Raw genomic sequence first — 56,872 nt, 5'->3', positions numbered from 1 at the left:
CAATTCGACAAAATCCTTTCGTACCTGGAAATCGCCAAGGGCGAAGGCGCCGAGCTGCTGACCGGCGGCAAGATTGAAAAACTCGAGGGCAACCTGGCGACCGGGTATTACATCCAGCCGACCCTGCTCAAGGGCACCAACAAAATGCGCGTGTTCCAGGAAGAAATCTTTGGCCCGGTGGTGAGCATCACCACATTCAAGGACGAAGCCGAAGCCTTGGCCATTGCCAACGACACCGAGTTCGGCCTCGGCGCCGGCCTCTGGACCCGCGACATCAACCGCGCCTACCGCATGGGCCGCGCCATCAAGGCCGGGCGTGTGTGGACCAACTGCTACCACCTTTATCCGGCGCACGCCGCGTTTGGCGGTTACAAAAAGTCCGGCGTCGGTCGTGAAACCCACAAAATGATGCTCGATCACTATCAGCAGACCAAAAACCTGCTGGTGAGCTACGACATCAATCCGTTGGGCTTCTTCTAAACCGTCTGTCGCAGGCAAGCCACTCTCCTTGTGAGAGTGAGCTTGCTTGCACATCGGGCCTTCGCGCCAACCCGGCAATCACGTCGGTCAAAAACAATAAGAACAGGTGAACCCTATGCCTAGCGATCAAGCCAGCGTGCAGCCGGCTACCTCCTCGGTCGACTTTGAAAAAGTCGGCTCCGACTACTTCCAGCAACGGGAACTGAAAAAAGGTGCAGCAGGCTGGGTCCTGCTAGTGGGTCTGGGCGTGGCCTACGTCATCTCAGGCGATTATGCGGGTTGGAACTTCGGTCTGGCCCAAGGTGGCTGGGGCGGCATGTTTCTCGCCACGTTGCTGATGGCGACCATGTACCTGTGCATGTGCTTTTCCTTGGCGGAACTGTCGTCAATGATCCCTACCGCTGGTGGTGGCTACGGCTTTGCCCGTAGCGCATTCGGGCCGTGGGGCGGGTTTCTGACTGGAACCGCGATCCTGATCGAATACGCCATCGCCCCGGCGGCGATCGCGGTGTTTATCGGCGCCTATTGCGAGTCACTGTTCGGTATCGGTGGCTGGATGATTTACCTGGCGTTCTACATCATCTTTATCGCCATTCACATTTTCGGGGTCGGCGAAGCCCTGAAACTGATGTTCGGTATCACCGCCGTCGCCGCCCTGGCACTGGGCGTGTTTCTGGTGGCGATGGTGCCGCACTTCAACGTCGCCAATCTGCTCGACATCCCGGTGACTGACGCCAAGGGCGCCAGCAGCTTCCTGCCCTTCGGCTACGTCGGCGTGTGGGCGGCAATTCCTTACGCGATCTGGTTCTTCCTCGCTGTCGAAGGCGTGCCGTTGGCAGCAGAAGAAACCAAAAACCCGAAACGCGACCTGCCCCGCGGATTGATCGGCGCCATGCTGGTGCTGGTGAGCTTTGCCCTGCTGATTCTGGTCATCGGCCCGGGCGGTGCGGGCGCCAATGCACTGCTGACCTCGGGTAACCCGTTGGTCGAAGCATTGAGCAAGGCCTATGGCGGCTCGACCTGGATGGGCCACTTCGTCAACTTGGTTGGCTTGGCCGGGTTGATTGCCAGTTTCTTCTCGATCATCTACGCCTACTCGCGGCAGATCTTCGCGTTGTCCCGCGCCGGCTACCTGCCGCGCAAACTGTCAGAAACCAACAAGAGCAAGGCCCCCGTACTGGCCCTGATTATTCCCGGCATCATCGGATTCGGCTTGTCGCTGACCGGTCAGGGCGACTTGCTGATTCTGGTAGCGGTGTTTGGCGCGACTATTTCTTACGTCCTGATGATGGCGGCGCACATCACACTGCGCATTCGACGCCCCAAAATGGATCGGCCATATCGCACGCCAGGCGGTATCTTCACCTCCGGTATAGCATTGGTGCTGGCTTGTATCGCCGTGGTAGCGGGTTTTCTGGTAGACCCACGGGTGGTGATTGGCGCTGCGATCATCTATGGAGTGTTAATTGCTTACTTTGCTTTCTACAGTCGGCATCACTTGGTAGCAGGCACGCCCGAGGAAGAATTCGCGGCCATTCAGAACGCTGAAAAAGCCCTGCACTAAAGGCCAGAAATCACGGCGCAGACCCTGTCTGCGCCGTCACGGAGAATCTGTATGGCAAGTTTTGCTCACACGGTCGGCGCCCAGACCTACCACTTTGCGAGCCTCAAGGACGTCATGGCCAAGGCCAGTCCGGCGCGCTCCGGGGACTTTCTGGCCGGCGTCGCTGCCCTCAATGATGGCGAACGGGTGGCTGCGCAAATGGCCCTGGCTGACATTCCGCTGACGCACTTCCTACAAGAAGTACTGATTCCTTACGAGGCCGATGAAGTCACCCGACTGATCATCGACACTCACGACAAACAAGCCTTCTCGACGGTAAGCCACCTCACTGTCGGCGGTTTTCGTGACTGGATGCTGAGCGATGCCGCCGACGAACGGAGCTTGCGCGCCCTGGCTCCCGGCCTGACCCCTGAGATGGTCGCCGCCGTGTCGAAGATCATGCGCGTGCAGGATCTGGTGCTGGTGGCGCAAAAAATCCGCGTGGTCACGAAATTCCGCGGCACGATGGGTTTGCGCGGGCGGTTATCCACACGCCTGCAACCCAACCACCCCACCGACGAACCGGCCGGCATTGCGGCGAGCATTCTCGACGGCTTGCTGTACGGCAATGGTGACGCGATGATCGGGATCAACCCGGCCACCGACAGCATCGCCTCGATCTGCGCCATGCTGGAAATGCTCGACGCGATCATCCAGCGCTACGAGATTCCTACACAGGCTTGCGTTTTAACCCACGTCACCACGTCCATCGAAGCGATCAATCGCGGTGTTCCGCTGGACCTGGTCTTCCAGTCGATCGCCGGGACCGAAGCGGCCAACGCCAGTTTCGGCATCAACCTGAATGTCCTGCAGGAAGGTTATGACGCTGGCCTGAGCCTGAATCGCGGCACGCTGGGCCAGAATCTGATGTATTTCGAGACCGGCCAGGGCAGTGCCCTGTCAGCCAACGCCCACCACGGCATCGATCAACAGACCTGCGAAACCCGCGCCTACGCCGTGGCGCGCCATTTCAAACCGTTCCTGGTCAACACCGTTGTAGGATTTATCGGCCCGGAATACCTCTACAACGGCAAACAGATTATTCGCGCCGGCCTCGAAGACCACTTCTGCGGCAAGCTGCTGGGCGTGCCGATGGGCTGCGACATCTGCTACACCAACCACGCCGAAGCCGATCAGGACGACATGGACACCCTGCTGACCCTGCTGGGCGTCGCCGGGATCAACTTCATCATGGGCATCCCGGGTTCCGATGACATCATGCTCAACTACCAGACCACCTCGTTCCATGACGCCCTTTACGCCCGTCAGACGCTGGGCCTGAAACCGGCGCCGGAGTTCGAACACTGGCTGGCGAAAATGGGCATCCTGACCCAGGCAGACGGCAAGATTCACTTCGGCGACAGCCTGCCGCCCGCCTTCCGCCAAGCGATGGCGCAACTGGGATGAGTGTTGAAATGGATAAACCACCCGTTGATCCAGAGAATCCGTTGCTGGAACTGCGTCGCCTGACCCCGGCGAGAATTGCCCTGGGTCGCGCCGGCACCAGCATGCCGACCAGTGCGCAACTGGATTTCCAGTACGCTCACGCACAAGCCCGGGACGCGGTGCACTTGCCGTTCGACCATGCCGGGCTCAGTTCCCAATTGGCCGAAGCCGGGCGCGAGAGTTTGCTGCTGCACAGTGCAGCCCCGAACCGGGACAGTTACTTGCAGCGCCCCGATCTGGGGCGCAAGTTGAGCGATGACTCGGCCCAGACCCTGCGCGAATACGCGCAGGCCAAACCTGGCGGGGTGGACTTGGTGATCGTGGTCGCCGATGGCTTGTCGGCGCTGGCCGTTCATCGTCATACCTTGCCTTTTCTGGCGCGGATGCAAGAGCAGATCGAGGCTGAAGGCTGGTCCGTGTCGCCGGTGATGCTGGTGGAGCAAGGCCGGGTCGCCGTGGCCGACGAGATTGGCGAGCTGCTCGGCGCGAAAATGGTGGTGATCCTGATCGGTGAACGCCCTGGCCTCAGTTCCCCGGACAGTCTGGGTTTATATTTCACTTACAATCCAAAGGTCGGACTGACCGATGCCTACCGCAACTGCATCTCCAATGTCCGGCTTGAGGGCCTGAGCTACGGAATGGCGGCACACCGCTTGTTGTACCTGATGCGCGAGGCTTGTCGGCGGCAGTTGTCGGGGGTCAATTTGAAGGACGAAGCCCAGGTTCAGACGCTGGAGTCGGACGCAGGTGCAGACATGAAAGGTAATTTCCTACTGAGCCCGCTGAATACCTGAACCGTTTCCGCATTGCGTTTCTGTTCCGATTTCAGGCAGGATCGATGCACGGCTGCCCGAGTGAAGAACCGTTCGCCGTCAGAGCACGTGAAGACAGCCACTTGAAGACGAGACCTATCCATGCGGATTATCCAAGCGACCCTCGAACATCTGGACCTGCTGACCCCGTTGTTCGTCAAATATCGCGAGTTTTATGGCTCACTGGCCTATCCGGACTCCTCCCGGGCGTTCCTCGAAAAACGCTTGCGGCGCAAGGAATCGGTGATTTACCTGGCGCTGGCCGACTCCGACGACAAACTGATGGGTTTCTGTCAGTTGTACCCGAGCTTTTCGTCCCTTTCGCTCAAACGCGTGTGGATTCTCAACGACATCTACGTCGCCGAAGATGCCCGCCGTCAGTTAGTCGCAGACAACCTGATGCGCACCGCGAAAAAAATGGCCAAGGAAACCAATGCCGTGCGCATGCGCGTATCCACCAGCAGCGACAACGAAATCGCGCAGAAGACCTATGAGTCCATCGGGTTCAAGGAAGATACCGAGTTCAAGAACTACGTGTTACCGATCAGCGACGAGCTCTGATGCTTGCCGGCTTCTGTGATGAGGGATCGTGCGCCCTCATCACAGAAGGGTTATTTATTGTCACTAGACTTCCGATCGCGCCATAGACATCCCCCGCTACAATCTCGACGCGCGTTTCACAAGTCAGCCCGTATAATGCCGGCCTTTTCGGCTTGTAAGAAAAACTACACTCATCTGTAGGCTTTCGCGAAGTCGCACAGGCCTGCTGAGTCTGGCCGTCACCACAGGTGCTCTCCATGGATTTCAACCCGATCGACCTTATCCTGCATCTCGATGTTTACCTCGACTTGCTGGTGAACAACTACGGGCCATGGATCTACGCCATCCTGTTTCTGGTGATCTTCTGCGAAACCGGTCTGGTGGTCATGCCATTCCTGCCGGGCGACTCTCTGCTGTTCATCGCGGGCGCCGTAGCGGCCGGCGGCGGCATGGACCCGGTGTTGCTGGGCGGCCTGCTGATGCTGGCGGCGATCCTCGGCGACAGCACCAACTACGTGATCGGCCGCACAGCGGGCGAACGCTTGTTCAGCAACCCGAACTCGAAAATCTTCCGTCGCGATTACCTGCAACAGACCCACGATTTCTACGACAAGCACGGTGGCAAAACCGTGACCCTGGCGCGTTTCCTGCCGATCATCCGCACGTTTGCACCGTTCGTCGCCGGCGTCGCCAAAATGCCTTACCTGCGTTTCTTTGCCTTCAGCGTCCTCGGCACCATTTTGTGGGTCGGCGGCTTGGTGACTCTCGGTTACTTCTTCGGCAACGTACCGTTCATCAAGACCAATCTTTCGCTGCTGGTGGTGGGCATCATCCTGCTGTCGCTGGTGCCGATGATCATCGGTGTGGTCCGCAGCCGCTTCGGCAACAGAGCTTCTAAAGCCCAATCGCGCTGACTCGCGATGTGGTCCCTGAGCGCCTGGCGTCGCCGGCGCATCCTGGCCAGACACCCGATTGCCGACGACCGGTGGCAACGGGTGCGCCAGCACTTGAGTTTTCTCGATGGCCTCAGCGCCGCCGAAGATCAATGGCTGCGCGAAGCCAGCGTGCTGTTCCTGGAAGATAAACACCTGACCGCCCTGCCCGGCGTCGAACTCCACCAGGAGCAACGTCTGCTGCTCGCCGCTCAAGCGCAATTGCCACTGCTGCACCTGGGCGATCTGAATTGGTACCAGGGATTCCACGAGATCGTCCTCTACCCCGACGACTTCCTCAGCCCCCAACGTCATCGCGATGCCAGCGGCGTCGAGCACGAGTGGGACGGCGAACACAGCGGCGAAGCCTGGCAGCAAGGCCCGATCATCCTCGCCTGGCCCGGCGTGATGGCCAGCGGCGGCTGGGAAGGCTACAACCTGGTGATCCACGAACTCGCGCACAAACTCGACATGCTCAACGGTGACGCCAACGGCCTGCCACCGCTGCACCCCGATATGCGGGTCAGCGACTGGGCCAAGGTCATGCAGCACGCCTACGATGACCTTAACCGGCACCTTGACCGCAATCCGGACGCCGAAACAGCCATCGACCCGTACGCGGCGGAAAACCCCGCCGAGTTCTTCGCGGTCACCAGCGAATACTTCTTCAGCGCCCCGGATTTGCTGCACGAGGTGTATCCTCAGGTCTATGAGCAGCTGAAGCTGTTTTACCGCCAGGACCCGCTGGCCCGACTGCGGCAACTTCTGGCCGAAGACCCGGTCTATCAGGCACACGACTAAGGTCTCTACGACCTCTGGTACGTGGCGTCGGCGCAGGAATATGCCTATAATCGCCGCCACTTTTTGGTCAATCCGGCCAAGTGTTTTTGGTCAACTAACGGGGGCACCGCCCAATGAGCTACAGCAAGATTCCGGCTGGCAAAGACCTGCCGAACGACATCTACGTCGCGATCGAGATTCCGGCCAACCACGCGCCGATCAAATACGAAATCGACAAAGACAGCGATTGCCTGTTCGTTGACCGTTTCATGGCCACCCCGATGTTCTACCCGGCCAACTACGGTTTCATCCCGAACACCCTGGCTGACGACGGTGATCCCCTCGACGTGCTGGTCGTGACCCCTTACCCGGTTGCACCAGGCTCGGTCATCCGCGCTCGTCCAGTGGGTATCCTGCACATGACCGACGACGGCGGCGGCGATGCCAAAGTCATCGCAGTCCCACACGACAAGCTGTCCCAGCTGTACGTCGACGTGAAGGAATATACCGATCTGCCTCCGCTGCTGCTGGAGCAGATCAAGCACTTCTTCGAGAACTACAAAGACCTCGAAAAAGGCAAATGGGTGAAGATCGAAGGTTGGGGCGACGCAGAAGCCGCTCGCACCGAGATCATGAAGTCAGTTGCTGCCTATAAAGGCTGAGACGCCATTGGCCTCGCGCCTGTGACGACTTGAAGAAAACCCCGGTTGATCCGGGGTTTTTTTGTGGGCGTCCATTAAGCGTCTTTTAAACAGGGCGTTTATTTATCGAACACAACGTTTTTTCTTGTTTAATTTGTTCCAAATACGTCTTACATCCGGTCGTAAATTTCCCTCGAAATTTGAACGGTTCGTTTATTCAAAGCCCCGCCCTGCGCCCGTAGACTCGTGTTTATGAAAAAGAACACTAGCGGCCCACGGTTTAAGACGCTCCTCGAAGAAGCGAAAATAACGACGACAGGATTTGCCGCTTTCTTCGACACGGAGCCGCAAAACATCCATAACTGGTACACCCGCGGTGTGCCCGCCTACCGCATGGAAGAAGTCTCCAGACTACTGTCGGTAAACAGCGACTGGCTCAAGACCGGCGAAGGCCCACAAAGCTCAAAACACTTGCGCCTGCTCGACGAGTCAGGCAACACCTTCGACGCCCAGGCCATCCGCGGGATCTACACGGTAATCGAACCCACCGATGTCGAGTTGCCCGTCTACAAAGAAATGCCCATCGCCCCGGGGTCCTGTAAAACCCACGTCATCGAAGACCCCGGCCAATTCATCCGCCTACCCAAAAGCCACCTCGACTCCCTGGAAATCAACCATGCGGATGTGTTCTGCGTTCACATGCTCGGCAACGGCATGGGAGCCAGGATTGAAGACGGCTCCACACTCGCCATCGACCGTGGACTGACCAAGGTGATTGATGGGGAAATCTACGCCATCGAGCACGACGGAATGCTGCGAATCAAATACCTGCACCGGATGCCGGGCAATGCCCTTCGATTGCGCAGCTACAACCAGGCTGAGCACCCGGATGAGATCTTCAATGCCGAGCAGATTGATAAGCAGAACATCAGGGTGTTGGGGTGGGTGTTCTGGTGGTCGACGCTGAATAAACGGAGGCCGGCGGTGCCGTTTCTGTAACACCGCGCCGTACTCATCGCGAGCAGGCTCACTCCCACAGGTACTGCGCAATCCATGTGGGAGCGAGCCTGCTCGCGATGAGGGCGGAACACTCACCCTAAAAATCCGGGCGGATCACTTGATCCCGAACCCCGATAGCTCTAAGACGCACACCGCACTGGGAATCCCCCAAAAAAATCAGTATGCTGCGCCCCACATTTGCGCATTACCCCGCCCCGCGGCGCTGATCGCACCGACAAGGCAGATGATTTTCTCGCCGAGTCCCACAGCCGGACGCAAGATCCGGGTGTACGTTTTGAAGGCTGGCGCGGTTTACCAAAAATGAACCAAGCCAGTCCCCGAGAAGCCGGCCACAAGCCGGCTTTTTAATGCCTGAATCAAAGCATGCCTGTCATCGAATAGTCTGAATGAGGGGTTGTCTGGCTAGCACCGCAATTGGTACCGTAACGACAAACGTCATTACAGGTCTTCCATCATGGCTTCCATCAACATCCGCATCGACGATGATCTGAAACAGCGTTCATTTGCTGAGCTGGAAAAGCTTGGGGTAACGCCTTCCGAGCTCCTGCGCCAAACCCTTCAATACGTCGCCGAACGCGGCAAATTACCTTTCAAAGCTGCACTACTCAGCGAAGAGGATGAAGCGCTCATCGCAGTGGTCACCGAACGTCTTGCCGCCCCTCAGCGAGTCAAGGTAAGCCTGGATGACCTATAGCCTCGAATTTGATCGTCGCGCTTTGAAAGAGTGGAACAAACTGGGCGACACGTTACGCCAACAGTTCAAGAAGAAGCTTGCGGAAATACTCGAAAATCCTCGTATTGAAGCCAATCGGCTTCGCCAACTACCTGACTGCTACAAACTCAAATTACGAAGCGCCGGCTATCGGCTGATCTACCAGGTCCTCGATCAGGAAGTAGTGGTGTTTGTGGTTGCCATCGGGAAGCGCGAGCGTGAAGTCGCTTACCAAGATGCGCAGGACAGAATCGGTCAGCAGCCTGCTGACTAATTTGATTTAGTCGCAGAACTGCTGCGACAAATGTTGGGCGAGGCTGCGTTCCAGCTTCTGCAACTGAGCTTGACCTTACGTCGCGGCTGTGGCCGTGGCCGTGGCCGTGGCCGTGGCTAGCGTTTTGGGCATGCACAACAGGGCCGAGGAGCCAAAGTGCTCGACTACTTGGCTCAGGATTTGCGCTTTTTCCGACATCAAAGGTTTTCTTCCACGCAACCTCAAATACATGCGTGCCCTTCCCGAAGCGCCAGACGTAAAAATTGTGCAGGAGGTGCTTGCACAGTTGCCTTGGTATCACCAGTTAGCGCTGCTGGAAAAATTGCAGGTCTGGCCTGTTGGGCCGGATCCGGAGCTGTATGGTACGAAGGCTCAGAAGCGCAACCGCGTGCAAATGCTGCGGTCGCTGTCTCTGAGCCTCACGGATAACTAAACCCCTTAACCAACGTCAATTCCCCCACCGCCCGCATTGGCACCAGGAACGTCTCCATCTTCTCATTCGGCGTCCCCTCTTCCGTAATCACCGTCACCTGCGCCGTGGTCAGCGGCTGAACCGCCTCCTCCTGCCCTTCCTCATCACTCCGATACCCACCCCCGAAGTAATTCACGTACACCAGATACTGCCCCTTGATCGGCACTGGCATGGCGAAGATCTCCGGCCCATACCCCGTCGTCACATCAACATCCAGCGCCGCACCATTGGGCGCAACACGATCGCCGTACCAGATGTGCGCGCCATCGGGGGTGATGAGGTGCAGATCCAGATCCGTCCCATCGCTATCCCAAGCCAGCAACACCCGCAACTTGGCCGGCGTAGCGCCGCCACTGGCATTGAGAAATTGCGTCCGATGCCGCTGCTGCCCATCCGGGCTACGAACTTCAACGCTGTTGCTGCCATTGGGAAACGAGAACGGTCGATCAAAGCGCCCAGCCGGATCAATCTTCAGCGGCATGCTGACGCCGTTGACGATCAACCGTCCCGGCTCACCTGACTTGGGCGCGGCTTTGATCTGCCCCGTGATACGCGCCGTATTGGCCTGGCCCACCGGCGTATTCACCGATGAGGCCGGGTAGTTGACGGTCTGACGAAAGCTTTCACCTTCACCTTCGGACGCGCCGGTGCGCCAGCCGCCAACGGGCGTATCAACTTTCACGCCGCTCTCAGCCGCAAACACCGTCGGCAATACACAAAATGAACAAAGGAACAGGAAGACCTGTGGATAACGGAGTTTCATGGCCTATTCCAGCAAGAGGTGGCGGGCGAGCCCTTCAATGTAGGTTTCATCCTGGCCGTTGGGGTGTGCTTCGAAGGCCAGGTGCAGGTATTCGTGGGTCAGGTCGAGGCGGTCCTGCAGCGACAGCACGCCGCGCACGTAGATGCGCTGGCGTTCGCGGTCGACATAGGGGCGGCCGAAGGCCAGGCGGCAGACGGCGAAGGTGCTGACGTCGTTGTAGCCGACCTCGCTTTCCAAACGCGGACGCCAGACGCGGCGTTGCTGTTGTAGCCAATCTTGCGCGGCGGGCAGTGCTTCGCAGGAGGCGACGGGGTTGTCCCAGCGACTGAGGCTGGCGCGCGGGTAGGCGTGCAGCAGGATGGCGTCGTAGCGTTGGCCGGCGTTGGCTTGTTCGACGGCGTGCTGCCAGGAAAGTTTGTCCGGGCCGGGTTGGTCGGAGTGATAGGTGACGGTGCTGCCGGCGAGGACCAGGTCGCTGGTCCAGGCGGCGATGTGGCGTGATTCGGGGGTGGCCGGGCGTGGGGCGACGCGTTGTCGGCTGCTGCTGTCGTCGATGCTCAGGCAATCGCCGTTGCGGGTGGCGTTTTGCAGCAGGTAGGTTCTTATCGCAATGGCCAGTGCTTTAGCGGCTTCAGCAGGTTCGGGTTTGGCTTCGCGCTGGAGGACGCGGGCGACGTATTCTTCACGGTCCAGCCGGGCGACGAGCTTGTCCTTCAACAGAAACAGCTCACCCTCACTGTGGATATCCAGCTGATTGCCATTGGCGAATTCAACGCGATAATCGCCCTGCAGAGGCCCGGAAGAAACAACCTGATCCCCCGCCAGAACACGCCCGATCGGATAACGCGAAAACAGACCGACCTCGACGCATCGACCTGCATCTGAGGGCCAATCCACCGGCAATACCGAAGCCAACGCAGCGCCATAATGACGAAGCACCATCTGGCTGGTCCCGCGCCCACCCGCCCAGATCGGCGTGCCATCCGTCATCCAGCCGGCAAACCCGCCCTGGCGCGACGATGGATCCTGATCGCCCAACCAGCTCCAGGTTTTCACCCGTAATCGGCCACCGAGCTCGCCGACGACATTGCCGTCAGCCGCATTGAGTACCACGTCCAGCAACACCCTCCGAGCCTGATCCTGCGCCGGCATCACCGCCAGCACTTTCAGCAATTCCGCCACCGACACACGCGTAGAAGGCTGCAACGAAGGCAAGTTCAGCAACCATTCCGGCGCCTGCCGTGCCTGCCAATACTCCCGCCAGCCAGCATCAGAAATACCCAATCGCGCAGGCTCAAAGTACAAACCGCACGACTTCACCAACGCTTGATCGCGCTCAATCTTGCCGCCAGCCGTGCAGCAATAAACTTCCTCTTTCGACTGCCCGCGGCACTCATACGCCGGTTCACGGGCGCCGGTATCCACCAGCCAGCCGTAAACGAACAACTTCCACAAACTGCCCAATGGCGCCTGCAAATCGACAGGCATCGGCTCGCGGAAAATCACCTGAGTCGGGCTCAACGAAATCAACTCACCCTTGAAGCCCAGCCGCAGCGGTTCCTCCTGCGCTGTCGCCAGCGCAGGAATCAAACACAGCAGCCACCAGACCAGCGGTCGGGTCATGTCAGTTGACCGTGACCTGACCGAGGGCCGGTTTTTGTTCCTGGGCCTGATGTTGTGGCGCGTAGACCTGAGTGAAACGCACCGGCGGCAGGTTGAACTGGCCTTTCTGCGAGAAGCGCACCAAGTGGCGCAGGCGCAGTTCGCCGCTCAGGGCATCCACCGGAATCGCGTACGCCATCTGACCCGGTTCGAAACGGGCCTTCTCCAGCGCCGTCGGTTCGGTGCCAGCCTTACCCATCAACTTGATGCCCCACGTGGTGCGCTCGACATCAGCACCCGGCGGCAGCGGCACTTCGATCATCCCGTAGCGCAGCGGTTTCGCGGCTTTGCTGGTGATGATCACTTCGTCCAAGTACAGGCTGTCGCTGGACAACGGCTTGGTGCCGACCGCTTCGAGCTTGAAGGTGAACGCTTCGTCACCCGGCACCAAGCGCGACAGGCGACGAGTGATGGTCACAGCCATCGGATCAACCGGTGGTTGCTTCGTCTGGAAGCTCAACGCGGCGCGCAGCGGACGTTCTTGCGTCCCGGTCAGCGACAACAGTGTCGGCACGGGCGAGGCACCCTGCCACGTCCAGTACACCTCACCGGTATCACCGTGTTCTTTCTTCCAGCCTTCACCCGGTGCCAGTGCAATCGTCGGCGACGCCTGCTCGATGCTGCGTTGCAACCAGGTCAGCGCCAACGCGCGTTCCAGGGTCGATTGCTGCGGCAGCAAACGTTGCAACAACGCTGCCGCGTGAGCCTGATCGAAGGGTTGCAGCGACAGGTTCAAGGCTTCGGCAAATGGCTGAGAACTGACGGCCAGACGCTGTTGCGCGTCGGGCAGTTGACGATTGAATGCGTCGGGCAAAGCCACCTTCGACGGCTTAGCCAAAGAGGCCGTCAGCACACGAGCAGCCGCCAAGCCGAGCGCCGAATCCGGATCGCTCATGACAAGGCTGTCCTCGCCATCCTCCATCAGGTTCGCCGCATTCCCCTCGCCTGCTTTCGCCAGATCTTCCATCAACCCACTGAGCAACGTGTTGACCGGCAATTGCATCTGCTTGGCGAACGACAGAATCAACGCCCGCTGCAACAACGGTGTGTTTTTCGCCTGCTTCGAATAGACCTCCAGCACCCGCTGCCAATGCTCCGGCGGCAGGCTCAGCTCCAGCGCTTTGCTGGCGTGCCAGTCGGCGTAATAGGCATACGCAGTGAGGAACGCATCCGGCTCGCCGTCCATGCCCCACCAGGTGAAACTCGCGGAAGGCCCGGCCATTTGCACCAGGCGCAGACGGCTGTTTTGCATGATCAGGCGCAAGCGATCGCGAATTTGCGGGTTAGACGACAAGGCCGGATACGCGATGCTCAGCGGCAGCAATCGGCTAGCGGTTTGTTCAACGCCGCCATACGGATAGCTGAGCAAATCATCGAGCGCCGAACGGAACAGCGCTTGCGGACTGTCATCCAGACGCAGGCGAATATCGCTGGCGTCCGCCGGCAAGGTCAGCGGCGTGTCACCGCTGGCCACGTCCAGGCTTTGGCTTTGCGTGACCTGCCAGCCTTCGCCGGTAGCGGTCAGGTGCACGGCCAATGCGTCGGCGGTTTTGCCGTCCTGCACCAGCTCGGCGGCCCACTCGCCAGAGGCCAGTGCGAAGGCCGGTAGCGCGATGTAGTTGATGCCGTTGTTCAGCGTCACCGGCACGCGCTGTTCGGCGCCGCCGTAGTGAATCACCAGCTCAGCCTTGACCGGTTTCTCGGCCTGACTGAAGGCGAACACACCGAGGTCCGGTTTGTCGCCATTGCGGAATTTGGTCGGGCCGCTCCACTTCAGGTACAGCGGTTTTTCCGAGCGCACGAATTGCTTCTTCTGCCCGACCTGACCGTCATCGGCGATGGCCCGCGCAGTGATGCGCCAGCGGGTCAGCGAGTCCGGCATCTTGAACGTGAAGCGGGTTTTGCCGTTGACGTCGGTGATCAATTCCGGCTGCCACGCGGCGGTGTCGACGTCTTCACGACGTGGCCGCTCCAGCACTTTCACGCCCCGTTCGCTGCGGTTGGCTTTGCCCGGTGCGCCAGGGCTGCCCGGCAACGCAACGTCGTAGCTGATGAACGACAGACTGGCGCTGGTGCGTACGTTGTTGCGGCGCGGGTGGTAGAAGAACTGGTCGATGGTTGGCGCGACTTCCGGTTGCAGCGCGTAGACCATTTCGTCGACCACGCTGACCGTCAGGTGCGCCGGAATCGGCTTGCCGGCGAACTGGGTGGTCAGGTCAACCGACACGGTATCGCCCGGCTGGTACGACTCTTTATCGGTGGCAATGGCGACGTCGATTTGCGGCGCGATCACCTTGATGCCGGCGTTCTGGAAGCTGTACTGGCCGCCCTTGGTGTACAGCACCGAGAACGTCAGGTTCGGCGCGAAGTCGTCCTTTACCGGAATGCGCGCGCGGTACTGCGTATCGCTGAGTTTTTCCATTTTCAGCCAGTCGCCGCCCTTGGACAGCAGCGCCGTTGCCTCAACTTTGTCGCGTTCCAGCGACAGCAATGCATCGCTCACTGGCTCAGGGAAAGTGATCAGCGCCAGGGTTTCATCGCCTGCCTTGTACTCGGGTTTGTCGAGGACGATTTCCACAGTACCCGGCACCGCTTTGACGCCCTCCCCAGTGACCGAATGACCAGTCGCACCGACGACTCGACCATGGTCATCCTTCAACGTCAGGTTGTAGGTGCCCGGACGCTCGAAGGCCAACGTGAAACCTTTTTCGGTTGCGGCAAGCTTGCCGTCGCCGGTGCTCTGGTCTTCCAGACGCACCCAGCTGTAGCTGCCCGGCGTGACCGATTTGCTCTCCTCGCTTCCGCCTTCGTTGGCGTAGCTGAACGCAACCTTGTCGCCTACTGCGCTGAACCGCTGCGGGGCGCTCAGGCGGAAACTCGCGGCGCCACGGTCGATGAGGATTTCCTTGGTGGTCTTGACCCGATACGCCGCGCCATCGCTGGCGAACACGGTGAGCATATAGCGGCTCGGTTTTTCAGCGGCCGGTAGGTCGAGGGTCGCGTTGCCCTTGGCGTCGGTAGTCAGTTCGGTGCTGGTCAGCTCCACCGGGAATTGCCCGAGGTATTGCAGCTCGTTGTCGACCATCGACAGTTGCTGGGCACGCAGGCTCAGGCTCAATTTGGCGTTCACCACCGGCTTGCCGTCCGGGTACAGCAGCACCAGATTGCCCTTGACCGGTTCGCCGGTGCGGTAATCCTGCTTGGCCAGGTTCAGCGAGATTTCGAAGTGCGGCTTGATGTATTCGGCAACCCGGAAGGCGCTGCTGTAGGCCTGATCCTTGTAGCTGAAACGCAGTTCATAACCGCCGGCCACGGCGTTGTCCGGCAACTGGAAACGGCCTTGAGTGCCCGCCTTGGAATCGAGTTTCAGCGCCAACGATTGCAGCGCAGTGCCGGTGGCGTCGAGCACGGTCACGTTGACGTCGGCAGCGGTTGGCAACACCGAATCGCGCGCATTCTTGAACTCGCGGCCGACGATTTTCAGCGACACCCAATCCCCCGGCCGATACAGCGGTCGGTCGGTGAAGGCATAGAGTTTGGTGTCGTAGATTTCGCTGTCGTAATAGAAGTTCTCGGAGACAAACACCCCGCCCTCTTCGTCCTCGCCGATCACGAACGAACGCTCGGGGCTGACGTGTTTCAGGCGCAGCAAACCATCGGCATCGGTGGCGCCGCTGCTCATCACGCCGAGGCCATCGGTCCACAGCACATTCACTTTTGGCACCGAACTGCCTTCGTGCTTGCGCGCGGCCCAGACCACCAGCTCATCACCGGCAATCTTGCTCACGGCCACGGTGTTGGAGACGAAGACCATGGTGGTCGCGCGGTACTTGCCGATCAGCGCTTCCACCAGGTACAGGCCGGGTTTCAAGTTGCCCAACGGGATGTACACGTTGCCCGGTGCGACGCTGACGAATTCGCTGGAAGAGCCGGCCAGATTCACACCGGTAGGCGGCTGGATCGGCTTGGCTTGCCACAGCGGATAACGGAACTGACTGACCACCGGCAAACCCGGAATCAGGGCGAATTGCGACTGTGCGTCGTAAGGCGTTGGCGCGGCAATCGCGCTGCCCATCTTCAGTTCCGGCACTTCCTCGGTGACTTGTTTTCGCGACTCGTAGGAAAACGCCCGCTGCATCACCCGACGGGATTTGCGGTACCAGTTGTCCCACAGGTACGCGAGGGTATTCGACAGGCCTTCGCCCTTGAATTGACCGTCACTGACCACCCGGTGCAGGTTCTTCTGGCGCTTGAGGAAATCCAGCGGCTTGTCGATGCGATACACCCGAATGTCGGCGCCGCCGTAAGGCTCCATGCGGAACCGGCGATAGTCGCGGCCCGGCGCTTCGAGGCGCACCATCGCCTGTTCGTCGCTGGCGAAACTGCTGTCGGCCAGCAGGAAAAAGCTTTCACCGGCCACCGGCGTGTAGCCGCTCGACTCGACGGTGTCTTCGGCGTTGACCGCTGAAAACGGCAGCACCAGAACCAACAGCAAAGGCAGAAAACGCAACATGCGGGCACCGATCATTGGGAGAGAAAGTTCAGTCGATAGACGCCGATGAAGTTGGGGTTGGCTGCGTCGGGTATCCATCGGGTGTCCTTCCATGTCATGAGTTGCTGCAGGCTCGCGGAACGCATGCCGTTGTCAGTGGGGGTGGTGGTGCCGGTGTGATAGGCGATGTAGCGGCCCATCCAGATCATCAGGTGCTGGTCGTCGCCCTGATCGAAAAACATCAGGTCGCCAGGCCGGGCTTGCGCCAGATCCCGACCGACCAGATGGCTGTTGAACTGAATCAGTTTGATCGCGTTGACATAAGGCCCGACCTTGCCGCCGCCCTGCTGCCATTGCTGGGCGAGGCCACGTTGGGCTTCGCTCAATTGCAACTCGGGCGGCAGGTAGCGGTTAGACAGGCCATTGCTGCGCAGCCATTTATCGTCATGTGCCTTCAGCGCTTCGTTGGCGGCGAAACGCACCAGCCCGGCGCAGTCCTGCTGATACCAGCGCGGGCTCGGGCCTTGGGTCAGCTGTTCCTGGGCAATGCGCACAAACCAGGCGCGGAACACCTGGGATTGCTGCGGATCCAGCGGTGCGGCTTCACCGGCAAATGCGCGACTGCCCAGCAACATCGCCAGCAGGCCGAGGCCTCGGATGAGTGCGGTCACAGGGCCTTCCATTCCAGCGGCAGCCACTGCCAATGGCCGTCAGGCTCGCTGCCTTCGGGCAAGGTCAGGGCGTATTTGCCATAACCGCCGAGCTTGCGCAGTTTCGGGATCAGGTAGGTTTGCGCGGCGTTGTAGAACACCGGCTCCATATCCTGCGGCAAGCTGTCGAGGGTTTCCTGTTGCATCAGTTGCGCCATGGAATCCGGGCCGAAGTAGACCGGCATCAGCAGGTCTTTCGGCACCACATCGGCCATTGGCGGGAAGCGCTTGTCGAGGGTGCCGAGGGCCTTGTCCACGAGCTTGTCGTCGAGGGAGAACAGCAGGGTCGAACCGTGACGCGCCAGGCTGACTTTCATGAACGCCTTGCCGGTGATCGCGTCTGGGTTCTCGGCATCCTTGGCTTTATAAGGACCGAAGTTGGAGCTGACCTGGCGCTGCCACTGATGGCTTTGGCCTTCCTGTTTCTCGACCACCGGGAACGCGTGTTCTTCAACGTTACCTTCGTAGGCACCCACCATCGAGCCGAACAGATTGCCCAGGTCGCCGTCGAGTTTGGCGCTGTCATCATCGTTCAGGCTGGCCACCAGCAGTGGCGTGTACAGCCGCGAATCGGCGTACCAGCACAGGCCGGCAGCACCCGCCATGTGTTCGGTCAGCGCCTGGGCCACGGCTTCTTCGGCGCCGAGTTTCACCAGCAGCGGTTTCTGTTGTTCGGCGGCGAGCGGCAAGGCCACGCAAGCACTCGCGCCCATGGGCATGGCTTGCCAGATCGGTTTGAAATCGAAATCCGGCTGGTTGTCCAGTTCCTCCATGGCGAGGAAGCTGTGCCAACCCTTGTCGTCCATGTCGAAGCGCAGGCCGGCGAAATTCGGGATGAAACGCTGGTAACCCATGGCCAGGACGCTGGCGTTGACCGAGAGGCGTTGTTTCACCTCGGGCGTTCGCGGTGGCAGACCGAAGGCTTCGGGGAACAGTTTCTGGCCGCCGAGCAGCGCTTCCAGCGATTGAGTCGAAACCATGCCGCGCTCATCGATCGGACCATTACTGTTGTCGTACAGTTTCGAAGGATTGGACAGCACCACCAGCTTGTCACCATGTGAAGCAAACAGCAGCGCTTTGCTGTTGTTGTAGGTGAGCTGATACAGCGGCACCGTATCGCCGGCGACCTTGATGTCACCGAGTTGGGTCAGTTGCGAATCATCCAGCGCGACCTTCGCCAACGGCTCCAGCACCTTGGCCAGCCCACCGCGATCCATCACCAACAGGAAATCCTTGAGCCGACCGTCCGCCCCGCGCCACAGCGCCACATCCGCCGGCTGATCGAAAAGCTGCTCGATCAGGCTGTCCTGCAACTTCAGGTCATGTTCGTAAATGATCCGCCGCAGACTGCCGATCAAACCGAGGCGATCGGCATGGGCTTCGTAATAGAAAACGAAATCTTCGGTCAGGGTTTCCTTGAGGAACGGCACGGCCAGCAAGTCCTTGGGCAATTGGCTCAGGGAGTGGGTCTCGAGCAGACCGTCCGGGCGACTCATGCCCAGCTTGTCACTGGCCAACTCTGCCGGTGGCGCCTTGGGTTTGTGCATGAACCACCCCAACCCGGCCGCTACGCCGGCCACCAAGACCAGCCCGACCAGCAGCGCCGGCCAGCGCCGGGAAGGTTTGGCAGCAGGTGCGTCGGCGGCCGGGGAAACAGTGTTATCGCTCATTTAACAAAACCCAATTCATCCGTGGTGCGGGATGTTTAATAGTTGAAAGTCTTGACCAGCAGCAGGTCACCGATCGCGCGCAGGGGCACGATAAAGGTCTCGCGTTTTTCGTCGACGGTGTTTTCGTTGAGCACCAGGTTGATCTGCGAGGTGATCACCTCGTTCTGGTTGCTGGTCTCATCGAAGTTATAGCCACCGCTGCCGAAGTTGCCCCAATAGTTCACGTAAACCAGATAGGTGCCATGCATCGGCGCGGTCATGGTGAACATTTCCGGGCCAGGGCCATCGACGCCGTCCGGGTCCAGCCCGCCGCCGTTGCTCATCGCCGGGCGAGCCCAGAATGCATGCTGGCCGTCGGGGGTAATGATGTGCAGATCGAGTTCGGCTTTCGGATCGTCCCAGCCCAGCACCACACGAATCCGCGCCGGGGTGCGCAGGTTGTTGGCTTCATAGAATTGAACGCGTTTAAGGGATTTGCCTTCGGCACTGCGCACTTCGACGCTGTTGGAGCCGGCACCGAACGCATACGGCCGGGCGAAACGCCCCTGGTCGTCGGTGTACAGATTCAGGGGGTTGCCGTTGACGGCCAGCGTGTGCGGCCCGCGTTGCGTGCCGATGGCCTTGAGCTGGCCTTGAATCATCGTGCGATTACGCTGCACGCCCCGGTCGATGGGCGGTGTCGGATAGGCGACTTGAGGGTATTCACTGCGATCGAGCAGGCCGTTGAAGCGCCAGCCGCCGACCGGTTCCGACAACTCAGCCGTCGGTTCGGCCCAGGCAGCGGTCGCGCAGACCAACGCCAGCACTAGAAGAAATGAACGCATGTGACGCCTCCTGCCATGCATAACGAAACCCTGCGCCCGATCCTCGGCGCGTTACAGATCCAAATACTGCGTTCGTCAGAAAGACCCGTGACTATTGGGTCGTAGAAGGCGCGAAGGTTAGCCATTCGGCAGTTTTTTAACAATCGGATACATCTACATTTGCGGTAGGAATCACGCACATTTGAGCCCGTGAGCCGAATAGCGAGTTTATTCGGCTCACGAAATGAGCCGAATACGGCTATTATTCGGCTCATTGACCTCGGAGCACCGAATTCATGGCACCTCACTGGATCTGGCAACAGCCCGACTGGCCGAATTTCAATTGGCAAGCCGAGCGCCTGACACCGCTGCTGCGCGAGTGCGTACAGGCGCAAGGTCGACTGATGGGCATGGCCAGTTCCGTGGGTAGTTCACTCAGCGCGCAGAGCGAACTGGATGCGTTGTTGCAGAACATCGTGACGTCTTCGGCTATCGAAGGTGAACATCTGAATGTGGGCTCGGTCCGCTCTTCGCTGGCGAGGCGCTTGGGTCTGGAGCAGATCGATGGCGATCACGTCAGTCAGCGCAGCGAAGGACTGGCGCAGTTGATGCTCGATGCCACTCAGCACTTTGCGAAACCGCTGACGTCGGATCGATTGCTGGAATGGCATGAATGGCTGTTTCCGGATCAGGACACTGCCCTCGCTGCTCGAACAATGCATGTCGGCGCGTTACGCGGCGATGAGCCGATGCAGGTGGTTTCAGGCCGGCTCGACAGACCGACCGTTCATTTCGAAGCACCGCCCCGCCCAGGCCTTGAGCAACAACTCGATACGTTCCTTGCCTGGTTTGAAGCCAGCCGGAGCCAGGACGGACTCGATCCATTGCTTAGGGCCGGCATTGCGCACTTCTGGTTCGTTACTTTGCACCCCTTCGACGATGGCAATGGGCGCCTGACACGCACCCTCACCGATCTGGCGCTGGCTCAGGGTGAGGCGCAAGCCATCCGTTTCTACGCCATGTCGGCGAGCATTCTTGAAGATCGTTCCGGCTATTACCGGGTACTGGAAGCCAGCCAGAAAGCGACGACGGATATTACTGATTGGCTGGAATGGTTCCTGAAGACTCTATCGCGCAGCTTGCAACAGGCCATGACGCGGATCGAATCAGTGCTGGGCAAGGCGCGTTTCTGGCAGGCACATCAGGCGTCGGCGTTGACGGCGGAGCAGACCAAAGTACTGAATCGTTTACTGGATGGCGGGGAACGCGGATTCGAGAATGGCATCAGTGCGGCGCAGTATCAGGCAGTGGCGAAGGTTTCGAAGGCTACTGCCACTCGTCATCTGAGCGAACTGCTGGAGAAAGGCTATTTGAAGCGTCTGCCAGGCGGTGGGCGCAATACTCGATACCAGATCAGCTATCCCGATGCCTCAACACTTTATTGAACCAAACCACGATTTGTAGCAGCTGGCGAAGCCTGCGTTCGGCTGCGAAGCAGTCGTCAATCCTGATTGCGCCGTATGCCTGATAGACCGTGGGTTCTGGTTTTACGACTGCTGCGCAGCCGAACGCAGGCTTCGCCAGCTGCTACATGGCGTGTGGAGAGGCTCAAACCAGTGGCGGAAATGCCGCCCTCATTTGCCCATAACCCCCATGTCTGCTAGTGTCGCGCCGGTTTAACGTCAACCGGAAATAGCCGCCATGGCCCGCAAAAAAGCTGCACTGGATTTCGAACAATCCCTCGCTGACCTGCAAACGCTGGTGGAGCGACTGGAGAACGGCGAATTGTCGCTGGAAGACTCGCTGACGGCTTTCGAGCAGGGCATCGGTCTGACCCGCGATTGCCAGGCGGCCCTGGCCCAGGCCGAGCAGAAGGTTCAAGTGCTGCTCGAGCGTGATGGCGAGTTGGCCGAGGAACCCTTCGACGCGGATCAGCCAGAATGATTGCAGCGTATTCGGCGACCAGCCAGGCCCGCGTCAACGCGGCGCTGGAAACCCTGTTCAACGCGCCGAGCCCCGAGCTCGCGCGGTTGTACGAAGCTATGCGCTATAGCGTGATGAATGGCGGCAAACGGGTGCGCCCGCTGCTGGCCTACGCGGCGTGCGAAGCGCTCGGCGGCAAGGCTGAGCAAGCCAACGGGGCTGCTTGCGCGGTAGAGCTGATTCACGCTTATTCCCTGGTGCACGACGATTTGCCGGCGATGGACGACGACGATCTGCGTCGTGGCCAGCCGACGACGCACAAGAAATTCGATGAGGCCTGCGCGATCCTGGCCGGTGACGGTTTGCAGAGCCTGGCGTTCAGCGCCCTGCTTGATCCGCGCCTAAGCAACTCGGACGCAGAGATCCGCCTGCAAATGGTCAGCGCTCTAGCGTTGGCGGCAGGCCCGGCCGGCATGGTCGGCGGTCAAGCCATCGACCTCGGTTCGGTCGGTCTGAAGCTTGATCAAAAAGCCCTCGAAACCATGCACCGGCACAAAACCGGTGCGCTGATCGAAGTCAGCGTCAAACTCGGCGCCCTGGCCAGCGGCCGCGCCGAGAAGGACGAACTGAAATCCTTGCAGACCTATGCGCAGGCCATCGGCCTCGCCTTCCAGGTGCAGGACGACATTCTCGACGTCGAAAGCGATACCGAAACCCTCGGCAAACGCCAAGGCGCCGACATCGCTCGTGACAAACCGACCTACCCGGCCCTGCTCGGCCTCGACGCGGCCAAGGCTTACGCCCTGGAACTGCGCGATCTGGCCCTGCACGCGCTGCGACCGTTTGACGCGGCCGCTGAGCCACTGCGCGATCTGGCCCGTTATATCGTCGAACGGCGCAGCTGACAGCGTATCCGCCAAAAAAGAGCAACGCGTGGGCAGGGGGCGATGCATCAGGTAAACTGCCGCATCTTTTATACCTATAACGATTCGCCTGATGCCCACGACGTTTCATGAGATTCCCCGCAAGCGCCCGACCACGCCCCTGCTCGACCGTGCCAACACGCCGGACGGCCTGCGCCGGTTAGGCGAAGCCGAGCTGGAAACCCTGGCCGATGAGTTGCGCCTGGAATTGCTCTACACGGTCGGACAGACCGGCGGGCATTTTGGTGCCGGTCTGGGCGTCATCGAGCTGACCATCGCGTTGCATTACGTCTTCGACACCCCGGACGACCGGCTGGTGTGGGACGTGGGTCATCAGGCCTATCCGCACAAAATCCTCACCGGCCGTCGCGAGCGCATGGGCACACTGCGCCAGAAAGACGGCGTCGCAGCCTTCCCGCGTCGTTCCGAGAGCGAGTACGACACCTTCGGCGTCGGCCACTCCAGCACCTCGATCAGCGCAGCACTGGGCATGGCGATTGCCGCCCGCTTGCAGAACAGTGATCGCAAGGCCATTGCCGTGATCGGCGACGGCGCACTGACCGCGGGCATGGCGTTCGAAGCGCTGAACCATGCGCCGGAAGTCAACGCCAACATGCTGGTGATCCTCAACGACAACGACATGTCGATCTCGCGCAACGTCGGCGGGCTGTCGAATTACCTGGCGAAAATCCTTTCCAGCCGCACTTACGCGAGCATGCGTGAAGGCAGCAAAAAGGTCCTGTCGCGCCTGCCCGGCGCTTGGGAAATCGCCCGTCGCACCGAAGAATACGCCAAAGGCATGCTGGTTCCCGGCACGCTGTTCGAAGAGCTGGGCTGGAACTACATCGGCCCGATCGATGGCCACGACCTGCCGACCCTGATCGCCACTCTGCGCAACATGCGTGATCTCAAAGGCCCGCAGTTCCTGCACGTCGTCACCAAGAAAGGCAAAGGCTTCGCTCCGGCGGAAGTCGACCCGATCGGTTACCACGCCATCACCAAACTCGAACCCGTTGATGCGCCGGCCGCGGCGCCGAAGAAATCCGGCGGGCCGAAGTATTCCGGCGTGTTCGGCGAATGGCTGTGCGACATGGCTGCGTCCGATCCACGCTTGGTGGGCATCACCCCGGCGATGAAAGAAGGCTCCGACCTGGTGGCGTTCAGCGAACGCTTCCCGCTGCGCTATTTCGACGTGGCGATTGCCGAGCAGCACGCGGTCACCTTCGCCGCCGGCATGGCCTGCGAAGGCGCCAAACCGGTGGTGGCGATCTATTCGACGTTCCTGCAACGTGGCTACGACCAGCTTGTGCATGACGTCGCAGTGCAGAACCTCGACGTGCTGTTCGCCATCGACCGAGCAGGCCTGGTGGGCGAAGACGGCCCTACGCATGCGGGCAGCTTTGACCTGTCGTTCCTGCGTTGCATCCCCGGCATGCTGGTGATGACCCCGAGCGACGAAAACGAACTGCGCAAAATGCTCACCACCGGTCACTTGTTCAACGGCCCGGCGGCGGTGCGTTACCCGCGTGGTAGCGGCCCGAATGCAACGATCGAGAAAGACCTGCAACCGATCGAAATCGGCAAAGGTGTGGTTCGTCGCCAAGGCAGCAAAGTCGCCCTGCTGGTGTTCGGCGTGCAACTTGCCGAGGCGCTGAAAGTCGCCGAAAAGCTGGATGCGACCGTGCTCGACATGCGTTTCGTCAAGCCACTGGACGAGGAACTGGTTCGCGAAATCGCTGGCAGCCACGAATTGCTGGTGACCATCGAAGAAAACGCGATCATGGGCGGTGCCGGTGGCGCGGTCAGCGAGTTCCTTGCGCGGGAAAACATCCTCAAATCGATTCTGCACCTGGGCTTGCCGGACAGTTACGTCGAGCATGCGAAGCCTGCGCAGATGCTGGCCGAGTGTGGGCTGGATGAGGCCGGGATTGAGGCTTCGGTTCGCGAGCGCCTGACACTGCTCAACATCTAAACGCAAAACCTGTGGGAGCGGGCTTGCCCGCGATTTCGGTGTGTCAGTCAAAATTGAAGTCGACTGATCCACCGCAATCGCGGGCAAGCCCGCTCCCACAGTGATTTCTGTACCTTTCAAAATTTGTGTTCGCTTTAGAGTGCCAACGGATTACCGATGAAACTCTCCCCCCTCGCCCTGACGCTGACCCTGCTGCCGGCCGGCCAACTTCTGGCTGACACCTTCGAGCGCGATCAAGCCCTGAAACTCCCCGAAGTGCTGATCAGCGCCAACCGTCAAGTCGAAGCACGCAACGACAGCAGCGCCGCCAACACCGTGTTCACCCGTGAAGACATCGATCGCCTGCAACCCAGCAGCGTCACGGACTTGCTGAGTCGGGTGCCGGGTGTGCAGGTCGGGCAAACCGGCGGGCGTGGCAGCCTGCCGGGGATTTACATTCGCGGGACCAAGTCGGCGCAAAGCCTGGTGCTGGTGGACGGTCAACGCATCGGCAACTCGACCTCCGGCGACAGCAACCTGCAACACATCAACATCGAACAGGTCGAGCGCGTGGAAGTGCTGCGCGGCTCCCGTTCGGTGATTTACGGCAGTGATGCGATTGGCGGGGTGATTCAGATTTTCACCCGTCGCGGCGGCGAACAAGGCCTGCAGCCTCGTATGCACGTAGGGTTTGGCAACAACCAGACTTGGGAGCGCAGCATTGGATTATCCGGTGGCGATGAGAAAACCCGCTTCAACCTCGGCGCCAGCCTCGATGAAACCGCCGGCATCAATCGCACCCGCGAGTCATACCCCAGCGACGGCGATCACGATGAGTACCGCAACAAGTCAGTGAGTTTGAGCCTGAGCCATGCCCTCACCGATGACATCGAAATCGGCGCCAACGTGCTGGATAACCGCGGCAAAAGCGAGTTCGACAATCCGTTCGGGCGCTTCGACACGACGACCTTCGAATCGCTCCAGCAACAGCCTTACAGCGACTTTGCCGTGAGCAGCATCAGCACTTATGTCGATGCCCGGGTCAACGACCTCTGGAAAACCCGCATCGAATTCGGTCACAGCGAAAACCGCGAGAAGACCTTGGACAAGCTCAGCGATGAACGCAGCGTGTTCAATACGTACCGTGATTCGGTGAACTGGCAGAACGACCTGACGCTGAATGAGCGCAACAGCCTGATTCTCGGCGGCGACTGGTACGAAGACCGGATCAACAGTAGCACCCCGTTCGACGAGGACAGCCGCTGGAACCGCGCGGCATTTATCCAGCATCGCTACCAGGCGGATAGCTTCTCCACGGAACTGGGTTTGCGCCGGGACCAGAACCAGCAGTTCGGTGGCCAGAACAGCTGGAGCGGCACCTTCACGCTGCCGCTGAACCCGGACAACGACGTGCTGCTGACCTACAGCGAAGGCTTCCGCGCACCGACCTTCAATGACTTGTACTACCCGGACTTCAGCAATCCGGACCTGAAGCCTGAAACCTCGAAAAGCTACGAGCTGCAATGGCGCAGCCAGTTGACCGAGACCAGTCGCCTCGAAGCTTCGCTGTATCGCACCGACCTTGAAGACGCGATTATTTTCGGCAGCCATTCACGGCCACAGAACGTTGCATCGGCGCGGATCAACGGTTTCGAAGCGGCATTGAAACAGGAACTGTTCGGCTGGCAGAGCAACCTGGGCGTGGCGATTATCGACCCAAGGGATCGCGACAGCGGCCACACCCTGGCGCGTCGGGCGCGACGGACCTTGAGCCTGGATCTCGATCGACAGTTCGATCGGCTCGGGCTCGGCGCCAGCTGGCAAGCGGTGAGCAGCAGCTATGACGATGAGAACAATCAGCAGCCTTTAGGCGGGTATGCGTTGCTGGGGTTGCGTAGCAGCTGGGAATTGAATCGTGAGATCAAACTTGAGCTGAAGGTCGATAACTTGCTGGACAAGGGGTACAGCCGGGCGTTGTACAGCCATGACGGCAGTCAGTATGGGTATCGCGAGGAAGGTAGGGCGTGGATGTTTGGGGTGACCTGGACGCCGGAAATCTAAGAGCGACACCGGTTATTGTGGCGAGGGAGCTTGCTCCCGCTCGACTGCGCAGTAGTCGCAAAGTCACTTACTGGCAGTTCGGGGCTGCTTCGCAGCCCAACGGGAGCAAGCTCCCTCGCCACAGGTCAGCGGTCGGGCGCGATGACTTGGCACAGCTTGGCCGTCGCCTCGATCATCTGCCCACTCGGCCGCTCCAGCCCCTTATCCGTCACCAACAACAGCCGCCCCTGCACCACCGCCGCCACCTGCGGCCACGCTTTCCACGCATCCAGCTGCGCCTGATCACTGGCCAGAATCACCTCGGGATTACGCTGCAATACCGCCTCCACGCTGACCTGCGGCGCCGGCAATGTCAGGTCGGCGAACACATTACGCGCCCCGCACACTTCCAGCGCATCACTGATGATCTGCCCGCCGCCAACGGTGTACAGCGGTCGATCCCATACTTGATAAAACACCCGCAACGGTTCATCCCGGCGATAACGCTGGCGCAGCACATCCAGTCGTTGGCGTAATTGCGCGGCCAATGCAACGCCACGCTCAGGCCGACCGAGCTGCGTAGCAATCGCTTCGAGCTGCGCAGTCAGTTGTTCGAGGTTGTGAGGTTCAGCAACATACGTGGGGATGTTCAGTCGCTTGAGCTGCTCCCGCTGGGCCGGGCCGACGCTGCCGGGCCAGAGCAATAAAAGATCGGGTTTGAGGCTGAGCAACCGCTCCATGTCCAACTGGCCGTAGCGGCCAACCGATGGAAGACCTTTGAGTTCAGCAGGACGCTCACCGGCATCCAGCACGCCAACCAACAGGTCCGCGGAGTCCAGCTCGACAACGATTTCAGAGAGAGACGGTGCGAGGCTGACAACGCGCTCGACCGCAGCCGCCGAGCCGCCGATGACCAGCAGCAACACCGCCAGCCAGAGGCGAAACATCAGCCGAGCTGACGCGGGATACGGTAGAGGTAAAACAGCACCGTGGTCGACAGCGCCAACAGTACCAACGGCACCGCTTCGAGGCCGACGAACACCGCCAACGCACCGATCCACGCCGGAAAGCCAGCGACCAGCAACGCCGTGCGGCGTTTGGCAGCCAGGGTGATCCAGGCAGCGGGTTCCTCAGGGGTGTCGAGGGCTTTTTGGGTGGCAATCAATGCGTGTTTGTAGCCACCAAAAAACTTCAGGCTGACAAACATCGAGGCGACACCGGCGATGAACAATGGCATCGCCAGCACTGGCAAAATCGCCTCGCCCTGGCCGAACAAGCCATTGATCACGAACAGCGGCAGCAAGGCCAAAGCCAGGTATTGCCACCAACTGAAGGACAATCGCCGCCGTACTTGACCGCGCGTCACGCCCGGTCTGCCTCGCCCTGATGCTCGTTGCCCATCATGTGGTCGAGCTTGCTGGCCTTGGTGGCCAGGTAGAGTTTGTTGTGCGGGTTATGGCCGGTGTGCAGCGGCACGCGCTCGGCGACCACGATGCCCATATCGGTCAAGGCTTTGACCTTGCGCGGATTGTTGGTCATCAGACGCAGGGATTTTACGCCCAGGTGTTCCAGCATCGGCAGGCACATGGCGTAGTCACGCTGGTCGGCGGCAAAGCCCAGACGTTCGTTGGCTTCAACGGTGTCAGCACCGCCATCCTGCAATTCATACGCGCGGATCTTGTTCAGCAGGCCAATGCCACGGCCTTCCTGGCGCAGGTAAAGCAAAACGCCACGGCCTTCACGGGCGATGGCCTGCAAGGCGGCCTCAAGTTGCGAACCGCAGTCGCAACGCTGGCTGAACAAGGCATCGCCCGTCAGGCATTCGGAGTGCAAGCGGCCGAGTACCGGGGCACCGTCGGCGAACTCACCCAGGCTCAGCACCACGTGCTCGCGCCCGCTTTCTTCATCGAGAAAGCCGTGCATGGTGAATTGCGCAAAAGGCGTTGGCAGCTTGGAAGCGGCGACAAAAACGACAGGCACCGGTGTGCTCCTGATCAATAAGTACTGGAGATTCGCAGAGGCGGCATTGTAACAGCAGGTTCCTACAGACGCTTAGGCTGAATTATGGGGCATAACGATCCAAAAGTTAGATCTCAAGCGCTTGAAGCCCGGTCTGCGCACGCCCTGTAGCAGCTGGCGAAGCCTGCGTTCGGCGGCGAAGCCGTCGTGAAACCTGGCCACTCGGTCAGCCTGATACACCGTGATGCCTGAATTTACGACGGCTGCGCCGCCGAACGCAGGCTTCGCCAGCTGCTACAGGGCCCACGCTTATTTCCCGTCAAATGGATACGGTTGTTTCCAGCGTTCGAAGATCGGTTTCAACCGGCCGCTTTTCACCAGCACCTCCATGCGCTGGTCGAACAGCGCCATCAAGGTTCGGGCCCTGGGCGTATCGGCAAAGCATAGGTACAGCGGTAACTCCGCAATATGGGTGCGACGAAACTGCGAAGGATCCTTGGCCCATTTGAGGACATAGTCGACTTCGGTCAGCGCGTCGATGTAGTAGTCGGCGCGGTTGCGGGTCAGCATCGACAAAATGCCGGTGCGCCGAATGACTTCGTTATAGCGCCGCACGTTAGGCAGATAATCCTGATAGTCGTAGCCGCGGACCCAGGCCAGTCGATAGTTGCCCAGCGTCTCCGGGGTTGGTGCCGGATTGCTCGCCAGCCCCAGGGCATAGATGTGATCGGTATCGAAATTCCAGCGCGGATAAAGCAGATCGCTGTTCTCGTCATGGTAGGAGCCGACACAGGCATCCACTTCGCGGCGCTGGGCCAGCCCCACGGAGCGCGTATAAGGCTCGGTTCGAATGTCCAGTTTGACGCCGGCCGGTTCGAACACTTCCCGCAGCACGTCCCACCCCAGGCCATGACCGTCAGCGGCGGTGTAGTCTTCCCAGTCTTCGCTGGCCAGGTGAATAACGGACGGCATCGGCGCGGCATCGCCCGCTTGGGTGAACGGGCAAAACAGGGCAAAAACCATCACAGCCAACCAGCGTCGAGCCATCCCTAGTCCCCTGTCTCGCCTGTCAGGCGAAAATCCATACCAGCCCTTGCATCGCCAACCACGCAAACACGCCTGCCAATACGTCATCGAGCATGATCCCGACGCCGCCGTGCACATGCCGGTCAATCCAGTGAATCGGCCAAGGCTTGAGAATGTCGAAGAAGCGGAACACCACAAACCCCGCCAACAACCAGTACCACCCTTCCGGCACCAGCCACAGGGTGATCCACATCCCGACCATTTCGTCCCAGACAATGCCTTCGTGGTCGTGTACCCGCAAATCGTCGGCAACCTTGCCGCACAGCCAGAAGCCGAACAGCATGGTGACGCCGAGCATCAGCCAGTAACCCCAGTCGGGAAGCATCTGCCACAACGGGATAAAGGGTAGCGCAACTAACGAACCCCAGGTGCCCGGTGCCTTTGGCAAGGTGCCCGAGCCGAAGCCGAACGCCAGGAAATGCCAGGGATTGCGCCAGACTGAAGGCGGTACGAATTCCGCCGGGACCTGTTTGGGATGATCTGTCACGGTGTCTCCCGAAAATGTTGATAGCCCCGGGTTTGCGGGGTGATGTCTTGCCCTGCGGCATCCAGCAGCGTCACGCCCTGCCCGGCCTCTACCCTGCCGACCACGTGGATCGGCCAACCGTCGGCCAGCAACGCGGGCAACTCGACGGACGGTAGGGTGAAGGCCAGCACGTAATCGTCCCCGCCGCTCAATGCCGCCTCTTCGGCGGCCGACTGACCGAGGAAGGCCACTAAAGCGTTCGACAGCGGCAATCGGTCCCGTTCAACTTGAATGCCGACCTTCGACGCCAGGGCGATATGCCCGCAGTCAGCGAGCAGGCCGTCGGAGATATCCATCGCCGAGGTGGCTTTACCGCGCAACGCCTGACCCAACGCCAGTTGCGGCTGCGGCGACCAGTAGTGGGCCAGCAATGGATCGGCGATGGCGGCTTCAGCCGTGCGCTGACCCAGCACCAGCGGCAAGGCCCCCGCGGCATTGCCCAACTCACCGCCAACGCAGAGCAAATCGCCGGGTTGCGCACCGCAGCGAGTCAACGCCTTGCCCGCCGGCACACGACCGAACACGGTCATGGTCAGGCTCAGCGGCCCCCGCGTGGTATCTCCGCCCACCAGCGCCACACCACAACTCTGCGCCATGAGGTTCAAACCACGGGCGTAGGCGTCCAGCCAATCGGCGGTCACCGTTGGCAAGGTCAGGGCAAGGGTAAAAGCAACGGGGGTGGCGCCCATGGCAGCCAGATCGCTGACGGCGACAGCCAGCGAACGCTGACCGAGCAGAAACGGGTCGCAGGGATCTGCGAAATGCACACCGGCAACCAGCGTGTCGGTGGAAATGGCCAACTGTTCCCCGGAGGGAACAGCGAGCAAGGCGCAGTCATCGCCGATCCCGAGGGCAACGCCTTCGCCGCCCTGCGCACAAGGCGCGGCGGCGAAGAAATTGCGGATCAGCTCAAACTCGCCCATGGCTGAGAAAAAGTATTCAAGCGCCGATTAGCGCTTGAACGCCTTCACTTCAGCTTCACGCAGACGCGGGGCCAGCTTGTCGAGTACACCGTTGACGAATTTGTGGCCGTCGGTGGAACCGTAGACTTTCGCCAGTTCGATCCCTTCGTTGATCACAACGCGGTACGGCACGTCGACGCGCTTGAGCAGTTCCCAGGTGGACAGGCGCAGTACGCACAGTTCAACCGGATCCAGCTCTTCGATGGTCAGGTCCAGGCACGGCGCCAACGCAGTGTCGATCTCGGTCAGACTGGCCGGGACACCGTGCAGGATGTCGTGGAAGTAGCTGGCATCGGCGAAGGTGAAATCGTTGTCGACGCGAAACTGCGCTTCGATTTCGTTCAGCGAAGTACTGGCCATGTGGCGCTGATACAACGCTTGAGTCGCCAACTGACGGGCAGCGCGGCGCTTTTCACTTTTCGAAGGCTTGCCGGCGTCCGTTGGACGCGGTTCGCGCGGGTTGAAACGATCGCTTTCGTCGCTAATCACTTGGCCTCCAACTGCGCCAGCAGGCTGACCATTTCCAGAGCGGACAGGGCAGCTTCGGCACCTTTGTTACCGGCCTTGGTGCCGGAACGTTCGATGGCTTGTTCGATGGAATCAACGGTCAGGACGCCGAATGCGACCGGAACGCCGAACTCCATGGACACCTGGGCCAGGCCCTTGGTGCATTCGCCCGCCACGTATTCGAAGTGCGGAGTACCGCCACGAATGACCGCGCCCAAGGCGATGATTGCCGCGTATTCGCCCTTCTGAGCGACTTTCTGCGCAACCAGCGGGATTTCGAAGGCGCCAGGCGCGCGGATGATGGTGATGTCGCTTTCGCTTACGCCGTGGCGAACCAGGGCATCAACTGCACCGCTGACCAGGCTTTCAACGACGAAGCTGTTGAAACGGCCCACTACCAAAGCGTAGCGGCCTTTAGGGGCGATGAAGGTACCTTCGATGGTCTTCAGGGTCATTCGTTAGATCTCTTAAAGAGCCGGGACGCGTTTTCTACGCGTCCCTCGGTGATGTGTTAGCCGCGAATCAAGGACTGGAAACAACCGGTCATTATTCGGAGGGCACGTATTCTACAACTTCCAGATCGAAACCGGATATCGCATTAAATTTCATTGGCGCCGACATCAAGCGCATTTTGCGCACGCCCAGGTCCCGAAGGATCTGCGAACCGGCACCGACGATGCTGTAGGTGGTCTGTTTTTTCACGGCGGTCTGGTCCGCGGTTTCACGGATGTGCGCCAGCAACACGTCGCCATCGAGCGGGTGACCGAGCAACAACACCACGCCGCTGCCGGCCTCGGCCACCGCGGCCATGGCGGCGCGCAGGCTCCAGCGCCCCGGTTGTTTGACCATCAACAAGTCGCGCAACGGGTCCATATTGTGCACGCGAACCAGGGTCGGTTCTTCAGCGCACACGGTGCCCAGGGTCAGGGCCATGTGCACGTCGCCTTCCACGGAATCACGATAGGTCACCAGGTTGAACTGGCCCAGTTCGCTGTCCAAAGGCTGCTCGGCAATCCGCTGAACGGTACGTTCGTGGATCATCCGGTAGTGAATCAGGTCGGCGATGGTGCCGATCTTGATGTTGTGTTCGGCCGCGAAGGCTTCGAGTTCGGTGCGACGGGACATGGTGCCGTCGTCGTTCATCACTTCGCAGATCACGCCGCTCGGCTCGAAACCGGCCATGCGCGCCAGGTCGCACGCCGCTTCAGTGTGGCCGGCGCGCGCCAGGGTGCCGCCGGCCTGAGCCATCAGCGGGAAAATGTGGCCGGGGCTGACGATGTCCTCAGCCTTGGCGTCTTTCGCCGCGGCGGCTTGCACGGTGCGGGCACGGTCAGCAGCGGAGATGCCGGTGGTCACACCTTCGGCCGCTTCGATCGACACGGTGAACTTGGTGCCGAAGCCGGAACCGTTGCGCGGCGCCATCAAGGGAAGCTTGAGCAGTTCGCAACGCTCGCGGCTCATCGGCATACAGATCAGGCCACGGGCGTGCTTGGCCATGAAGTTGATGTGTTCGGCCTTGCAGCACTCGGCGGCCATGATCAGGTCGCCTTCATTCTCGCGGTCTTCGTCATCCATGAGGATGACCATCTTGCCTTGGCGGATGTCTTCAACCAGTTCTTCGATGCTATTGAGCGCCACAAGGCACCCCCATTCTTTTAGAAATTGAGTTTCAGGATTTGAGGTAGCCGTTGGCGGCCAGAAAGCTTTCGGTGATGTTTCCCGGCTCTCTATTTATGGAGCTGGGCTCTGCGGCCTTATCGCCCAGCAACAGGCGCTCCAGATAACGTGCCAGCAAGTCGACTTCAAGATTCACCCGGCGACCTGGCTGGTACGACGCCATGATGGTTTCGCTCAGGGTGTGCGGAATGATCGTCAGCAGGAACTCGGCGCCATCGACCGCGTTCACGGTCAGGCTGGTGCCGTCGACGGTGATCGAGCCTTTATGGGCGATGTACTTGGCGAGTTCTTTCGGCGCACGGATGCGGAATTCCACGGCGCGCGCATTTTCGGTACGGGCAACCACTTCACCCACGCCATCGACGTGACCGCTGACCAGATGCCCGCCGAGGCGAGTGGTCGGGGTCAGGGCTTTTTCCAGGTTCACCGGGCTGCCGCTTTTCAGGTCATTCATCGCGGTGCAGTCGAGGGTTTCGCGACTGACGTCCGCCGCAAAGCCATTGCCCGGTAATTCAACGGCGGTCAGGCACACGCCGTTGACCGCGATGCTGTCGCCCAGTTTGACGTCGCTCAGGTCGAGCTTGCCGGTTTCTACGTGTACCCGCACATCTCCGCCTTTTGGGGTCAATGCACGAATACTGCCGATGGATTCGATGATGCCGGTAAACATGGAGTCCTCCTCGAGAACAAAGCCGTCGCTAGGCTGCGGCCAGGAATTATACGCTCGCCGCCGGCGCAGGAATGGCGATGACTCGCCAGTCATCGCCAACCGCGCGAATTTCGGTGATTTTGAGCTCGGGCGCGTCCTTCATTTGCGCGAGCGGCCAGTCCAGCAGCGGGCGTGCCGAGGAGCCAAGGAACTTGCCAGCGATGAAAATCTGGAATTCGTCCACCAGACCTTGCTGGGCAAACGCCCCCGCAAGACGCGGCCCGGCTTCGACCAACACTTCGTTGACGCCACGGGCGGCGAGTTCGACCAGCAGTTTGCGCAGGTCGACCAAGCCATCGTCACCGGCCACGATCAGACATTCCGGACCGTTGGCGTATTGCTCTTCAATCGCCATGCAGGTGGCAACCAACGCAGGCCCGGCCTTAAAGAACGGCGCATCCAGCGGCACGCGCAATCGGCCGTCGATCAGCACGCGAAGTGGCGGACGGCTCATGGCCAGGGCTGTTTGCTCAGCGTCCAGACCTAGCTCATCGGCCCGCACGGTCAGTCGGGCGTTGTCCGCCAGCACCGTGTCGGCGCCGGTCAGCACCACGCTGGCCTGCGCACGCAGGCGTTGTACCGCCGAACGTGCGGCGGGGCCGGTAATCCATTGGCTCTCGCCGCTTTCCATCGCCGTGCGACCGTCCAGGCTCATGGCCAGCTTGACCCGCACGAATGGCAAGCCGTGTTCCATGCGTTTGAGGAAGCCTTGATTGAGCTTGCGCGCCTCGCCTTCCAGCGCACCGCTTTCGATAGCGATACCCGCCTGTGCCAGACGCTGCATGCCACGACCGGCAACCGCCGGATTCGGGTCCTGCATCGCCGCGACGACGCGTGCGAGGCCGGCATTCACCAGCGCATCGGCACAGGGCGGCGTACGCCCGTGGTGGCTGCAAGGTTCGAGGGTCACGTAAGCCGTGGCGCCACGGGCCTTGTCGCCGGCCGCGCGCAGGGCGTGGACTTCGGCGTGGGGTTCGCCGGTGCGTACATGCCAGCCTTCACCGACAATCTGCCCGTCACGCACGATCACGCAGCCAACCCGGGGGTTGGGGTGCGTCGTGTAATGACCTTTGCGCGCCAGTTCCAGGGCGCGGGCCATGTAATGGGCGTCGAGGATGGCTTGTTCTGGGGAGGTGGTCATTCTTTCACCGGCTCACGGGCCAGGCGATCGATCTCTTCGCGGAACTCGTTGAGGTCCTGGAAGCGCCGATACACGGAGGCGAAACGAATGTAGGCGACTTCGTCGAGCTTTTGCAGCTCGGCCATCACCAGTTCACCAACCACGAGGGATTTAACCTCGCGCTCACCGGTGGCGCGCAGTTTGTGCTTGATGTGCACCAGCGACGATTCGAGGCGCTCGACACTCACCGGGCGCTTCTCCAGCGCACGCTGCATGCCCGCTCGCAGTTTTTCTTCGTCGAACGGCTGACGGCTACCGTCGGTTTTGATCAGGCGCGGCAACACCAGTTCGGCAGTCTCGAACGTCGTGAAACGCTCGCCGCAGGCCAGGCATTCACGCCGGCGGCGCACCTGTTCGCCCTCGGCGACCAGACGCGAGTCGATGACCTTGGTGTCGTTGGCACCGCAGAAGGGACAGTGCATGGTGGCAGGCAACAAAAAAAGGGAGGGCCATGGTAGCGCATCCCCGTGGCAAGACAAGCCATAGGGTTTACGGTATACAGACGGGCTATATGCCTGATTCATGGATTTCACCTTGCTGGAGCCGCAAATGTCCCTAAGACCGCTCGTCTTGCTCAGTCTTTTCAGCCTGTTGGTGGCCTGCAGCAGCGATGCGCCCAAGCCCCAGCCGCCGACGCCGGGCCCTGCCCCACAGGCGGCGCAGAAAAAGGCCAAAGAATCCGCCAACCTCGGCCCGCTGCCCGCCTATCAGCGCGAACTGAGCGGCACCCTGCAAGGCGTGCCGGCCGGTGCCGAAGTCGAACTGGCGCTGCTGGTGATCGACGCCCAGGACCGCCCGCAACAATTGCTCGCCAGTTCCAGCCTGATCGGCACCAATCAAGTGTTGCCGTTTCACCTGCGCTTCAACCCGGAATCGTTCCCGGCCGGTGTTCGCGTTGAACTGCGTGGCCGTGCCAGCCAGTCTGGCCAGTTGATTTTGCATTTGCCGTCGCAGGTCATTACCCAGCCGACGACCCAGGCCTTGGGTCAGTTGCAATTCGTCAAAGCGCCATGATTGCACCGCTCGACCTGCAACAGGCGTTGGGTGAACAGCTCGGTGATGCGCAGCTTGTGCCTGTCGCATTGCCCGATACCGGGCTGAAACTCTGGCTGATCGACGGCGACAACATGGACCGCGCGTTCAGCCCGGAAGAAACCCGACGGATTCTGGATGAGCCGCCGTACTGGAGTTTCTGCTGGGCCAGTGGGCTGGCGGTCGCCCGCTACCTCGCCGAATTCCCTGAGTGGGTCAAAGGCAAGCGGGTGCTGGATTTCGGCGCCGGTTCCGGGGTGGCGGGGATTGCGGCGGTGAAGGCAGGAGCGCTGGAAGTGGTGGCCTGTGACCTGGACCCGCTGGCGATTGCCGCGTGTCGGGCGAATGCTGAACTCAATGACGTACAGCTTAATTACTCGGCGGACTTTTTCGCCGAGGCGGATCGGTTCGATCTGATTCTGGTGGCCGACGTGCTGTACGACCGAGCGAATCTGCCGTTGCTTGATGAGTTCTTGAGTCGTGGCAAGGAGGCGCTGGTGGCGGATTCGCGGGTGAGGGATTTTCGTCACCCGCTGTATCAACGCATCGAAACGCTGGAAGCGATGACGTTGCCGGATCTGGCCGAACCTGAAGAGTTTCGGCATGTGAGCCTCTACCACGCGCGACGCGCCTGAAAGCTTCGCGGGCAAGCCTCGCTCCTACAGGTCTGCGCCGATTTTAATAACGACGCCGAACCTGTAGGAGCGAGGCTTGTCCGCGAAGGCGACCTGTCAGACTGCCCACACTTTCAGCGACACCCTGCCAAGCCGTATAGTTGCCCCATTCACGCTTTTACGAGATCCCCCATGAGTCAGGAAACGCCGTACATCTTCGACGCCACGACTGCCGATTTCGACCAGTCGGTGATCGAGAACTCTTTCCACAAACCGGTGCTGGTGGATTTCTGGGCCGAATGGTGTGCGCCCTGCAAAGTGCTGATGCCGATGCTGCAGACCATTGCCGAGAGCTATCAGGGCGAATTGTTGCTGGCCAAGGTCAACTGCGATCTCGAACAGGACATCGTCGCCCGTTTCGGCATTCGCAGCCTGCCGACGGTGGTGTTGTTCAAGGACGGTCAGCCGGTGGACGGTTTTGCCGGCGCGCAGCCGGAATCGGCTGTGCGGGCGATGCTTGAGCCTCATGTACAAATGCCGCCACCCGCGGCGGCTGATCCGTTCGAACAAGCCCAGGCCCTGTTCGACGACAGTCGTTTCGCCGACGCCGAAGCCGCACTCAAAGTCCTGTTGGGCGAAGACAACACCAACGCTGGCGCATTGATCCTCTACGCCCGTTGCCTGACTGAACGGGGCGAACTGGGCGAGGCGCAAACCGTGCTCGACGCGGTGAAAAGCGACGAGCACAAAGCGGCGCTGGCCGGCGCCAAGGCGCAAATCCAGTTCCTCGGCCAAGCCAAGGATTTGCCGGATGCGGCAGACCTGAAAGCGCGCCTGGCGAAAAACCCGCAGGACGATGAAGCGGTGTATCAACTGGCAATCCAGCAGTTGGCCCGCCAACAGTACGACGCTGCGCTGGATGCGTTGCTGAAACTGTTTGTGCGCAATCGCAGCTACAGCGAAGGCTTGCCGCACAAGACCTTGCTGCAGGTTTTCGAACTGCTGGGCAATGATCACCCGCTGGTGACCACCTATCGGCGCAAGTTGTTTGCTGCGCTGTATTAAAAGATCAAACGATCGCAGCCTCGTTTCACTCGATCCAGCTGTAGAGCGGCGTATCCCCGCCGCTCGTCACCTTCACATCAGCGCAATGGCGCAGGCGCACCAACAGGCGTTTGCCTGACGCCGCGCTGCCAGTCAGTCCTTCCAGCTGTTCCAGCAAATCCGGCCCGCTCAATTGCCCGGCCTTACGCAGCAGGTCTTTGGTGATCTGCCACAGCGCATCATCCTGATTCACCGGTTTCGCCGGGGCGGCACTGGCCTCAGGCTTGACCACCTGCAACTGAGCACCAAGCCGCGCCCAGTCGCCGTCATCCATCTCCAGCGTCAAATCCACCGGCCAGTCGCCGATGCTTCCGCGAATTCGCAACATAACTCTGCTCCTGCACATTTCTGACTTGCATGCTCCCATGTGACTTGCGCAACGCCAAGCAGACGGTCAAACTCCCCGCGTTTTCGTTATAAGATTACATAACAAATTCTTCATTTTACTTTCGGAGACCCGCCATGCGCCGTCTGCTTCTCGCTTTGCCGTTTGCCTTGTTGCCGCTGGCCGTCGCCCAGGCTGCTGATGAACATGCTCTTGATCAACATAGCCACGACCATGAGCACGGCAGCCTCGGCGCCCACGAACATGGCGTCGGCCGCCTGAACGCGGCGCTGGACGGTCAGACCCTGGAGCTGGAACTGGAAAGCCCGGCGATGAACCTGGTGGGCTTCGAACACGCCGCTACCAGCGACGCCGACAAGGCCAAAGTCGCCGCTGCCCGTGCGCAGCTCGAAAAACCGCTGGCGCTGTTCAGCCTGCCGAAAGCCGCCGGTTGCGTAGTCGCGACCCAGGAACTGGAAAGTCCGTTGTTCGGTGACAAGCCAGACGCTGATGACGACCATGATGAAGATGCCAAAGACGAACATCACCACGATCACAGCGAAATCCACGCCCACTATCAATTCACCTGCGCGGCCCCGGGTGCGCTGAAAACCCTGGACCTGGCGAACATCTTCAACACCTTCCCGGCCACCCAGAAGATTCAGGTACAACTGATCAGCCCGAGCGGGCAGCAAGGGGTTGAAGTGACGGCCAAGGCTGCCGCCCTCAAATTCTGAATCCACCACAACCCTGTAGGAGCCGGCTTGTTGGCGATAAATGCGCCTCGGTTTATGAATGAGACCGCGTTATCGTTCATCGCCAGCAAGCCGGCTCCTACAGGAAATCATCACCCATGAAACCGGCGCCATGACCCAAGCACTCATCGAACTGTCCGACCTGGGCTTCAGCTGGCCCGGTCACCCGCCGCTGCTGGATATCCCGGCGTTTCGCCTGATGCCCGGAGAAACCCTGTTCCTCAAGGGCCCGAGCGGCAGTGGCAAGACCACGCTGCTCGGCCTGCTGGGCGGTGTGCAGAGGCCTGATCGCGGCAGCATTCGCCTGCTCGGCCAGGAACTGACCGAACTCGGCGCCGGCGCGCGTGACCGCTTTCGCGTCGATCACACCGGCTACATCTTCCAGCAATTCAACTTGCTGCCGTTTCTCTCGGTGCGCGAGAACGTCGAATTGCCCTGCCACTTCTCCAAACTGCGCGCTGAACGGGCGAAACAGCGCCACGGCAGTGTCGACCAGGCCGCCGCCACCCTGCTCGCCCACCTGGGCTTGAAGGATGAAAGCATCCTCAGCCGCCGCGCCGATTCGCTGTCCATCGGCCAACAGCAACGGGTCGCCGCCGCGCGCGCATTGATCGGTCAACCGGAACTGGTGATCGCCGACGAACCCACCTCGGCGCTGGACTACGACGCCCGCGAGAACTTCATTCGCCTGTTGTTCGCCGAATGCCGTGAAGCCGGATCGAGCCTGTTATTCGTCAGCCACGACCAAAGCCTCGCGCCGCTGTTCGATCGCCACCTGTCGCTGGCCGAACTCAATCGCGCCGCCACCCCGTTCGAGGTCTGAGATGTATTTGTTTCGTCTAGCCATGGCCAGCCTGGCTAATCGCCGCTTCACCGCGATCCTCACCGCGTTTGCCATCGCCCTGTCGGTCTGCCTGTTGTTGGCCGTGGAACGGGTGCGCACCGAAGCCAAGGCCAGTTTCGCCAGCACCATCAGCGGCACCGACCTGATCGTCGGTGCCCGTTCCGGTTCGGTGAACCTGCTGCTGTACTCGGTATTCCGCATCGGCAATGCCACCAATAACATCCGCTGGGACAGCTTCGAACACTTCGCCAACAACCCGAAAGTGAAGTGGGCGATCCCGATGTCCCTCGGCGATTCCCATCGTGGTTATCGGGTGATGGGCACCACCGAGGCGTATTTCGAGCACTACCAATACGGTCATCAACAACACTTGGAACTGGCCAATGGCCGCGCCTTCGCCAGCGATCCGTTCGAAGTGGTGCTCGGTGCCGAAGTGGCGGATGCGCTGCACTACAAACTCGGCGACAAACTGGTGCTGGCCCACGGCGTGGCGGTGATCAGCCTGGTCAAACATGACGACAAACCGTTCACCGTGGTCGGCATTCTCAAGCGCACCGGCACCCCGGTGGACCGCACGTTGCACATCAGCCTCGGTGGCATGGAAGCGATTCACGTCGACTGGCACAACGGTGTGCCGGCCCAGGGCAAAGGCCGGATCAGCGCCGATCAGGCACGCAACATGGACCTGACACCACAAGCAATCACCGCGTTCATGCTCGGCCTCAACAGCAAGATTTCGACCTTCTCCGTGCAGCGTGAAATCAACGAATTCCGTGGCGAACCGATGCTGGCGATCCTGCCCGGCGTGGCGTTGCAAGAGTTGTGGAGTTTGATGAGTACGGCGGAAAAAGCCTTGTTCGTGGTCTCGCTGTTTGTGGTGCTGACCGGTTTGATCGGTATGCTCACGGCGATCCTCACCAGCCTTAACGAACGACGTCGCGAGATGGCAATTCTGCGCTCGGTCGGCGCCCGGCCGTGGCACATCGCGACGTTGCTAGTGTTGGAGGCGTTTGCCTTGGCGCTGTCCGGCGTGATTGCCGGGTTGGGTCTTTTGTACGTGGGCATCGCCTTGGCCCAGGGGTACGTGCAATCCAATTACGGCTTGTATCTGCCACTCGCCTGGCCCAGTGAATATGAATGGACGCTGCTCGGTGGCATCCTGATTGCCGCGTTGCTAATGGGCAGCGTGCCGGCCTGGCGCGCGTATCGCCAATCTTTGGCCGATGGCCTGTCGATCCGACTATGAGGACGTTAATGATGCCCCGCGCTCTGCTTGCGCTATTGATGCTGGTCTCCCTGCCGCTGTGGGCGGCCGAGCCGAAAGACCTGACCTGGTCGGAGATGATCCCGCCGGACGCCGCACCGGAAGTGCCGAACATGACACCGCTGCACGACCTGTCGCAGATGAGCAGCGCTCTGGAATCTGCGCCCGCTGCCAAGCAGGACATGCCCAATGCACCGGTGGTGAAAAGCCTCGACGGGCAGAACATTCGCTTGCCTGGTTACATCGTGCCGCTGGAAGTGAGCGAGGAAGGCCGCGCCACGGAGTTTTTGCTGGTGCCGTATTTCGGCGCCTGCATCCATGTGCCGCCACCGCCGTCGAACCAGATCGTGCATGTGAAAAGCGAAGTGGGCGTGAAGCTCGATGAGCTGTATCAGCCGTACTGGATAGAGGGCGCGTTGCAGGTGAAAGCGTCGAGCAGCGAGTTGGCGGATGCGGGGTATCAGATGGAGGCGGACAAGATTTATGTGTATGAACTGCCGGAGTGAATCCGGAAGTCATGTGGTGTTTGATCGATAGTCATCGCTAGCAGGCTAGCTCCCACATTTGGAATGCATACCTCTGTGGGAGCTAGCCTGCTAGCGATGAGGCCCTCAAAAACACCCACAAACCCGGGACCATCACTGTTTCATTGAGCTGCATCAAAAGACCGTATCAGACGCCTCAGTACCATTGGACATCGAACATTTTTAACGTCCTTTGGAGCCCACATGCACAAGTCCGCGCTCTGCGCTTCGCTGCTCGCCCTCGCGCTTGCAGCCCCGCTCGCCTATGCCCACGATGCCGGCGACATCATCGTTCGTGCCGGTGCAATCACCGTCAACCCGAAAGCCGACAGCTCCAGCGTCAAGGTCGATCAAGGCCCGCTGGCCGGCGCCGACTTGGGTGGCAAGGCCACCATGAGCAGCGACACGCAACTGGGCTTGAACTTCGCCTACATGATCGACAGCCACTGGGGGATCGAGCTGCTCGCCGCCTCGCCGTTCGAGCATGACGTGAAGCTCAAAGGCACCGCCCTCGGCGCAGCCAACGGCAAACTCGGCACCCTGAAACACCTGCCGCCGACCTTGAGCGTTGTGTACTACCCACTGGACGGGAAGTCCGCATTCCAGCCCTATGTCGGCGCCGGTATCAACTACACCTGGATCTACGACGAGCACGTCGGCAGTGAAGCGCAGGCCAACGGCTTCAGCAACTTCAAGGCAAAAAACTCCTGGGGCATGGCGTTCCAGGTCGGCGCCGATTACATGCTGACCGACAACGTGATGATCAACGCCCAGGTACGCTACATCGACATCGACACCACGGCGACCGTGGAAAACAACGCCGTGGCTCCGGGCACTCGGGCCAAGGTCGATGTGGATGTTGATCCGTTCATCTACATGGTTGGCCTGGGTTACAAGTTCTGAGACGGACTTGGATGGCTTTGTGGCGAGGGAGCTTGCTCCCGCTGGGATGCGAAGCAGACCCAAGATTGATGGCGACTGCTGCGCAGTCGAACGGGAGCAAGCTCCCTCGCCACAGGTGTTGCATTGGCCAAAGAAACATTTCGGCTACAAAAAAGGCGCCGTCGAAGGCGCCTTTTTCATGACTGCATAAACCTCAGCGTCCCAACAACCGCGCCAGCCCGACACTTATCGGCGTCTGCTCCGGATAGGTAAAGCGCTCCAGCAACCGCCGGTTGTTCGCTCGCGAATGGCGGATGTCACCAGAACGCGCCGGGCCATAGCTCACCGGTGGCAATTGACCGACCACCGCTTGCAACGCTTCAAGCATTTGCTTGAGGGACGTCGCCTGATTCCAGCCGACATTGACCGCGCCGACTTCGACCTGCGGTTGCTCGATGGCTTGCACCAGCAAGTCCACCAGATCCTCGACGTACACGAAATCACGCGTCTGCTCGCCATCACCAAACACGGTGATTGGCAGGCCTTTCTGCGCGCGCTCGCTGAAAATACTGATCACGCCGGAGTACGGCGAGAACGGGTCCTGACGCGGGCCGAAAATGTTGAAGAAGCGGAAAATCACCGGTTCCAGATCATGCTGGCGACGGTAGAAATCGAAGTAATACTCGCTGGCCAACTTGTCCGACGCATACGGCGTCAAAGGTGCCTTCGGCGTGTCTTCGTCGATCGATTCACCTTCGCCATTGTTGCCATAAACGGCGGCACTGGAAGCGTACAGCACTCGCTTGACCCCGGCCTGGCGCATGGCTTCGCAGACATTCAGCGAACCGATGAAATTGCTTCGGTGGGTCTTCACCGGATCGTCTACCGAGGCCTGTACCGACGCCACCGCCGCCAGATGCGCCACGGCGCTGCAGCCGACCATCGCCTGCGCCACCAGCGCAGCATCGGCGACGTCGCCCACAACCAGTTCAACCTTGGGATTATCCAGCGGCAGGTTGCTGCGTTTGCCGGTGGACAGGTCATCCAGAATACGTACCGAATGACCCTTGGCGAGCAAGGCATCGGTCAGGTGCGAGCCGATGAAACCGGCGCCGCCGGTGATTAAAACAGGGCCGTCAGCCATGGCGATAAAACCTATCCAGTAAGCCCGGGAGTGCCGCGCGCCAGGCGCGGGGCTTGATCCCGAAAGTGTGCAGAATTTTCTTGCAGGCCAGCACCGCGTGCTGCGGCTCTTCGGCGGCGTCCGGGCGCGCGGCGTGAGCCTGGGCGGTCGGCGCTTCGATGGCCAGCGGATGCAGGCTGCGTGCTTCGGTCAGAATTGCCTGACCCAGCGCCAGCGGCGTCGTCGCCTCATGCCCGGCGTAATGATAGGTGCCCCACAGCGGCGCCGCACAATCAAGCTGCTTGAGCACCGAAATGATCACTCGCGCTGCGTCGTCGACCGGTGTCGGGTTGCCCCGACGGTCGTCGGCCAGCAGCAGCTCTTCAGGTTGTTCGGCGCGACCGAGGAAACGCCCAAGGGTGCCGTCGGGGCTGTCATCGAGCAGCCAGCCGAATCGCAGCAGCACGTGTTGCGGGCAGGTGGCGCGCACGCTTTGTTCGATCCGCCACAAGGCCTGACCGCGCAAGCCCAGCGGTACCGGTTCGTCTTTTTCGCTGTAAGCGGTCGCCCGGGAGCCGTCAAACACCCGATAGCTCGACGGTTGCAGCAGAACGATGTTGTGGTGCTGGCACAGTTCGGCCAGACGCTCGATCGCTCGCTCCTGCCCGGCCAGACGCTGTTCGCTGACCGTCTCCGCCTGAAACCAGTCGAAGTAGTAGGCGAGATTGATCAGCGCGTCCGGGCGGGTGTCGTCGAGCAGTTGCGTCAGGCTCGCGGCATCCCAGCCGTCTTGCGGTGGGCGGGGGGCGAGGAAACCGATGTCTTCCTCCGCACCGAGGCGAATCAGCGCCTGCCCAAGGGCATTTCCGCCGCCCAGTAACATAAGGCGCATTCGCATAGAGTCAGCAGGCCCAGTCTGATTGGAACGATGGCTTTATCGACAACGCCCACGGACGATGTCGTTGTTAGTTGCCGGAATCGTTGCATTTTGCGGGTTTAGTGCGCAACCGTCATCCGTAAAGTGTAGATCTGCGGGATTTGTGGTGCCTGTCCCGGCCCCTTCGCGGGCAAGCCTCGCTCCTACACTGGATTTGCGTACACCGCGGTCCCCTTGTAGGAGCAAGGCTTGCCCGCGAAGAGGCCCGCAAGATCGGCGAAGGTCTTGAGCGGTACTTGCATCTTCACCCCCCCGCCCGCATAAATTGATCATGAATCTGCCCATCCCCACGGACGCGGCCCTGGCAGGCTTCCATCCCGCCGTCAGCGCCTGGTTCAGCAACACCTTCCCGACGGTCACCGCCGCCCAGGCCCGGGCGTGGCCGTTGATCCGCCAGCACCGCTCGACCCTGATCGCCGCGCCCACCGGATCTGGCAAAACCCTCACGGCCTTCCTCGCGGTCATCGACGACCTGGTCCACCGAGGTCTGGACAACGGCGGCCATCTGCCCGACGAAACCCTGGTGGTCTACGTCTCACCGCTCAAAGCCCTGTCCAACGACATCCAGATCAACCTGCAAACCCCGCTGGCCGGCATCACCGAGCAATTGCGCGTCATGGGCCTGCCCGAATTGCAGATCAATACCGCCGTGCGCACCGGCGATACGCCGCAAAAAGACCGCTCGGCCATGCGCCGAAATGCGCCGCACATTCTGGTGACCACCCCGGAATCCCTCTATGTGCTGCTCGGCTCCGACTCCGGCCGGCAGATGCTTGGCACCACGCGCACGGTGATCGTCGACGAAATCCACGCCATCGCCGCCAGCAAACGCGGCAGTCACTTGGCCCTGAGCCTCGAACGATTGCAGGCGCTGTGCGCCGCCCCGCTGATGCGTATCGGCCTGTCCGCCACGCAAAAACCCATCGACGCGGTCTCGCGCTTTCTCGTTGGTCGTGATCGCGAATGCGAAATCATCGACATCGGCCACGCCCGCCCGCGGGATCTGGACATCGAAGTGCCGCCAGTGCCGTTGTCGGCGGTGATGGCCAACGATGTCTGGGAGCTGGTCTACGACCGCCTCGCCGCCCTCGCCCGCGAACACCGCACCACCCTGGTTTTCGTCAACACCCGGCGCCTGGCCGAGCGCCTGAGCCGGCATTTGAGCGAGCGCCTCGGCAAAGAAGCCGTCACCGCGCACCACGGCAGCCTGGCCAAGGAGTTTCGCCTCGACGCGGAACAGCGGCTCAAGCGCGGCGACCTGCAAGTGCTGATCGCCACGGCCTCGCTGGAACTGGGGATCGACATTGGCGACGTCGACCTGGTGTGCCAGATCGCCTCGCCGCGCTCGATTGCCGGTTTTCTGCAACGGGTCGGCCGCTCCGGGCACCAGGTCGGCGGCACGCCCAAGGGCCGCTTGTTCGCTACCACCCGCGATGACTTGATCGAATGCACCGCCCTGCTCGACTGCGTACGCCGTGGCGAACTCGACACCTTGCAGATTCCCAAGGCGCCGCTGGATGTTTTGGCTCAGCAGATCATCGCCGAGGTCAGCTGCCAGGAATGGCAAGAGCAGGCGCTGCTGGAGATGTTCCGCAAAGCCTCGCCCTACGCCGAACTCGACGAAAAACATTACCAGGCGCTGCTGCACATGCTCGCCGAGGGCTACAACGGTCGGCAGGGCATCCGCAGCGCTTACCTGCACCGTGACGCTGTGACCCGCACGCTGCGCGGTCGTCGGGGCAGCAAACTGACGGCCGTGACCAGCGGCGGAACGATTCCGGACAACGCCGACTACAGCGTTTTACTGGAACCTCAAGGGCTGAACATCGGCAGCGTCAACGAAGACTTTGCGGTGGAAAGCATCGCAGGGGATGTCTTCCAGTTGGGCAATACGTCGTATCGAATCCTGCGCGTCGAAACCGGCAAGGTCCGGGTCGAAGACGCTCAGGGCCAGCCACCGAATATCCCGTTCTGGCTCGGTGAAGCACCGGGGCGCAGCGCAGAATTGTCATTCGCCGTGGCACGCTTGCAAGCGCAGCTCGACGAACTGCTCGGCCTCACACCGGGCAACTTGCAGCCGGCTATCGACTGGCTGACCGACACCCTCGACCTGAACCTGGCCAGCGCCGAGCAACTGGTGGATTACCTGGCCCGGGCACGCCTGACGCTCGGCGCCCTGCCGTCGCAAGACACGCTGCTGATGGAGCGGTTTTTCGACGAGTCCGGCGGCACGCAACTGATCATCCACACGCCGTTCGGCAGTCGCATCAACCGCGCCTGGGGCCTGGCCCTGCGCAAGCGTTTCTGCCGCACTTTCAACTTCGAATTGCAGGCCGCCGCCAGCGAAGACGCGATCGTGCTGTCGCTGTCCACCAGCCACAGCTTCGAACTCGACGACGTTTGGCGCTATGTACACAGCAACACCGCCGAACACTTGCTGATCCAGGCAATACTCGATGCGCCGCTGTTCGGTGTGCGCTGGCGCTGGAACGCCGGGGTCGCGCTGGCGTTGCCGCGTTACACGGGCGGGCGCAAAGTCGCGCCGCAAATCCAGCGCATGAAAAGCGAAGACCTGATCGCCAGCGTGTTTCCCGATCAGATCGCCTGCGTAGAAAACCTCGCCGGCGAACGTGAGGTGCCCGAGCATCCGCTGGTGGAGCAAACCCTCGACGATTGCCTCCACGAGGCGATGGACAGCGAAGGTTGGCTGGCGTTGTTGCGGCGTATGGAAAGCGGCGATGTCCGGCTGATCAGCCGCGATTTGCCGGCGCCCTCGCCATTGGCAGCTGAAATCCTCAGCGCCCGCCCCTACACCTTTCTCGACGATGCGCCGCTGGAGGAACGCCGTACTCAAGCGGTGCTCAACCGGCGCTGGACCGACCCGCAGTCCACCGATGACCTCGGCGCGCTGGATACCGACGCAATTCAAGCGGTGCGCGACGAAGCCTGGCCAACCCCAACGAGCGTCGATGAAATGCACGAGGCATTGATGAGCCTGGCGTGCATCTCCGATTCCGAGGCGCAGGCCAATACGCATTGGCTGGACTGGCTGAACGCCCTTGCTGAAAGCGGCCGCGCCAGCCGTATGCAGATCAATGCCGAGCAATCGTTGTGGTTGGCGCTGGAGCGGTTGACCTGCCTGCGCGCAGTTTATCCACAGGCGACATTGCATCCACCACTGGAGGCGCTGCCAGGGTTCGATGAAGTCTGGGAGCTGGATGAAGCGCTGCTGGAAATGATTCGCGCGCGGCTCAGCGCGTTCGGTCCACTGCCGTTGCAAGCGATTGCCGAACCGTTGGGGTTGCCGGCCATTGAAGTCACCCAAGCGCTGGCACAACTGGAACGCGAAGGTTATGTGTTGCGGGGCCAATTCACGCCGGGCGCCAGCGAGGATGAATGGTGTGAGCGGCATTTGCTGGCGCGGATTCATCGCTACACGGTCAAGCGTCTGCGACGGGAAATCGAGCCGGTGGCGTTGCAGGATTTCATGCGATTTCTGTTCGATTGGCAGCATCTTTCCACTGCGACTCAAGGCCAGGGCAACGCGGTGCTGCCCGCCATCGTCGCTCAGTTCGAAGGCTACCCCGCCGCCGCTTCAGCCTGGGACAGCGATATTCTGCCAATGCGGATCAAAGGCTATTCGGCGAGTTGGCTGGACGACCTGTGTCGCAGCGGCAAACTGGTGTGGACTCGTCTCACTGCGCGCAACAAGAGCGCCAGCACGGCGCTGCGCAGCACGCCGATTCTGTTACTCCCGCGCAGTCAGGTCGGGTTGTGGAGCAGCTTGACCGAGCAGCCCCCGGTCAGCGAACTGTCGCCCAAGACGCAAAAGGTTTACGAAGCACTCAGCCAACACGGCGCACTGTTTTTCGATGAGCTGATTCACGAGGCGCATCTGCTGCGCGCCGAGCTGGAAATTGCCTTGCAGGAACTGGTCGGCGCGGGGCTGGTGAACGCCGACAGTTTTGCCGGCCTGCGAGCGCTGATCACCCCGGCCAGCAAACGCCAGAATCGCAGCAGCCGACGCGGGCGTGGGGCGTTTGTCGGCGGGATGGACGATGCCGGACGCTGGGCCTTGCTGCGTCGGGGGCCTGCCGCGCCGGTTGTGGATAACAAACGACCGGCCCCGACGCCGGGCGACACCCTGGAACATATCGCCATGACCTTGCTGAGGCGTTATGGCGTGGTGTTCTGGCGCTTGCTCGAACGGGAAGCGGATTGGCTGCCGAGCTGGCGGGAATTGCTGCGCACGTTCCATCGGCTGGAGGCTCGAGGGGAGATTCGCGGTGGGCGGTTTGTCAGTGGATTGGCCGGGGAGCAGTTTGCATTGCCTGAGGCGATACCGTTGCTGCGCGAAGTCCGGCGCCGGCCGCATGACGGGAGTCTGATTGCGGTGTGCGGGGTTGATCCGCTGAACCTTGCCGGGACGTTATTGCCCGGGGCGAAGGTGCCGGCGTTGGCGAGCAATCGGTTGGTGTATCGGGATGGGTTGCCAGTGGCGGCCGAGATTGCCGGCAAGCAGGTTTTTTGGGTGGAGCTGGATCAACAGGGCAGTGCCGAACTGCACAACAAACTGATCCGGCATTGATGGTGTCCGGGAGGGCCTCATCGCGGGCAAGCCCGCTCCCACAGTTAATCGGTGTCTGAGTAAAATTTTATAACCAACACAAATCCCTGTGGGAGCGGGCTTGCCCGCGATGAGGCCAGCCCAGACAACAAAAAATCATTGAGTGCGAGGCTGATCCGGCAACAACACCGGCGAATTCTCCGGCGCTGGGCCTTCCTCTTCCTGCCCGGCTATCGCCTGCCTCGGCATCAAAACCTGCTGTGGATAAGTCTGCGCGAAATGCACCCATGGGCTGTTATCCACAAGCTTTTTCAAGCGCTGGTTAAACGCCCGGCTCACTGCATACTGCCCACCCGACACCGTGCGGAACTGCGCCGTCAGCACCACGCCGTTGAGGTCCATTTTGTCGACGCCGAACACATCCAGCGGCCCTTGCAGGTTGTACTTGAGAAACGCGTCCTCACGGATCGAATCCCCCGCCTCACGGATCAACTCGATTGCCTTGTCGACATCGGTGTCGTAGGTGAACTGCACCGAGAAAAACGCATAAGCGAACTGGCGCGATTGGTTGGTCACTGCCTTGATCTGACCGAACGGCACCGAGTGCACAAAACCCTTGCCGTCACGCAGGCGCAAGGTGCGGATGGTCAAACCCTCGACCGTGCCGGCGTGGCCGGAATCGAGCACCACCCAGTCGCCAATCGACAGGGTGTCTTCGATGATGATGAACAACCCGGTGATCACATCCTGCACCAGTTGCTGCGAACCGAAACCGATGGCCAGGCCGACCACCCCGGCACCGGCCAGCAACGGCGCGACGTTGATTCCAAGGTTGGCCATGGTGGTAATCGCGCAGATCACCACCAGGATGATTTTGATCGCGTTGCGCAGCAGCGGCAGGATTGTTTTGACCCGCGTGCTGGGCTGCGTCGTGCGTTTGTTGAGCGGCGGTTTCAGCGCTTCCTGGATCGCCGTATCAAGCACCACCCACAGCAACCAGGTCACCAGAAAGATCAGACCCATGCTGCTCAACGACTCACTGATCGCCCGGCCCACCGAGTTGCGCTCGGCAAATTCGAACAGCGACACGCCCCAGATCCGCCCGAGGATTTCGATGAACGCCACGGCCATGACGATCCGCAGCAACGCATGCAGCAGACTGAGAAAACGTTCTTTGTAGGCGCTGCTGTGCTGGATCGCTGTGACCTGACGCGACTTGAACATGTGCTGGAAAATCGTGCTGAGAAACACCGTGGCGATCAGCAGGATGGTGGTGAACAACGCACAGCGCAGGGCTTTCTGATTATCGTCACCAACGCCGATCAGGTTGATCGCCGAGACCATCACCATCAGCAGAATCGGCCAGTACCAGAGCCCGGAAAAGATCCGCAGGGATTCTTGCAATGACGGCTGTTTGAGGCGCTGGGCCAGCGGCCGGTTACGGATCAGATGCGCCACCGGCCGGCGTAAACGAATCACCAACAATCCGAAGATGATCGAGACGAAAAAACCGGTGAGCACTGCGGCGCTGCTGGTGATGTTGCCGCCCAGTTGCCGGGCGATTTGCGGGCTGGTCAACGCATCGCTGAGCGCGGCGAGGAAGCCGATCAGGAACAGCGGTTTGGGGCAGTAATCGCGAATGATCTGCACCGCCGTGCGTTTGTGGCCAGTGTTGAACATGACGATCACGCAGAGCAGCATCGAGGTCGAGAAAATACCGCTGCTGGTGGCATAGGCGAAACACAGCGCCAGCGCGCGGCCCACCGAGGCGGGCAGGAAATGGCTGACGTAGAGGGTCAACGGCAGACAGATCAAGGCTGGCAGCGTGTAAGGCAACACATAATTGAGCAGATCCTGACTGCGCTGGCGGGTGCGCAGCCAGCGGCCCTGGTTCAAGCGTTTGGCCAGGATTCCGCCGAGTACGGTGAGCAAGGCAAAGCTGCCGAGCCAGACGCCGGACAACATCAGGAAGTCGCCGATCACGCTCCAGCCTGAACGGCTCGAGGGCCGATTGACCAGTTTGTCCACTTCATCCGCCGCCCGATCGGCCCGCAAGCGCCAGGCGTCGACCAGGTCTTCGTTGAGGTCGAGCTTGTCCTGAACGTCGTCGATGCTGGAACTGATGGCCCCGAGCAAACCGCCCTGGACCAGTGGTTCAGGCTTTGCCGGTTCCTCGGCAGCGGCGGGAACACCCGGCAGCGTGACGGCTTCCAGCTCGTTGCTGCCCAGAAACAGCAACGCCCCCAGTAGTATCGCGGTCTTGAACTTGAGCAAAACGGGAAGCTCCTTGGGAAGGGTCTGTAAGGAACTGATCGGCAAATGGCGGGCAAGTTCGGTTTTCACCGTCAGATAACCAGCCAGCACCGGTCCCCTGTGGCGAGGGAGCTTGCTCCCGCTGGGGTGCGAAGCGCCCCCCAAAACCTGCAAACCCGAGCTCCACAGGTACACCGCGCTGTATGGCTTTGCGGCTGCTGCGCAGCCGAGCGGGAGCAAGCTCCCTCGCCACGGGATTTCATTCGCCCCGAGAGATTTGACCTCAGCGCAAATATCAAATGCCCACCCCTCTATTTTTCCGCACAACCCAAACCCCGACACTGCGCTCCATCAATCAAACCCACCGGAGTTGCAGTCATGCCCATAGCCTTGCTCGCGCTGACCCTCAGCGCCTTCGCCGTTGCTGGTCTGGGGCGCGGCTGCGTTCGGTAACGTGCCGGGCTTGCAGGTGTATGTGGTGGTGGTGTTGATTGCACTGGCGCTGACGGCTTGGAGTGGGCGTCTTGACCGACTCGGCCCGGTCTATGCCGAAGGTTCAACCCGCATAGTCGCCGGTCACTAACCCCCTGTGGGAGCGGGCTTGCCCGCGATGACGGCGGCACATTCAACCCTGATGTGTCTGACATACAGCTATCGCGGGCGAGCCCGCTCCCACAGGATCTGTTGTGATCTGTCGAACGCACACCGTCCGTACTCCCGTCGAAACTTTCTCGGTTGCCCCACGGTCATCAAAAGACAGGGCTGGGGACCATTAGACGGGAGGCGACATGGCGGCGATTCACATCGGTATTTCAGGTTGGCGCTACACGCCTTGGCGGGGAGGTTTCTACCCGAAGGGGTTGACCCAGAAGCGCGAATTGCAATTCGCGTCTCGGGCGGTCAACAGCATCGAAATCAATGGATCGTTTTACGCCCTGCAACGGCCTGAACGTTATGCCCAGTGGTACGCCGAAACCCCGGCGGACTTCGTTTTCAGTGTCAAAGCCCCACGCTTTATTACCCACATCAAACGCCTGCGGGACATTCATAAGCCGCTGGCGAATTTCTTTGCCTCCGGGATCCTGGAGCTCAAAGAAAAACTCGGCCCGATCCTCTGGCAGTTCCCGCCCAATTTCAAATTCGACGTCGAGCTGTTCGAAAGTTTTCTCGAGCAATTGCCCCACGACACCCAACAGGCGGCTGCCCTCGCCCGCCAGCACGATTCGCACCTGCACGGCCCCGCCAGTCTGAAGGCTTACAAGAAAAAGCCGCTGCGCCACGCCGTTGAAATCAGAAACGAGACCTTTGTTGATCCATCGTTCGTGCGCCTGCTCAAACGCTACAACGTTGCCTTGGTCATCGCTGACACCGCAGGTAAATGGCCGTACCGCGAAGACGTCACCAGTGATTTCGTCTACCTGCGCCTGCACGGTGCCGAAGAGCTTTACGCCAGCGGTTACACCCCTGAGGCGCTGGAACGCTGGGGCGAGCGGATCGACGCGTGGAACCACGGCCAGCAACCGACGGATCCGCAGCTGATCGCACCTCGGCAGAAGCCCAAAGCGCGCAAGTCCCGCGAAGTGTTCTGCTATTTCGACAACGACATCAAAGTGCGCGCGCCCTTCGATGCGCGGCGCTTGCTTGAGCATTTCCATCTCGACAAAGACCTCGCCACCCGTCCCGGTGAACCGGTCGCCGAAGGAGTGCTGTCATGAGTATTTCCGAGCCGGTCGGCACCACCGACGAGCAGCAATCCATCATCACCGCCGTGCGCAGCTTCACCGTGCTGACGGTCAATACCCACAAGGGTTTCACCGCGCTCAACCGGCGCTTCATCCTGCCGGAATTGCGCGAAGCGGTGCGCAGCGTGTCTGCCGACGTGGTGTTTTTGCAGGAAGTCCACGGCACCCACGAGCATCATCCGCAGCGCTACACCAACTGGCCGACGATGCCCCAGTACGAATTCCTCGCCGACACCCTGTGGCCGCAGTTTGCCTACGGCCGCAACGCCGTGTACCCGGCGGGTGATCACGGTAATGCGCTGCTGTCGAAATTCCAGATCATCCGCCATGACAACCTCGACGTCTCGATTAGCGGCCATGAGAACCGCGGCATCCTCCATTGCGTGCTGCGCCTGCCGGGCGATGACCTGGAAGTGCACGCCATTTGCGTGCATCTGGGGCTGCGTGAAACCCACCGGACGGAGCAACTCAAGTTGCTGGCGCGACGCCTTGAAGACCTTCCAGATGATGCACCGGTGATCGTCGCCGGCGACTTCAACGATTGGCGCCAGCGTGCCGATGCGTTGCTCAAGCCCTGTGGTCTGCGCGAGGTGTTCGCCGAGCACCACGGCAAACCGGCGCGCAGTTTTCCGGCGCGGTTGCCGGCGTTACGCCTGGATCGCATTTATGTGCGCAACCTCAAGGCCAGCCGTCCGAAAGTGCTGGCGGCGCGCCCCTGGTCACACCTTTCCGACCATGCACCGCTATCGGTGGAGATCGAGCTATGAGCAGTGCACCAATGGAAAAATCCACCGTTGATCACATACCCGCCACCCCACCGGTACGTGAACCCGGCGTGGTGGACGTTGAGTACGGCTGGCAGGGCAACAACCTCGTGGAAATGCTGGAAAACGGCGAGGCCTATTTCCCGCGGGTGTTCGAGGCCATGCGTCAGGCCAAGACTGAAATCCTCCTGGAAACCTTCATTGTGTTCGAGGACAAGGTCGGCAATGAGCTGCAGCAAGTGCTGATCGAGGCCGCACAACGCGGCGTACGGGTCACGGCCAGCCTCGACGGGTTTGGCTGCGGCGAATTGACGACCGGGTATCTCACTGCGTTGAGCCAGGCCGGCGTGCGCCTGCAAATATTTGATCCGGCGCCCAAGCATCTGGGCATCCGCACCAACTGGTTCCGCCGCCTGCACCGCAAGATCGTGGTGGTGGACGGCACGATTGCGTTCATCGGCGGGATCAACTTTTCCGCCGACCATCTGGCCGACTTCGGCCCCGAGGCCAAGCAGGATTACTCGGTTGAAGTGCAAGGCCCCGCAGTGGCGGACATTCATCATTTCGCGCTGCTGCAAAGTGGCCGCCCGGGTCGCGCCAAATACTGGTGGCAACGCCGTCGGCAGCGACGTTCGGAAATGGCATTCAGCGACCACGACGGCCAAGTTCGCCTGGTGTTTCGCGACAACAGCGACCATCGCACGGATATCGAAGAGGTTTACCGGCAGGTGCTGCGCAGTGCCCAGCGCCGGGTGGTGATCGCCAATGCCTATTTCTTTCCGGGTTACCGCTTGCTGCGCGAAATCCGCAACGCCGCTCGCCGTGGCGTCGACGTGCGCCTGATTCTGCAGGGGCAACCGGACATGCTGGTGGCCAAACTGGCCGCGCGCATGACGTACGATTATTTGCTCAAGTCGGGTGTGCAGATCTACGAATATTGCGAACGCCCGCTGCACGGCAAAGTCGCGCTGGTGGATGAGGACTGGAGCACTGTCGGGTCGAGCAATCTCGACCCGTTGAGCCTGTCCATGAACCTGGAAGCCAATGTGTTGATCCGCGACCGAGCCTTCAACCACGATCTGTTCGAACGGCTTGAGGTGCTAAGCAACAACCACTGCAAAACCATGTCAGCGGACAAGTCTCCTCGTGGACGAATCTGGCACATGACCGTCGGCTTTCTGGTGTTTCACTTCCTGCGCCATTTCCCGGCATGGGCCGGTTGGCTGCCGGCGCATAAACCTCGTCTGAAACCCTTCACTCATGCAGCCGGGAGCGACCACCATGGACCGCGTTGAAACTCACTCGGTGCCTCACGACGACAGCGCAACACCTGTCCCGGAAAAGAAAACACGCTGGAGCCGCTGGAAAAAACCGCTGACGATGCTGTTTTTTCTGGCGCTGATCGTGCTGCTGACGATGCTTGCCCAGCGCATCGAATGGGATGAAGTGTTCCACACCCTGGCCAACTTCAAGGTGCGCACGCTGATCATTGCGTCCGGCCTGACGCTGGTGAGTTTTCTGGTGTACGCCTGCTTCGACCTGATCGGCCGCACCTACATTCGCCAGGACCTGACCTGGAAACAGATCCTGCCGGTGGGGATCATCAGCTACGCCTTCAACCTTAACCTGAGTGCCTGGGTTGGCGGCATTGCCATGCGTTATCGCCTGTATTCGCGGCTCGGGGTGAGCAAAAGCAACATCGCGAAAATCCTCGGGTTGAGCCTGGCGACGAACTGGTTCGGCTACATGGTGATTGCCGGCGCGGTGTTCAGCAGCGGACTGGTCAGAATGCCCCCGGGCTGGAAGTTGAGCAGCGATGCATTGCAAGGTGTGGGCGTGTTGCTGTTGCTGGTGAGCGCGGGGTATCTGGCGGCGTGCCAGTTCTCCAAACGTCGGGAATGGTCGATTCGCGGGGTGGAAATCAACCTGCCGTCGCTGCGCATGGCGGTGCTGCAACTGGCCCTTGGCGCGCTTAACTGGTCGCTGATGGCAGCGGTGATTTTCACGTTGTTGCCGAACAAGCTGGATTACCCGTTGGTGCTGGGCGTGTTGCTGATCAGTGCGATTGCCGGGGTGATCACCCACATTCCCGCCGGGCTTGGGGTCTTGGAGGCGGTGTTTGTAGCGTTGCTGCAGCATGAGGCTTCGCGGGGGAGTCTGGTGGCGGGGTTGCTGGCGTATCGGGCGATCTATTTTATTTTGCCGTTGTTGATTACGTTGGTGATGTATTTGATTGTGGAAGCCAAGGCCAAGTCGCTGCGGATTGCCAAGAAACCTTCCTGAGATAGGTGTGGTGAGGCGGATGACGCCATCGCGAGCAGGCTCGCTCCCACAGGTTGATCGCGGTCCAAATGTGGGAGCGACGGTGCGGCGATCCGACCTGCTCGCGATGATCGCAAGAACACTACAAATCTTACTTCGATTGAATAATGCTCAACCGCTCGCCCACCACCATCTCGGTAATCCAGTCCACCAGAATCGAGGTGTACGCCTGTTGCGAAACCGGCTCGCTCAACGCGTGATCGGCGCCATCGATAATCCGGTGCGTCAGCGAATGCGTCTGCTGGCACGCGGCGCGGTAGCTCATGATCGTTGCGTGAGGCACGTAGTCGTCGGTTTCGGACTCCACGAGCAGCACATCCCCGGTGAATTGCGAGCAGGCGTGCAGCGCGCGATTGCTGTCGGCGCGTACCAGCGTGTTGCGGTAATCGCGCAAATCAGCCTTGTCCAGTTCACGCTTGGGCGTATGCCATTCATCGTCGCGATACAGCGCCGGCACCCGTAGCGCCAGCCAGCGCACCGGGCGCAACGAGGTCAGGATCGAGGCCAGGTAACCGCCATAACTGGTGCCCACCACCGCAATGGCGGAAGTGTCGAGCGCCGGGTG

General features: G+C 60.7%; 52 protein-coding genes and 2 pseudogenes (2 of these 54 cut by a window edge). 31 read left to right on the top strand and 23 right to left on the bottom strand.

The window, feature by feature from the left end; genetic code table 11:
• The 12 genes and pseudogenes from exaC to ACYZT6_RS30855 all read left to right on the top strand — a co-directional run.
• Positions 1 to 480, top strand: partial view of an acetaldehyde dehydrogenase ExaC gene (gene exaC / locus ACYZT6_RS30910; RefSeq protein ID WP_462029865.1) — the end only. The gene continues 1,041 nt to the left of window position 1, outside the view; the window shows 480 of its 1,521 coding nt (coding positions 1,042–1,521); its start codon lies off the left edge, out of view; the stop codon is at positions 478 to 480.
• 115 nt (positions 481 to 595) lie between these two features.
• On the top strand, positions 596 to 2,044 hold the full coding sequence (eat, locus tag ACYZT6_RS30905) for an ethanolamine permease (protein WP_462029864.1): 1,449 nt from the start codon (positions 596 to 598) through the stop codon (positions 2,042 to 2,044).
• 51 nt (positions 2,045 to 2,095) lie between these two features.
• Positions 2,096 to 3,490: an ethanolamine ammonia-lyase subunit EutB gene (locus tag ACYZT6_RS30900; protein ID WP_462029863.1), complete on the top strand. Its 1,395-nt coding sequence runs from the start codon at positions 2,096 to 2,098 to the stop codon at positions 3,488 to 3,490.
• Positions 3,491 to 3,498: 8 nt separating this feature from the next.
• Entirely contained in the window at positions 3,499 to 4,323 is an 825-nt protein-coding gene (eutC, locus tag ACYZT6_RS30895) for an ethanolamine ammonia-lyase subunit EutC (RefSeq protein ID WP_462029862.1), read from the top strand.
• A gap of 120 nt (positions 4,324 to 4,443) precedes the next feature.
• Positions 4,444 to 4,902 (top strand): GNAT family N-acetyltransferase, encoded by a 459-nt coding sequence (locus ACYZT6_RS30890; protein WP_438661326.1) that lies wholly within the window; start codon positions 4,444 to 4,446, stop codon positions 4,900 to 4,902.
• Positions 4,903 to 5,138: 236 nt separating this feature from the next.
• Positions 5,139 to 5,795 carry a DedA family protein gene (locus ACYZT6_RS30885; RefSeq protein WP_461955877.1) on the top strand — a complete coding sequence of 219 codons (657 nt, stop codon included), beginning with the start codon at positions 5,139 to 5,141 and terminating at the stop codon, positions 5,793 to 5,795.
• Positions 5,796 to 5,801: 6 nt separating this feature from the next.
• On the top strand, positions 5,802 to 6,614 hold the full coding sequence (locus ACYZT6_RS30880) for a M90 family metallopeptidase (protein ID WP_462029861.1): 813 nt from the start codon (positions 5,802 to 5,804) through the stop codon (positions 6,612 to 6,614).
• Between the two features lie 113 nt (positions 6,615 to 6,727).
• Positions 6,728 to 7,255, top strand: coding sequence for an inorganic diphosphatase (ppa, locus tag ACYZT6_RS30875; RefSeq protein ID WP_028620880.1), 528 nt, complete (start codon positions 6,728 to 6,730; stop codon positions 7,253 to 7,255).
• 231 nt (positions 7,256 to 7,486) lie between these two features.
• Positions 7,487 to 8,233, top strand: a complete 747-nt coding sequence (locus ACYZT6_RS30870) for a S24 family peptidase (protein ID WP_462029860.1) — start codon at positions 7,487 to 7,489, stop codon at positions 8,231 to 8,233.
• Between the two features lie 475 nt (positions 8,234 to 8,708).
• Entirely contained in the window at positions 8,709 to 8,948 is a 240-nt protein-coding gene (locus ACYZT6_RS30865) for a type II toxin-antitoxin system RelB/DinJ family antitoxin (protein ID WP_054616768.1), read from the top strand.
• Positions 8,938 to 9,240, top strand: coding sequence for a type II toxin-antitoxin system RelE family toxin (locus ACYZT6_RS30860; protein WP_462029859.1), 303 nt, complete (start codon positions 8,938 to 8,940; stop codon positions 9,238 to 9,240). Before ACYZT6_RS30865 ends, ACYZT6_RS30860 begins: the two co-directional genes overlap by 11 nt.
• Positions 9,241 to 9,372: 132 nt before the next feature.
• Positions 9,373 to 9,625, top strand: a pseudogene (locus ACYZT6_RS30855) (DUF1016 N-terminal domain-containing protein); the annotation flags it as partial.
• A gap of 34 nt (positions 9,626 to 9,659) precedes the next feature.
• On the opposite strand, the gene ACYZT6_RS30850 reads toward ACYZT6_RS30855, so the two are convergent.
• The 6 genes from ACYZT6_RS30850 to ACYZT6_RS30825 are packed head-to-tail and all read right to left on the bottom strand — an operon-like array spanning position 9,660 to position 19,833.
• Entirely contained in the window at positions 9,660 to 10,475 is an 816-nt protein-coding gene (locus tag ACYZT6_RS30850; protein ID WP_462029858.1) for a YfaP family protein, read from the bottom strand.
• A gap of 3 nt (positions 10,476 to 10,478) precedes the next feature.
• Positions 10,479 to 12,098, bottom strand: coding sequence for a DUF2300 domain-containing protein (locus tag ACYZT6_RS30845; RefSeq protein ID WP_462029857.1), 1,620 nt, complete (start codon positions 12,096 to 12,098; stop codon positions 10,479 to 10,481).
• A gap of 1 nt (position 12,099) precedes the next feature.
• Positions 12,100 to 16,665, bottom strand: a complete 4,566-nt coding sequence (locus ACYZT6_RS30840; protein ID WP_462030036.1) for an alpha-2-macroglobulin family protein — start codon at positions 16,663 to 16,665, stop codon at positions 12,100 to 12,102.
• Positions 16,662 to 17,312, bottom strand: a complete 651-nt coding sequence (locus ACYZT6_RS30835; RefSeq protein WP_462029856.1) for a DUF1175 domain-containing protein — start codon at positions 17,310 to 17,312, stop codon at positions 16,662 to 16,664. The genes ACYZT6_RS30840 and ACYZT6_RS30835 overlap by 4 nt, the downstream gene beginning before the upstream one ends.
• Complete coding sequence (locus ACYZT6_RS30830; RefSeq protein WP_462029855.1) at positions 17,297 to 19,009, bottom strand: DUF2138 domain-containing protein; 1,713 nt, start codon at positions 19,007 to 19,009, stop codon at positions 17,297 to 17,299. The genes ACYZT6_RS30835 and ACYZT6_RS30830 overlap by 16 nt, the downstream gene beginning before the upstream one ends.
• 35 nt (positions 19,010 to 19,044) lie before the next feature.
• Positions 19,045 to 19,833, bottom strand: a complete 789-nt coding sequence (locus ACYZT6_RS30825; protein ID WP_462029854.1) for a YfaP family protein — start codon at positions 19,831 to 19,833, stop codon at positions 19,045 to 19,047.
• Between the two features lie 275 nt (positions 19,834 to 20,108).
• Here ACYZT6_RS30825 and ACYZT6_RS30820 point away from each other — a divergent pair, with 275 nt between their 5' ends.
• The 5 genes from ACYZT6_RS30820 to ACYZT6_RS30800 all read left to right on the top strand — a co-directional run bounded on the left by ACYZT6_RS30820 (position 20,109) and on the right by ACYZT6_RS30800 (position 26,670).
• On the top strand, positions 20,109 to 21,257 hold the full coding sequence (locus ACYZT6_RS30820; RefSeq protein WP_462029853.1) for a Fic family protein: 1,149 nt from the start codon (positions 20,109 to 20,111) through the stop codon (positions 21,255 to 21,257).
• A gap of 256 nt (positions 21,258 to 21,513) precedes the next feature.
• Entirely contained in the window at positions 21,514 to 21,756 is a 243-nt protein-coding gene (locus ACYZT6_RS30815; RefSeq protein ID WP_007894317.1) for an exodeoxyribonuclease VII small subunit, read from the top strand.
• A complete protein-coding gene (gene ispA, locus ACYZT6_RS30810; RefSeq protein WP_462029852.1) occupies positions 21,753 to 22,640 on the top strand; it encodes a (2E,6E)-farnesyl diphosphate synthase in 888 nt (295 codons plus the stop codon). Before ACYZT6_RS30815 ends, ispA begins: the two co-directional genes overlap by 4 nt.
• A 91-nt stretch (positions 22,641 to 22,731) precedes the next feature.
• Entirely contained in the window at positions 22,732 to 24,630 is a 1,899-nt protein-coding gene (dxs, locus tag ACYZT6_RS30805; RefSeq protein ID WP_462029851.1) for a 1-deoxy-D-xylulose-5-phosphate synthase, read from the top strand.
• A 156-nt stretch (positions 24,631 to 24,786) separates the two neighbouring features.
• Complete coding sequence (locus ACYZT6_RS30800; RefSeq protein WP_462029850.1) at positions 24,787 to 26,670, top strand: TonB-dependent receptor domain-containing protein; 1,884 nt, start codon at positions 24,787 to 24,789, stop codon at positions 26,668 to 26,670.
• Between the two features lie 125 nt (positions 26,671 to 26,795).
• Here the strand turns inward: ACYZT6_RS30800 and ACYZT6_RS30795 are convergent, their stop codons facing one another.
• From ACYZT6_RS30795 to nrdR, 12 genes are all read right to left on the bottom strand, one after another.
• Positions 26,796 to 27,596, bottom strand: coding sequence for a cobalamin-binding protein (locus ACYZT6_RS30795; RefSeq protein WP_462029849.1), 801 nt, complete (start codon positions 27,594 to 27,596; stop codon positions 26,796 to 26,798).
• Positions 27,596 to 28,015, bottom strand: coding sequence for an MFS transporter (locus tag ACYZT6_RS30790; protein WP_462029848.1), 420 nt, complete (start codon positions 28,013 to 28,015; stop codon positions 27,596 to 27,598). The genes ACYZT6_RS30795 and ACYZT6_RS30790 overlap by 1 nt, the downstream gene beginning before the upstream one ends.
• Entirely contained in the window at positions 28,012 to 28,629 is a 618-nt protein-coding gene (ribA, locus tag ACYZT6_RS30785) for a GTP cyclohydrolase II (RefSeq protein ID WP_438661313.1), read from the bottom strand. Before ribA ends, ACYZT6_RS30790 begins: the two co-directional genes overlap by 4 nt.
• 288 nt (positions 28,630 to 28,917) lie before the next feature.
• The gene (locus ACYZT6_RS30780; RefSeq protein WP_462029847.1) at positions 28,918 to 29,655 is read right to left on the bottom strand and encodes a substrate-binding periplasmic protein; all 738 of its coding nucleotides are present in this window, start codon (positions 29,653 to 29,655) and stop codon (positions 28,918 to 28,920) included.
• Positions 29,656 to 29,677: 22 nt separating this feature from the next.
• Entirely contained in the window at positions 29,678 to 30,181 is a 504-nt protein-coding gene (locus ACYZT6_RS30775; RefSeq protein ID WP_438662753.1) for a phosphatidylglycerophosphatase A family protein, read from the bottom strand.
• Positions 30,178 to 31,143: a thiamine-phosphate kinase gene (gene thiL / locus ACYZT6_RS30770; protein ID WP_462029846.1), complete on the bottom strand. Its 966-nt coding sequence runs from the start codon at positions 31,141 to 31,143 to the stop codon at positions 30,178 to 30,180. Before thiL ends, ACYZT6_RS30775 begins: the two co-directional genes overlap by 4 nt.
• 27 nt (positions 31,144 to 31,170) lie before the next feature.
• A complete protein-coding gene (nusB, locus tag ACYZT6_RS30765; protein ID WP_034153728.1) occupies positions 31,171 to 31,671 on the bottom strand; it encodes a transcription antitermination factor NusB in 501 nt (166 codons plus the stop codon).
• On the bottom strand, positions 31,668 to 32,144 hold the full coding sequence (gene ribH / locus ACYZT6_RS30760) for a 6,7-dimethyl-8-ribityllumazine synthase (protein WP_003185938.1): 477 nt from the start codon (positions 32,142 to 32,144) through the stop codon (positions 31,668 to 31,670). Before ribH ends, nusB begins: the two co-directional genes overlap by 4 nt.
• 91 nt (positions 32,145 to 32,235) lie before the next feature.
• A complete protein-coding gene (gene ribBA, locus ACYZT6_RS30755; RefSeq protein ID WP_462029845.1) occupies positions 32,236 to 33,327 on the bottom strand; it encodes a bifunctional 3,4-dihydroxy-2-butanone-4-phosphate synthase/GTP cyclohydrolase II in 1,092 nt (363 codons plus the stop codon).
• Between the two features lie 31 nt (positions 33,328 to 33,358).
• The gene (locus tag ACYZT6_RS30750; protein WP_462029844.1) at positions 33,359 to 34,036 is read right to left on the bottom strand and encodes a riboflavin synthase; all 678 of its coding nucleotides are present in this window, start codon (positions 34,034 to 34,036) and stop codon (positions 33,359 to 33,361) included.
• Between the two features lie 46 nt (positions 34,037 to 34,082).
• Positions 34,083 to 35,216, bottom strand: a complete 1,134-nt coding sequence (gene ribD, locus ACYZT6_RS30745) for a bifunctional diaminohydroxyphosphoribosylaminopyrimidine deaminase/5-amino-6-(5-phosphoribosylamino)uracil reductase RibD (protein WP_462029843.1) — start codon at positions 35,214 to 35,216, stop codon at positions 34,083 to 34,085.
• A complete protein-coding gene (gene nrdR / locus ACYZT6_RS30740; protein ID WP_003228656.1) occupies positions 35,213 to 35,677 on the bottom strand; it encodes a transcriptional regulator NrdR in 465 nt (154 codons plus the stop codon). Before nrdR ends, ribD begins: the two co-directional genes overlap by 4 nt.
• 127 nt (positions 35,678 to 35,804) lie before the next feature.
• Between nrdR and ACYZT6_RS30735 the strand changes: the two genes are divergently transcribed.
• The 3 genes from ACYZT6_RS30735 (at position 35,805) to trxA (ending at position 37,966) form a co-directional block, all read left to right on the top strand.
• Positions 35,805 to 36,269, top strand: coding sequence for a YbaY family lipoprotein (locus ACYZT6_RS30735; RefSeq protein ID WP_462029842.1), 465 nt, complete (start codon positions 35,805 to 35,807; stop codon positions 36,267 to 36,269).
• Positions 36,266 to 36,922, top strand: coding sequence for a class I SAM-dependent methyltransferase (locus tag ACYZT6_RS30730; RefSeq protein WP_462029841.1), 657 nt, complete (start codon positions 36,266 to 36,268; stop codon positions 36,920 to 36,922). Before ACYZT6_RS30735 ends, ACYZT6_RS30730 begins: the two co-directional genes overlap by 4 nt.
• Before the next feature lie 171 nt (positions 36,923 to 37,093).
• Positions 37,094 to 37,966 (top strand): thioredoxin, encoded by an 873-nt coding sequence (trxA, locus tag ACYZT6_RS30725; RefSeq protein WP_461955918.1) that lies wholly within the window; start codon positions 37,094 to 37,096, stop codon positions 37,964 to 37,966.
• 25 nt (positions 37,967 to 37,991) lie between these two features.
• On the opposite strand, the gene ACYZT6_RS30720 is transcribed toward trxA, so the two are convergent.
• Positions 37,992 to 38,333: a hypothetical protein gene (locus ACYZT6_RS30720; protein ID WP_462029840.1), complete on the bottom strand. Its 342-nt coding sequence runs from the start codon at positions 38,331 to 38,333 to the stop codon at positions 37,992 to 37,994.
• Between the two features lie 134 nt (positions 38,334 to 38,467).
• On the opposite strand from ACYZT6_RS30720, the gene ACYZT6_RS30715 reads away from it, so the two are divergent.
• From ACYZT6_RS30715 to ACYZT6_RS30695, 5 genes are all read left to right on the top strand, one after another.
• Entirely contained in the window at positions 38,468 to 39,067 is a 600-nt protein-coding gene (locus tag ACYZT6_RS30715; protein WP_462029839.1) for a DUF2796 domain-containing protein, read from the top strand.
• Positions 39,068 to 39,197: 130 nt separating this feature from the next.
• Positions 39,198 to 39,908, top strand: coding sequence for an ABC transporter ATP-binding protein (locus ACYZT6_RS30710; RefSeq protein WP_462029838.1), 711 nt, complete (start codon positions 39,198 to 39,200; stop codon positions 39,906 to 39,908).
• Between the two features lies 1 nt (position 39,909).
• Positions 39,910 to 41,175 (top strand): ABC transporter permease, encoded by a 1,266-nt coding sequence (locus tag ACYZT6_RS30705; protein ID WP_462029837.1) that lies wholly within the window; start codon positions 39,910 to 39,912, stop codon positions 41,173 to 41,175.
• A gap of 11 nt (positions 41,176 to 41,186) precedes the next feature.
• A complete protein-coding gene (locus ACYZT6_RS30700) occupies positions 41,187 to 41,699 on the top strand; it encodes a DUF3299 domain-containing protein (protein WP_462029836.1) in 513 nt (170 codons plus the stop codon).
• 222 nt (positions 41,700 to 41,921) lie between these two features.
• Complete coding sequence (locus ACYZT6_RS30695; RefSeq protein ID WP_462029835.1) at positions 41,922 to 42,620, top strand: OmpW/AlkL family protein; 699 nt, start codon at positions 41,922 to 41,924, stop codon at positions 42,618 to 42,620.
• A 193-nt stretch (positions 42,621 to 42,813) separates the two neighbouring features.
• Here ACYZT6_RS30695 and ACYZT6_RS30690 read toward each other — a convergent pair whose 3' ends face one another.
• Positions 42,814 to 43,743, bottom strand: a complete 930-nt coding sequence (locus ACYZT6_RS30690) for an NAD-dependent epimerase/dehydratase family protein (protein ID WP_462029834.1) — start codon at positions 43,741 to 43,743, stop codon at positions 42,814 to 42,816.
• Positions 43,736 to 44,620: a sugar nucleotide-binding protein gene (locus tag ACYZT6_RS30685; protein ID WP_438662739.1), complete on the bottom strand. Its 885-nt coding sequence runs from the start codon at positions 44,618 to 44,620 to the stop codon at positions 43,736 to 43,738. Before ACYZT6_RS30685 ends, ACYZT6_RS30690 begins: the two co-directional genes overlap by 8 nt.
• 310 nt (positions 44,621 to 44,930) lie before the next feature.
• On the opposite strand from ACYZT6_RS30685, the gene ACYZT6_RS30680 reads away from it, so the two are divergent.
• The gene (locus ACYZT6_RS30680; RefSeq protein WP_462029833.1) at positions 44,931 to 49,247 is read left to right on the top strand and encodes a DEAD/DEAH box helicase; all 4,317 of its coding nucleotides are present in this window, start codon (positions 44,931 to 44,933) and stop codon (positions 49,245 to 49,247) included.
• Between the two features lie 135 nt (positions 49,248 to 49,382).
• Here the strand turns inward: ACYZT6_RS30680 and ACYZT6_RS30675 are convergent, their stop codons facing one another.
• Positions 49,383 to 51,500, bottom strand: coding sequence for a mechanosensitive ion channel family protein (locus ACYZT6_RS30675; RefSeq protein WP_462029832.1), 2,118 nt, complete (start codon positions 51,498 to 51,500; stop codon positions 49,383 to 49,385).
• A gap of 388 nt (positions 51,501 to 51,888) precedes the next feature.
• On the opposite strand from ACYZT6_RS30675, the pseudogene ACYZT6_RS30670 reads away from it, so the two are divergent.
• The 5 genes and pseudogenes from ACYZT6_RS30670 to ACYZT6_RS30650 form a co-directional block, all read left to right on the top strand.
• A pseudogene (locus ACYZT6_RS30670) lies at positions 51,889 to 52,062 on the top strand (MFS transporter); the annotation flags it as partial.
• Positions 52,063 to 52,267: 205 nt separating this feature from the next.
• On the top strand, positions 52,268 to 53,194 hold the full coding sequence (locus ACYZT6_RS30665; protein WP_438662370.1) for a DUF72 domain-containing protein: 927 nt from the start codon (positions 52,268 to 52,270) through the stop codon (positions 53,192 to 53,194).
• On the top strand, positions 53,191 to 53,988 hold the full coding sequence (locus tag ACYZT6_RS30660) for an endonuclease/exonuclease/phosphatase family protein (protein WP_462029831.1): 798 nt from the start codon (positions 53,191 to 53,193) through the stop codon (positions 53,986 to 53,988). Before ACYZT6_RS30665 ends, ACYZT6_RS30660 begins: the two co-directional genes overlap by 4 nt.
• The gene (gene clsB / locus ACYZT6_RS30655) at positions 53,985 to 55,280 is read left to right on the top strand and encodes a cardiolipin synthase ClsB (RefSeq protein ID WP_462029830.1); all 1,296 of its coding nucleotides are present in this window, start codon (positions 53,985 to 53,987) and stop codon (positions 55,278 to 55,280) included. The genes ACYZT6_RS30660 and clsB overlap by 4 nt, the downstream gene beginning before the upstream one ends.
• The gene (locus ACYZT6_RS30650) at positions 55,267 to 56,268 is read left to right on the top strand and encodes a lysylphosphatidylglycerol synthase domain-containing protein (RefSeq protein ID WP_462029829.1); all 1,002 of its coding nucleotides are present in this window, start codon (positions 55,267 to 55,269) and stop codon (positions 56,266 to 56,268) included. Before clsB ends, ACYZT6_RS30650 begins: the two co-directional genes overlap by 14 nt.
• Before the next feature lie 130 nt (positions 56,269 to 56,398).
• Here the strand turns inward: ACYZT6_RS30650 and ACYZT6_RS30645 are convergent, their stop codons facing one another.
• Positions 56,399 to 56,872: the 3' portion of an alpha/beta hydrolase family protein gene (locus tag ACYZT6_RS30645; protein ID WP_462029828.1), read on the bottom strand. It continues 285 nt past the right edge of the window; 474 of the gene's 759 nt are visible here — the last part of the coding sequence; the start codon falls outside the window, past its right edge; its stop codon occupies positions 56,399 to 56,401.

It is taken from the genome of Pseudomonas sp. RT6P73 (assembly GCF_054897715.1).
This window is presented reverse-complemented; position numbering and strand designations above follow the sequence as displayed.

What these genes read in the sequence shown, in the direction of transcription:
- eat (WP_462029864.1), top strand. Translation starts at nt 596, where the DNA reads ATGCCTAGCGATCAAGCCAGCGTGCAGCCGGCTACCTCCTCGGTCGAC.
- ACYZT6_RS30900 (WP_462029863.1), top strand. Translation starts at nt 2,096, where the DNA reads ATGGCAAGTTTTGCTCACACGGTCGGCGCCCAGACCTACCACTTTGCG.
- eutC (WP_462029862.1), top strand. Translation starts at nt 3,499, where the DNA reads ATGGATAAACCACCCGTTGATCCAGAGAATCCGTTGCTGGAACTGCGT.
- ACYZT6_RS30890 (WP_438661326.1), top strand. Translation starts at nt 4,444, where the DNA reads ATGCGGATTATCCAAGCGACCCTCGAACATCTGGACCTGCTGACCCCG.
- ACYZT6_RS30885 (WP_461955877.1), top strand. Translation starts at nt 5,139, where the DNA reads ATGGATTTCAACCCGATCGACCTTATCCTGCATCTCGATGTTTACCTC.
- ACYZT6_RS30880 (WP_462029861.1), top strand. Translation starts at nt 5,802, where the DNA reads ATGTGGTCCCTGAGCGCCTGGCGTCGCCGGCGCATCCTGGCCAGACAC.
- ppa (WP_028620880.1), top strand. Translation starts at nt 6,728, where the DNA reads ATGAGCTACAGCAAGATTCCGGCTGGCAAAGACCTGCCGAACGACATC.
- ACYZT6_RS30870 (WP_462029860.1), top strand. Translation starts at nt 7,487, where the DNA reads ATGAAAAAGAACACTAGCGGCCCACGGTTTAAGACGCTCCTCGAAGAA.
- ACYZT6_RS30865 (WP_054616768.1), top strand. Translation starts at nt 8,709, where the DNA reads ATGGCTTCCATCAACATCCGCATCGACGATGATCTGAAACAGCGTTCA.
- ACYZT6_RS30860 (WP_462029859.1), top strand. Translation starts at nt 8,938, where the DNA reads ATGACCTATAGCCTCGAATTTGATCGTCGCGCTTTGAAAGAGTGGAAC.
- ACYZT6_RS30850 (WP_462029858.1), bottom strand. Translation starts at nt 10,475, where the DNA reads ATGAAACTCCGTTATCCACAGGTCTTCCTGTTCCTTTGTTCATTTTGT.
- ACYZT6_RS30845 (WP_462029857.1), bottom strand. Translation starts at nt 12,098, where the DNA reads ATGACCCGACCGCTGGTCTGGTGGCTGCTGTGTTTGATTCCTGCGCTG.
- ACYZT6_RS30840 (WP_462030036.1), bottom strand. Translation starts at nt 16,665, where the DNA reads ATGATCGGTGCCCGCATGTTGCGTTTTCTGCCTTTGCTGTTGGTTCTG.
- ACYZT6_RS30835 (WP_462029856.1), bottom strand. Translation starts at nt 17,312, where the DNA reads ATGGAAGGCCCTGTGACCGCACTCATCCGAGGCCTCGGCCTGCTGGCG.
- ACYZT6_RS30830 (WP_462029855.1), bottom strand. Translation starts at nt 19,009, where the DNA reads ATGAGCGATAACACTGTTTCCCCGGCCGCCGACGCACCTGCTGCCAAA.
- ACYZT6_RS30825 (WP_462029854.1), bottom strand. Translation starts at nt 19,833, where the DNA reads ATGCGTTCATTTCTTCTAGTGCTGGCGTTGGTCTGCGCGACCGCTGCC.
- ACYZT6_RS30820 (WP_462029853.1), top strand. Translation starts at nt 20,109, where the DNA reads ATGGCACCTCACTGGATCTGGCAACAGCCCGACTGGCCGAATTTCAAT.
- ACYZT6_RS30815 (WP_007894317.1), top strand. Translation starts at nt 21,514, where the DNA reads ATGGCCCGCAAAAAAGCTGCACTGGATTTCGAACAATCCCTCGCTGAC.
- ispA (WP_462029852.1), top strand. Translation starts at nt 21,753, where the DNA reads ATGATTGCAGCGTATTCGGCGACCAGCCAGGCCCGCGTCAACGCGGCG.
- dxs (WP_462029851.1), top strand. Translation starts at nt 22,732, where the DNA reads ATGCCCACGACGTTTCATGAGATTCCCCGCAAGCGCCCGACCACGCCC.
- ACYZT6_RS30800 (WP_462029850.1), top strand. Translation starts at nt 24,787, where the DNA reads ATGAAACTCTCCCCCCTCGCCCTGACGCTGACCCTGCTGCCGGCCGGC.
- ACYZT6_RS30795 (WP_462029849.1), bottom strand. Translation starts at nt 27,596, where the DNA reads ATGTTTCGCCTCTGGCTGGCGGTGTTGCTGCTGGTCATCGGCGGCTCG.
- ACYZT6_RS30780 (WP_462029847.1), bottom strand. Translation starts at nt 29,655, where the DNA reads ATGGCTCGACGCTGGTTGGCTGTGATGGTTTTTGCCCTGTTTTGCCCG.
- thiL (WP_462029846.1), bottom strand. Translation starts at nt 31,143, where the DNA reads ATGGGCGAGTTTGAGCTGATCCGCAATTTCTTCGCCGCCGCGCCTTGT.
- ribH (WP_003185938.1), bottom strand. Translation starts at nt 32,144, where the DNA reads ATGACCCTGAAGACCATCGAAGGTACCTTCATCGCCCCTAAAGGCCGC.
- ACYZT6_RS30750 (WP_462029844.1), bottom strand. Translation starts at nt 34,036, where the DNA reads ATGTTTACCGGCATCATCGAATCCATCGGCAGTATTCGTGCATTGACC.
- ribD (WP_462029843.1), bottom strand. Translation starts at nt 35,216, where the DNA reads ATGACCACCTCCCCAGAACAAGCCATCCTCGACGCCCATTACATGGCC.
- nrdR (WP_003228656.1), bottom strand. Translation starts at nt 35,677, where the DNA reads ATGCACTGTCCCTTCTGCGGTGCCAACGACACCAAGGTCATCGACTCG.
- ACYZT6_RS30735 (WP_462029842.1), top strand. Translation starts at nt 35,805, where the DNA reads ATGTCCCTAAGACCGCTCGTCTTGCTCAGTCTTTTCAGCCTGTTGGTG.
- ACYZT6_RS30730 (WP_462029841.1), top strand. Translation starts at nt 36,266, where the DNA reads ATGATTGCACCGCTCGACCTGCAACAGGCGTTGGGTGAACAGCTCGGT.
- trxA (WP_461955918.1), top strand. Translation starts at nt 37,094, where the DNA reads ATGAGTCAGGAAACGCCGTACATCTTCGACGCCACGACTGCCGATTTC.
- ACYZT6_RS30720 (WP_462029840.1), bottom strand. Translation starts at nt 38,333, where the DNA reads ATGTTGCGAATTCGCGGAAGCATCGGCGACTGGCCGGTGGATTTGACG.
- ACYZT6_RS30715 (WP_462029839.1), top strand. Translation starts at nt 38,468, where the DNA reads ATGCGCCGTCTGCTTCTCGCTTTGCCGTTTGCCTTGTTGCCGCTGGCC.
- ACYZT6_RS30710 (WP_462029838.1), top strand. Translation starts at nt 39,198, where the DNA reads ATGACCCAAGCACTCATCGAACTGTCCGACCTGGGCTTCAGCTGGCCC.
- ACYZT6_RS30705 (WP_462029837.1), top strand. Translation starts at nt 39,910, where the DNA reads ATGTATTTGTTTCGTCTAGCCATGGCCAGCCTGGCTAATCGCCGCTTC.
- ACYZT6_RS30700 (WP_462029836.1), top strand. Translation starts at nt 41,187, where the DNA reads ATGCCCCGCGCTCTGCTTGCGCTATTGATGCTGGTCTCCCTGCCGCTG.
- ACYZT6_RS30695 (WP_462029835.1), top strand. Translation starts at nt 41,922, where the DNA reads ATGCACAAGTCCGCGCTCTGCGCTTCGCTGCTCGCCCTCGCGCTTGCA.
- ACYZT6_RS30690 (WP_462029834.1), bottom strand. Translation starts at nt 43,743, where the DNA reads ATGGCTGACGGCCCTGTTTTAATCACCGGCGGCGCCGGTTTCATCGGC.
- ACYZT6_RS30685 (WP_438662739.1), bottom strand. Translation starts at nt 44,620, where the DNA reads ATGCGAATGCGCCTTATGTTACTGGGCGGCGGAAATGCCCTTGGGCAG.
- ACYZT6_RS30680 (WP_462029833.1), top strand. Translation starts at nt 44,931, where the DNA reads ATGAATCTGCCCATCCCCACGGACGCGGCCCTGGCAGGCTTCCATCCC.
- ACYZT6_RS30665 (WP_438662370.1), top strand. Translation starts at nt 52,268, where the DNA reads ATGGCGGCGATTCACATCGGTATTTCAGGTTGGCGCTACACGCCTTGG.
- ACYZT6_RS30660 (WP_462029831.1), top strand. Translation starts at nt 53,191, where the DNA reads ATGAGTATTTCCGAGCCGGTCGGCACCACCGACGAGCAGCAATCCATC.
- clsB (WP_462029830.1), top strand. Translation starts at nt 53,985, where the DNA reads ATGAGCAGTGCACCAATGGAAAAATCCACCGTTGATCACATACCCGCC.
- ACYZT6_RS30650 (WP_462029829.1), top strand. Translation starts at nt 55,267, where the DNA reads ATGGACCGCGTTGAAACTCACTCGGTGCCTCACGACGACAGCGCAACA.